Raw genomic sequence first — 56,960 nt, 5'->3', positions numbered from 1 at the left:
TCACATCGCCGCCGAATTCGGCGCATCGCATGTGCCGGTGCGCGAAGCGTTCCGCAGGCTGGAGGCGCAGGGCTTGGCCGCCAGCATTCCGCGCCGCGGCGTGCGGGTCGCGGATTTCGGCCTCGCCGATGTGCGCGAAGTCGCGGAAATGCGCGCCGCGCTTGAGGTTCTGGCGCTGCGCCACGCCATTCCAAACATGACTTCAGCCATTCTCGACCAGGCGGAGGCCGCCACGCTCGAAGGCGATAGCGCGGTCGACGTGCAGCATTGGGAAGAGGCCAATCGCCGCTTCCACCGCCTCATCACGGCGCCTTGCAACATGCCGCGCCTGATGGAGGCGATCGACGGCCTACATGCCGCGAGCGCCCGGTTCCTGTTTTCCGCCTGGCGGGCAGGATGGGAGCGCCGCACCGATACCGATCACCGCGCGATCCTCGACGCATTGCGCGGCGGCCGTGCCGAGGAGGCGGTGCGAATTCTCGACGGGCATGTGCAATGGATCGGCCGCAAGGCAATCCGCACCCCTTCAGGCTCGGTGCACGACGCCTTCGCCATCGTCGGATAGGCCGGGAACGATTGGCTGTGCTCGTTTGGACTCCGCCCGAAAAGTCGGTTATCGATATCCGGCCGCGATGACGATCCGCGGTGCGTGAAGGGAGCATGTATGGCTGCTGATACGGCGAAATCACGGAGCGGATTTTTCCTTTGTCCGCCGATCTGTTTTCTTGATCGGAAACGCGTCCCGTGACGGTCCGCCTTCGCCCCCATCACCTTCTCTGCATGCTGACCTATATGGGGAAGGGATATACCTCCGGCTTTGTCGAAAACTACGACCGTGTCGCCGCTCGGCTGAACGCTGGCGAAGAGGATATCGAGCTGGTCGATGGGCCGGACGATATCTGCGTTGGCCTGTTGTGTGAAACCCATGCCCACTGTTTCAACGAGGGTGTGGTGCAGAGGGACGAGGCGGCCAGGCTTTCGGTTTCAACGCTTTTGAACGAGACAATCACCGCCGGAAAGCGGCTGCGGGCAACGCCGGAGCTGCTGGAGAAAATGCGTCTGGCCTTTGCTGCCGGAGACATCCGGCAGGCCTGTCGCGGCTGCCAGTGGATTAGGCTGTGCGATCGCATCGCGGCATCAGGATTTACCGGCGTGAAGATTGGCGAGCCGCCGCCGCACCCGGCCGGGCAGCGGCTTACTGCTACTCCGGCACATTCGTCTCGGTTCTCTCGGCGGCCTTGACCGTCGCCTTGATCTCCTTCGGCTCGCGCCCGGATTTCTTGTCGTAGCTCACCTTCACCGAATAATCGCCGGGATGCAGGGTCTCCTGATGCCGGTTGCCATAACGGCCGGAAATTTCCTTTTGCGTACCCTGAAGGTCCTTGGTCGTTTCGACGATGTCGATCCGCTCCGCACCCGGTGCCGTGATTGCCAGAACACCAGCATCGAGGTTGAGGTTGATCTCAGTGCGTTTTCCTGCAGTTACGGTGAAGGGCTGTTCCACCGTGACCTTGCCCAGACGCGCGCGCATCACGAAATCGCCGGCAGGCATTTCCATGGTTTTGCCGGTGCCGTAAACACCGTTGATGGTCTGGCGCGTGCCATCAAGCGTCTCCTTGGCTGAAAGCGCTTCGAAACGGATATCGTCCGTTTCCACAGCCTTGCCACCGTCCGTATAGGCCGCCTTGGCAACGACCACGCCGCTCGGGATGACAAGGTCGTGGCTGATCGTCTCGCCCGCCTTGATGGCAAGCGTTTCCTGCGCACGCGCAGGGCCGATGCTGCCGGTGAGGAGGAGTTCGCCCGCCGGCACGAAGGTCGTGTTCTGCCCGTAAACGCTGTCCTTGAAATCTTCTTTGGTGATTTCGGTTTTCGCCTGGCTTTCCACATCGCCGCCGGGGCTGCGTTTTGGCACTACCGTCAGTTCCGCCGCGTCGAAATTCGCCTTTGGCCTCGTTAGGCTTCCCTCCTTCACCTCGAAGGGTATTTCGCGACGGATGTTGCCCAGCGCTGCCACGCCGACATATTTGCCCGCCGGCAGCTTCGCTTCGAAGGTGGCGTCGTAGGAACCGCCGGCATTGACGTCGCTGCGCACTCCGGCCCGGTCAGCCTTGTAAAAATCCCAACGCACCCTGTCGCTGTTGCCGAGCGAGGGGCCGCCATCGAACAGCACAGCGTCGGTGACGACGTTGTATAGCGGTGCCGGCTCCTGCGCCCCCAAGCTTGACGGTAGCGCCGCCAGGAGAAGAGCCGCGGAAAAGGCATGCACTGAAAAAGAAGCCACTCGCGTTACGGACGTCATTGCGGATTACCCCCTGAGTTGCCGGTATTGCCAGCACCGACATGCGGAACAGGACAACCCGTTGTGCACAACGTTTTTGCGCCACTTCGGGTTCCCCGCCCGCGCCAGCAAATTGCGCGTGTCGGCCGCAACAGCCATTTATTTCGCATTTTCCGTGACTTGTTCAGGCTTTGATAACCATCTTCGGTAACCATAAGCATCAGTAGAGAGTAAGCGTATGGAGCGAGTACCAATGGCAGCAGTTTTTCCGCTGGCCGATTTTCGGCGTGCCGGTTTTGATCGTGCGGGCGAGAGTGACGCCTGGAAAGACAGCATAATCAAAGGTGATTGTGTCGCTGCCTTGGATGCCCTCCCGAGCCAGTCGGTGGATGCGATTTTCGCCGATCCGCCCTACAACCTCCAGCTTGGCGGTACGCTTCACCGGCCAGATCAGTCGCTGGTTGATGCGGTCGATGACGAGTGGGACCAGTTCTCCTCCTTCGAGGCCTATGATGCCTTCACCCGCGCCTGGCTGCTGGCCTGCCGCCGCGTGCTGAAGCCGAATGGTACCATCTGGGTCATCGGCTCCTACCACAACATCTTCCGCGTCGGCTCCATGCTCCAGAACCTCGATTTCTGGATCCTGAACGATATCGTCTGGCGCAAGACCAATCCCATGCCCAACTTCAAGGGCCGCCGTTTCCAGAACGCCCATGAGACCATGATCTGGGCGAGCCGCGATCCGAAAGCCAAGGGCTATACCTTCAATTACGAAGCGCTGAAGGCCTCCAACGATGACGTGCAAATGCGCTCCGACTGGCTGTTCCCGATTTGCAGCGGCCATGAGCGGCTGAAAGGTGACGACGGCAAGAAGGTGCATCCGACCCAGAAGCCGGAAGCATTGCTGGCACGCATCATCATGGCCTCCACCAAGCCTGGCGACATCGTGCTCGACCCGTTCTTCGGCTCCGGCACCACGGGTGCCGTTGCAAAACGTCTCGGCCGCCACTTCGTTGGTATCGAACGCGAACAGGATTACATCGACGCGGCCTCTGCCCGCATCGCCGCCGTCGAGCCGCTCGGCAAGGCGGAGCTGACCGTCATGACCGGCAAGAGGGCCGAACCGCGTGTCGCCTTCAACACCCTGGTGGAAAGCGGCCTCGTCCGTCCCGGCCAGGTGCTGACCGATGCAAAGCGCCGTTATAGCGCCATTATTCGTGCCGATGGTACGATTGCATCCGGCGGGACTGCCGGCTCCATTCACCGTCTTGGTGCAAAGGTGCAGGGTCTCGACGCATGCAACGGATGGACGTTCTGGCACTTCGAGGATGGCGACCAGCTGAAGCCTATCGATGATCTGAGAACAATCATCCGCAGTGAACTGGCAAAGGCCTGACAGTCTAAAGCCCAAAAGGCTGAAGGCAACGATCCACCGCCCGCCATTGTCAGCATACGTCTCCGTCCGGTTTAGTACCTTCAGTCCCGGATGGAGAACGACCAACGCCCGGCACTTCGGTGTCGGGCGTTGGTATTTTTGAATATCTAAATTTAGCCAGACAAGTTTCGCGCAAGAGAACGGTCATAGTGTCCTACGCAAAGCAATGGTTGTGAAAATCCGGTTCGGAAAGTTCACGAAAACATTGCTGTCCCATGCCGCTTGCGGCAGGACTGGCGCAGGCAGGAGACCGCCATTTCCGCCTGCGCCAATTTTCTTTTTGGATCTGATGGTCTGTCAGACATCCACGCCGTAGGATTGCAGATCCTGCTTCAGCTTTTCCGCCCCGGTAAAATGCACCGCCTGCCAGCCGGCGGCCTTGGCGCCTTCGACATTAACAAGCGTATCGTCAATGAAGATGCTTGCGGCAGGGTCGAGGCCAAATTCCTTCGCGTGCAGCTCGTAGATCGCCACATCCGGTTTCAGCAGCTTCACATCGCCAGAAACCGTCACGCCGCGCGGCAGGGTGAGGAAGGGGAACATCTTCTGCGCTTCGCGGAAGGTATCGGAGGCGAAGTTGGTCAGCATCGTCACGTCGTGACCGTTATCGATCAGGCTGGTCATGATCGCGACGCTGTCGTCATAGGAATGCGAGACCATCTCATGCCAGAACTTGCGGAAGGCGCGGATATGCTCTTCCCGCTCGGGAAACTGCTCCATCAGCAGCGCCTCGGCGTCTTCCCAGCCGCGTCCGCGATCCTGTTCGAGGTTCCAGTCATGGGTGCAGACATTCTCGAAGAACCATTTGCGCTCGTCGGCATCGGGAATGAGGCGGCTATAGGGAATATGCGGATCGTAGTGGATCAGTACCTTGCCGATGTCGAATACGATATGCTCAATCTTGGTCATCGAAACTTCCTGCTTTCATCGAATGCGGATGGAATAGCCTGTGCGATGACTTTTTTCATCACCGTCGGCAAGGCTTGCGCGTCAAGATTTGTAACCGGCTCCCACCATCCGTCATCCGCGCCAGTTTCAAGCCCATCCGGTACCTGTGCCCGATAGACGGTGAGCCGCAGCTCGAAATGGGTGAAGACATGCACGATGACGCCCGCCGCTTGCCAAGACGCGGCAAAAGGCGCGTGGCTCGTGTCGGTGCCGCCATCCACGCGTGCGGTCCATGCCGTTGTCGGCACCTCCGTCATGCCACCGAGAAGGCCGCTTTCTATGCGCCGCCGCAGCAGAATTTCGCCGCTTGCATTCACCGCCACGAAGGCGGCTCCCAGCCGCACCGGTTTTGCCTTTTTCGCGGCCTTGACCGGAAACCGCTCCGGCTCGTCATGGGCAAGCGCCAGACAGCCGCCATTGAACGGACAGAGCGCGCAGGCAGGGCGCTTCGGCGTGCAGATCGTCGCACCGAGATCCATCATCGCCTGCGCAAAATCGCCCGGCCGGTCGGGAGGCGTAAGCTCCGCCACCTTCGCCTTCATGGCGGGTTTCGAGCCGGGCAGGGGTGCATCTATGGCGAAAAGGCGGGAGATGACGCGCTCCACATTACCGTCCATCACCGCCGCCTGCCGGTTGAACGCAATGGCCGCCACGGCAGCAGATGTATAGTCGCCGATGCCGGGCAGCTTCTTCAGGCCCTCTTCGGTATCGGGAAAGACTCCGCCATGCTCTTTCGCCACAGCTTCCGCACATTTTTTCAGGTTGCGGGCGCGGGCGTAATAACCAAGTCCCGCCCATGCAGCCATCACATCCTCAACCGGTGCCGCCGCCAGATCGCTGACATGAGGCCACGTCGCGAGGAACTTCAGGAAATAGGGTTTCACCGCCTGCACCGTCGTCTGCTGCAACATCACTTCGGAGAGCCAGACATGATAGGGATCGGCACGTTTTCCTTGTGCCGCCATGGCTGGCGAGGTGCGCCAAGGCAACTCGCGATGGTGGCGGTCGTACCATGCGAGCAGCATCTGCGCGTGCGATGACGGGGCGGTTTTTTGAAGCATGGTTTGCCGTTTCTCTTCGATTCGGCCTATAGTTGGGCCATTCATACCGACCTATCAAGAAGCTCCGGACTGTCCGGTCCTGAAACCCGAGTGAAAAATGCGATATCCACGCAAAGGCGTCATCCAGATTGCCGAAATAGCCAATGGCATCATGGATCCCCTCCTGTCGAAACGGGCGGGCATCAACACGGCGCTGCTCGGCTCGTGGGACGAGATAGCCGGCGATGACTTTGCCGATTGCACGCGGCCGGAAAAGATCACCTGGCCGCGTCGCGACGAAGGGCCGGATCGCGGCGGTTACCAGCCGGGCGTGCTGACGATTGCCTGCGAAGGCGCGCGGGCTCTGTTCCTCACCCATGCACAGGGCGAGCTCATCGCCCGCATCAACGGCTTTTTTGGCTTTCCGGCGGTACGCCAGATCAGGATCGTGCAGAAGCCGGTATCGCAGCCCGTTCCCCGCCGGCGAAAGCCGCCGCCGCTGCGCGGTGATGCGGCAAAACGTCTCGACGACATGATGGACGGCATAGAGAGCGAAGCGCTGCGCAAGGCAGTGGAAAGGCTCGGCACGGCGGTGATGCAGAAGAAGAAGCCGCGGGGCGGGACGATTTGATGTCGCGCACGGTCCTTGACTGGTCACAATTCTTTGACAAGAAGAGTTCAAAACCCCGCTTGTGATGAACAGGCCGTCGCTATATCGGAATCAACAGACAATAGAGTCTATTACCAACAGGTGCTTTCATGCATTTTTCCGAACTGACCATTTCCCGTCGCAGCCTTCTCGGCGGCGTTGCACTTGCTGCCCTTGCCACGGCCCTGCCGTTTGCCTTCACGCCGGGCGTTGCCCAGGCGCAGGAATTGCCTGAATCCACCGGTGACGTGGATATGGCTGCGGTGTTGAAGCCCGGTCCGCTGCCGGAAGCGGCGCTCGGCGATGCGAACGCTCCCGTCAAGATCGTCGAATATATGTCGATGACCTGCCCGCATTGCGCCAATTTCCACAACAAGACCTTTGACGAGATCAAGAAGAAATACATCGATACCGGCAAGGCCTATTTCGTCATCCGCGAATTCCCGTTCGATCCGCGTGCCGCTGCTGCCTTCATGCTGGCGCGCTGCGCACCGGAAGGACAGTATTTCCCGTTCGTTTCCATGCTGTTCAAGCAGCAGCAGAGCTGGGCAACAGCCCAGGATGCCCGTGCGGCCCTGCTGCAATTGTCGAAAATGGCCGGTTTCTCACAGGAGTCTTTCGAGGCCTGCTTGACGAACCAGAAGCTTCTGGATGATGTGAACGCAACGATGCAACGCGGTGCGACGGAATTCGGCGTCAACTCCACGCCGACTTTCATCATCAACGGCAAGAAATACGCGGGAGACATGTCGGTTGAAACCATGTCGGCTGTCATCGACAAGCTGCTCTGATCGCCGAACCCTTAAAGCAACGGGCGGCGGATATTTCCGTTCGCCCGTTTTTTATTGCCGTTATTTCAGGCGGAGCGGAGCGGCATGAAGTTCAACAAGCTCCGCGTCGTCGGTTTCAAATCCTTCGTTGAACCCTCGGAATTCATCATCGAGCCGGGTCTGACCGGTGTCGTCGGTCCCAATGGTTGCGGCAAGTCCAATCTGGTCGAAGCGCTTCGCTGGGTGATGGGCGAAAACTCCTACAAGAACATGCGCGCATCCGGCATGGATGACGTCATCTTCTCTGGTTCCGGCAATCGCCCGGCCCGCAACACCGCGGAGGTCGGCCTTTATCTCGACAATTCCGATCGCACCGCGCCCGCCGCCTTCAACGATGCCGATGAAATTCAGGTGACGCGCCGCATCGAGCGCGAAAACGGCTCGGTTTATCGCATCAACGGCAAGGAAGCGCGCGCCAAGGATGTGCAGCTTCTGTTTGCCGATGCCTCCACCGGCGCGCGTTCGCCCTCGATGGTGGGGCAGGGGCGTATCGGCGAACTCATCAATGCCAAGCCGCAGGCCCGCCGCCAGCTTCTGGAAGAGGCGGCCGGCATTTCCGGCCTGCATTCCCGTCGCCATGAAGCGGAGCTTCGCCTGCGCGCTGCCGAAACCAATCTGGAGCGGCTGGAGGATGTGACCGCCCAGCTTGAAAGCCAGATCGAAAGCCTGAAACGCCAGGCGCGGCAGGCCAACCGTTTCAAGATGCTGTCGGCGGATATCCGCGCCCGCGAGGCGACCTTGCTGCATATCCGCTGGGTAGAAGCCAAGGAAGCCGAAGGCGAAGCGGAAAGCGCGCTTAATCAGGCCACGAACATCGTTGCCGAAAAGGCGCAGGCGCAGATGGAGGCGGCCAAACAGCAGGGCATTGCCAGCCTGAAGCTGCCGGAACTGCGCGAGGATGAAGCGCGTGTCGCTGCCGCCCTGCAACGTCTACAGATTGCCCGCACCCAGCTGGATGACGAGGCTAACCGCCTGCTGCGCCGCCGTGATGAGCTGGCGCGCCGTTTGTCGCAGCTTGGCGAAGACATCGTTCGCGAAGAACGGCTTGTCTCTGATAACGCCCAGATCCTTGCGCGGCTCGATGAGGAAGAGGCAGACCTTCTCGAAATTCTCGCCGATTCCGGTCGTCATGCCGAAGAGATGCGCGAAGCCTTTGAGGCAGCTGCCGCTAAACTGACTGAAAGCGAAACCGTTTTCACTGCCATCACCGCCGAGCGCGCCGAGGCCGCCGCCGGGCGCCAGCAGCTGGAACGGGCGATCCGCGAGCTTTCCGATCGTAAACTCCGGCTGGAACGCCAGTCGCAGGAGGCATCCTCCGAGATCGATGCCGTCGATGAAAAACTCTCCGGCCTTCCCGATCCTTCGGAGCGCCGCGAGGCGGTCGAGGCAGCCGAGATCGCGGTGGAAGACGCTCTGATCGTGGCGGAGGAAGCCGAAGCCGCCGTTGCCGAGGCGCGTTCCGCCGAAGCGCTGGCGCGCGGCCCGCTGGAAACGGCGAGAAACCGGCTGAACGCTCTGGATACGGAAGCGCGCACCATCACCAAAATCCTGGCGGCCAGTGCTGCCGCCAATGGCAGCTTCACGCCGGTGGCGGAAGAAATGACGGTGGAACGTGGTTTTGAGGCAGCGATTGGTGCAGCCCTTGGCGACGACCTCGAAAGTGCCCTTGATCCCGCTGCTCCCGCCTATTGGGCCGGCAATGGCGATTGTGCGGGCGATCCTGCTTTGCCGCAGGGCGTCAAGCCGCTTTTGAACTATGCGCAGGCGCCGGACGCATTAAGGCGCGGTCTCGCCCAGATCGGCGTTGCAGCCGACACTGCGGAAGCCTTGCGCCTGATGCCGTCGCTGAAGGCCGGTCAGCGGCTGGTGACGCGCGAGGGCGCGCTGTTTCGCTGGGATGGCCACATCGCCAGCGCTGATGCGCCGGGAGCCGCCGCCCTTCGTCTGGCACAAAAGAACCGGCTTGCCGAAATCGAGACGGAACTGGAAGAGGCCCGTTTCAGTCTGGAGGAGGCCGAAGAACAGCTCTCCATCAGGACCGACGACATCAAAAGCGCCGAGTTGCGGCTTTCGGAAGTGCGCGACAGAAGCCGGCTGGTGATGCGTCATCTTGCCGAGGCACGCGAGGCGCTGACATCAGCCGAACGCGCCTCGGGCGATCTTCTGCGCCGCCGGGATATCGTTTCGGAAGCGCTGAACCAGATCGGCGCGCAGATCGACGAGATCGTCGTTCAGGAAGAAAACGCCCGCATCGAAATGGAAGATGCACCGGATCTTTCCGCCCTTGATCTGCGCCTGCGTGAAAGCCAGCTGGAAGTCGCCACAGACCGTGGCCTGCTGGCAGAAGCGCGGGCCCGCCACGAGGGGGTGAGCCGCGAGGCGGAAAGCCGCCAGCGCCGGCTTCAGGCAATCGCGCAGGAGCGCTCCACGTGGGCATCGCGGGCCGCCAGTGCCGCCGATCACATCGCCACCCTGCGCGAGCGTGAGGAAGAGGCGCGCGAGGAAATCGCCGAACTGGACATTGCGCCGGAAGAGTTTGACGAGAAACGCCGCAACCTCCTGACCGAGCTTCAGAAAACCGAAGACGCCCGCCGCTTGGCCGCGGACCGGCTGGCGGAGGCGGAAAACCTGCAACGCGCCGCCGACCGCGTTGCAACCACCGCCCTTTCCGAACTGGCAGAAGCCCGTGAAAAGCGCGGCCGCGCCGAAGAGCGGCTTGTTTCCGCCCGCGAGAAGCGGCAGGAAACCGAACATCGCATCCGCGAAACGCTAAATACCGAGCCGCATATGGCGCTGCGCCTGACCGGCCTTGGTCCCGACCAGCCGAAACCAGATATTCGCGATGTCGAGCGCGATCTCGACCGGCTGAAGATCGAGCGTGAGAGGCTGGGCGCCGTCAACCTGCGTGCCGAGGAAGAGCAGGCGGAGCTTTCCGCCAAGCTCGCGGCCCTCATCAAGGAACGCGACGATATCATCGACGCGGTGCGCAAGCTGCGCGCCGGTATCCAGAACCTCAACCGCGAAGGCCGTGAACGGTTGATTGCGGCCTTCGATGTGGTCAATTCGCAGTTCCAGCGGCTTTTCACCCATCTGTTTGGTGGCGGCACGGCGGAATTGCAGCTGATCGAATCCGACGATCCGCTGGAAGCCGGCCTGGAAATTCTCGCCCGTCCTCCTGGCAAGAAGCCGCAGACCATGACGCTGCTTTCCGGCGGTGAACAGGCGCTGACGGCCATGGCGCTGATCTTTGCGGTCTTCCTCACCAATCCCGCACCGATCTGCGTGCTGGACGAGGTGGACGCGCCGCTCGACGACCATAATGTCGAGCGTTACTGCAATCTGATGGACGAAATGGTTGCCTCCACCGAAACGCGTTTCGTCATCATCACCCACAATCCCATCACCATGGCGCGCATGAACCGCCTCTTCGGCGTCACCATGGCCGAACAGGGCGTGTCGCAACTGGTTTCCGTGGATTTGCAGACTGCCGAGCAACTGCGCGAAGCCGTCTGAGTTTCCCGTTCCGGGTCTACCCCTTAAGCCTTGTCCATCGCGAATTTATCTGGCCGCATCACCCATTCGGGTGGGCGACAATGCGCGGCATTTTGCTATGTCTTTTTGAAAGGAATTTGGGCTCTTTCCAGACCCCCCATCCGGTTTCCTGTACCGGATGGAAAGCCTTGCGAGGTCGCTGCCGTGGCCTCGCAAGGCTTTTTTTTGGTGTTGTGCCTCGCGTCCCTCGTTCCTGTACCAGTCACAGGAAACCAGCCGACTTGCCGCCCTCTTATACCGGCACCAACCGCAGCCGCGTGCCCCACGGATCAATCGCTTCCACAACCTTGTTTTCCATCTCCACCAGCACATAACCGGCCGCACGCAGCCGCGTTTTCTGCGCTTCAAGGTCCGTGGGATTTTTGATGGCAAGAGAGAACCAGTCGAGGCCGGTTTCGGTGGCGTTGCGCTCTTTCGCGCCCCGGCTGTTCCATGTGTTGACGGCCAGATGGTGGTGATATCCGCCCGATGACAGGAAGGAGGCATCCGAACGGGCATCCTGCGTCGGTTTGAGACCAACGGCTTCCTCGTAAAAGGCGCGTGCGGTGGCAATCTCGCCGACCCGCAGGTGAATATGCCCGATGCGCATGCCGGAAGGTGCGGCCTCGTAATCGCTCTTTTTGGTGTCGGTCAGCGTTACGAGATCATCGACGTCGAGCGGTTCGGTCCCCATTTTAACCACGCTGCCGCTCCAGACCCATGTGTCCTTCGGCCGGTCGCTGTAAACCTCGATGCCGTTGCCTTCGGGATCGTTGAGATAGACCGCTTCACTGACATTATGGTCGGCAAAGCCCGTGAGCGGCACCTGCCTCAAGGCCGCATGTACCAGCCACCGCGCCAGATCCTTGCGGGTGGGCATCAGGTAGGCAATGTGGAACAGGCCGGCTGAGGTGGGGCTTTCATAATCCGCCGTTGGCTTGTGAACGAGATCAAGCAGGGGAACGGTGCCGGCGCCGAGCGTCACACCCCGTGCGTTGCGCGCAACCTCATTCAACCCGAGCACGGAACGGTAATAATCGATCATCGGATCGAGATCGCGCACGCGAAGCGCCGCCTGACTGACATGCATCGGCGTGGTCAGCGCAAAGGGAAGGGCGGTGCCTGCAGTTGCTGCGGGTGGGTCGCCTTCTGCTCTAAGAGCACCGGCAAGGGCGGTGGCGGCGCAAGAAATTCCGGCAAATTTCAACGTGTGGCGGCGAGTAAATTGCATGAATAATCTCTTTTTGGGCGATGTGGATGGCTTAGGGAACACTCCGTTTCTGCGCACTACACGAATGCGTCAGTAACGCTGTTATTTTGCTTTTGCGGCAATTCTGGCGCGCAATTCGCCGCAATTATGCTGCACTGCGATGTAAACTGGACGTTGTGGCGTTTCCAACATGCTGCCAATGCTGTAGATGATAGAAAAATGACAACGCTTCTGGGTGGAGAGCGTGGAATGAAAAAGTGGGTTTATACCTTCGGCAACGGTGCTGCCGAAGGCCGGGCAGGTGACGTTGCTATATTGGGCGGCAAGGGTGCAAACCTTGCCGAAATGGCAAGTCTCGGCCTTCCCGTTCCCCCCGGCCTCACCATCATAACCGATGCTTGCGCCCTTTATCACAAGAACGGCCGCGATCTCCCCGAAGAGCTGAAGCTGCAGGTCATGGCCGGCCTTCACGGCATGGAAGCCGTGACCGGCAAGACATTCGGCGGCAGCCAGACGCCGCTGCTGTTGTCGGTCCGATCAGGCGCGCGTGCCTCCATGCCGGGCATGATGGACACGGTGCTCAATCTCGGCCTCAACGACCGCACGGTGCAGGCGCTGGGCCACGATGCGGGCGACGCCCGTTTCGCCTGGGACAGCTATCGCCGCTTCATCCAGATGTATGCCGATGTCGTCATGGGTCTCGACCATGAGCTGTTCGAAGAAATTCTCGAAGACGAGAAAGGCCGGCTCGGCCATGAATACGATACCGATATGTCGGCGGTCGAGTGGCAGCATGTCGTTGCGCTTTACAAGCAACTGATCGAGGACGAGCTGGGAGAGGCTTTCCCGCAGGATTGCCATGTTCAGCTCTGGGGCGCGATCGGTGCAGTCTTTGCCAGCTGGACGAACCATCGCGCCGTAACCTACCGGCACCTGCACAATATTCCCGGCGACTGGGGCACGGCGGTCAACGTCCAGGCCATGGTCTTTGGCAATCTCGGCTCGTCATCGGCAACCGGCGTTGCCTTCACCCGCAATCCCTCCACCGGAGAGGCGGAGCTTTACGGCGAGTTCCTCGTCAATGCCCAGGGTGAAGATGTGGTGGCGGGCATCCGCACGCCGCAATCCATCACCGAGGGCGCGAGGCTGGCGTCGGGTTCCGACAAACCATCCATGGAAAAGCTGATGCCAGAGGCTTTCGCCGAGTTCATGGTGATCTGCAAGCGGCTGGAGACCCACTATCGCGACATGCAGGATCTGGAATTTACCATCGAGCGCGGCAAGCTCTGGATGCTCCAGACCCGTTCCGGCAAGCGCACCACACGCGCCGCCATGAAGATCGCCGTCGATATGGTCGAGGATGGGCTGATTTCGCAGGAAGAAGCCGTCTGCCGCATCGAGCCGTCATCGCTCGACCAATTGCTGCACCCCACCATCGATCCCGGTATTTCCCGGCCCATCATCGGCTCCGGCCTGCCTGCCTCCCCGGGGGCGGCAACCGGCGAGATCGTCTTTACCTCGGAAGAAGCGGTCGCTGCGGAAGCCGAAGGCCGAAGCGTCATTCTGGTCCGCATCGAAACCAGTCCGGAAGATATTCACGGCATGCATGCCGCCGAAGGCATTCTGACGACGCGCGGCGGTATGACCAGCCACGCCGCCGTGGTAGCGCGCGGCATGGGCATTCCCTGTGTTACCGGTGCGGGTTCGATGCGCGTCGATATGCGCAACAAGGTGCTGATCGGCGTTGGCTGCATGCTGAAACGCGGCGATGTCATCACCATCGACGGCTCTTCCGGCCGGGTGATGAAAGGTGAAGTGCCGATGACGCAGCCTGAACTGTCAGGCGACTTCGGCAAGCTGATGCAATGGGCCGATAATCTGCGCCGTATGACAGTGCGCACCAACGCCGATACACCGGCCGATGCCCGCGCCGCCCGTGCTTTCGGTGCAGAAGGTATAGGTCTTTGCCGCACCGAGCATATGTTCTTCGAAGGCGATCGCATTCATGTGATGCGCGAGATGATTCTCGCCGAAAGCGAAAAGGGCAGGCGGGCAGCGCTTGACCGGCTTTTGCCGATGCAGCGTTCGGATTTCACCGAGCTTTTCCAGATCATGCACGGCCTGCCGGTGACGATCCGCCTGCTTGATCCGCCGCTGCACGAATTCCTGCCGAAGAGCGATGGCGAGATCGTAGAGGTCGCCGCCGCCATGGGCATGCCGCAGACCGTATTCCGCCAGCGGCTGGATGCGCTGCACGAATTCAACCCGATGCTCGGCCATCGCGGCTGCCGGCTTGCCATTTCCTATCCCGAAATTGCCGAAATGCAGGCGCGCGCTATTTTTGAGGCTGCGGTTGCGGCGGCGCGCATCACCGGTGCACCTGTCGTGCCTGAGATCATGGTGCCGCTGGTCGGCCTCCGGTCCGAACTCGATTACGTCAAGGCTGTCATCGACACGGTGGCCGCCGAGGTGGCGGAAGAGACCGGCATGACGCTCGAATATCTGACCGGCACCATGATCGAATTGCCGCGTGCGGCGCTGCGCGCACATGTGATTGCGGAAGCTGCGGAGTTCTTCTCCTTCGGCACCAACGATCTGACGCAGACGACCTTCGGGATTTCCCGCGATGACGCGGCACGTTTTATCAATACCTATCAGCGCAAGGGCATTATTGAACGCGATCCGTTCATCTCGCTCGATTTCGATGGTGTGGGAGAGTTGATCCGCATTGCCGCCGAGCGCGGCCGCCAGACGCGTCCGGAGCTGAAACTCGGCATCTGCGGCGAACATGGCGGCGATCCGGCCTCGATCCATTTCTGCGAGGATGCGGATCTCGACTACGTGTCCTGCTCGCCCTTCCGCGTGCCCATCGCGCGTCTTGCCGCCGCGCAGGCGACACTTGCCGCAAGGGCAAGGCAGGGTGAAACCGCCAGCAATGTCGCCTTCATTCCGGTCAGGGGTTTGGTTGGACGATGATCCGCCGCTCCACCACCACCGGACGATAGAACATGTCGCGGTTCATCTGCGCCTGCCAGGCGCGGTTGTCGGCGCGACGATCCATTTCCAGATCGAGAAGGCAACCCGCCATGGGGTCGGTGCCGGGGCGGAAACCATAACCCCGGCATGTCGCCTCATTCCGCGCCCGGCGCTCTTCCGGCGTCAGCGTCTGGCAGGCGGTGAGCGCCAGTAGAGCGGCGAGCGAACCTAAGACGATGGAAACGCGCATTTTGTTTCTCCCTAGAACATGACAGCCGGGCGGCACTTTTATTGCCGCGATTGATACGCCTGATTCATGATCGGGAAAAGCGGGTGAAGACTGGAAAGTTGCATCGTCTATTGCCTGATGCCGCAATCTTCTTTTCACGCCAGGGATGTCCGCGGCCGCCACCCGTTCTTGTTTTGCATTATTACTCTGAGCAGCCGTCCAGTATCGTGCCCCTGCTATCTTCAAGCGAGGCGTTGCTGCCTTTCGTGCGCAAAGTGTAGCTATAGTTCGGGTCGATTGCGTTATAAACCGCTCCGGACGCCGATATTGTTTCCGCCATAGGTATCATTTCTTCCATCTGCTGCAGGATCGCGAAGCTTTTTCCATCGGCGCCGTTGACGTAAACTACACGTAGGACTTCGTTCTTGGCGCACGAATAGGACACGGAATCAACAGTTGTTCCCGCTGCTGCGGTCAAATTAGGGAATGCAATGAAGGAGAAAATACTCAGGAGAATTATAGACGATTTTTTCATATTTTTTCTCGGTGCAATTTTGTTTCCCATAATTATATTAGGGTAATTGCAGTTAAAATTGATGATTCGCAAATTTATACTTCAATATTTTTGGGATTATTGTCAATGTGGGCATCGCTAAAGTGATAGCGACGCCCATCATGGAGATATGAAGGTACCACCCCGGCGGCACCACTTTCAGTCGTTCTTTGTTCAGGCAGGAACCGCGTCGTGGTCATCGAGCGCCTCGATGTCCTTGGCGTTGTTATAGACTGCCTCGTCCAGAATGCCTTCACGTTTGGCGACGATGGTGGGCACCAGCGCCTGACCGGCGACGTTGACGGCCGTGCGGCCCATGTCGAGGATCGGGTCGATGGCGAGCAGCAGGCCAACACCTTCGAGCGGCAGGCCGAGCGTCGAGAGCGTCAGCGTCAGCATCACCACGGCACCCGTGAGACCCGCCGTTGCGGCCGAGCCTAGCACCGAGACGAACACGATCAGCACATAGTCCTGAATGCCGAGCGGCACCTGGAAGAACTGGGCGATAAAGATCGCCGAAATCGCCGGATAGATGGCGGCGCAGCCGTCCATCTTGGTGGTGGCGCCGAGCGGCACGGCGAAGGCGGCATATTCGCGTGGCACGCCGAGGCTTTTTTCCGTCACGGTTTCGGTGACGGGCAGGGTGCCGATAGAAGAGCGCGACACGAAGGCGAGTTGGATTGCCGGCCATGCGCCCGCAAAGAAGCGCGATGGCTTCAGGCCATGGGCGAGAAGCAGCGCCGGATAGACCACGAAGAGAACCAGCGCCAGACCGATATAAACGGCCGCCGCGTACCAGCCAAGCTGCGAAAGCGTCGTCCAGCCATATTGGTCAACGGCGCGACCGAGCAGGCCGATGGTGCCAATGGGCGTGAGGCGGATGACCCACCACAGGATCTTGCGCACGATGGCAAGCAGCGACTGGTTGAAGGCAAGGAACGGCTCCGCCGCCTTGCCCGCTTTCAGCGCCGCGACACCAAAGGCAATCGACACCACGAGCAGCTGCAACACGTTGAAGTTCAGCAAGGTGCTAGCGGAACCGTTATTGACCTTGGTCGAGGCCTCGAGGCCGAACACGTTGGCCGGCACGAGACCCTTCAGGAAGTCGAGCCAGGAACCGGTGGAGGAGGGGGCTGCCGCTGCCGTATTGGCAATCGCGGTGTTCACGCCCGGCTGAATGACGAGGCCAAGGACGATGCCGATGACCACGGCGATCAGCGCCGTGATGGCGAACCACAGAAGCGTCTGCCAGACGAGCTTTGCCGCATTGGAGAGGTTCTTGAGATTGGCGATGGAGGCGACGATGGCTGTGAAAATCAGCGGCGGCACCAGCGCGCGCAACAGCTGCACGAAAATGCTGCCGATGGTCTGCAACGTCACGGAAAGCCAGTTCGGGCTGCCGGCGGCATCAGGACCGATATTGCGCGCAACGAGCCCGAGCAGCAGGCCGATGACCATGGCGATCAGAACCTGAAAGCCGAAGTTGCGATAAAAGGGTTTTGACCCGGATGAGCGGGCTGGCGTCGTTGCCTGTGACATGGCTTGTCTCTTTTTTATGCAAGAAAACGAGGATAATGCACTTTTTACACGCATTCTCGAAGGAAGGGACGAAGAATACGCCGATTTCCTCAGCAAATAAGGGATGAGCTTGCGTATTTGTTGCACTGCCGATGCATTATTCTCTTAAGGGGAGATAATGCGGAAAAATATTCCGCTCTATCGTGGCCGTGGGCTTTCACGCGCTCAAAACGATGTAGGCTGAGGCCGTTGCGTCCCACTCCGTCACCCCGGACCAGATCCGGGGTCCATTGCGATCAAGTCCTTGATCGTGGGAGGTTTCTTTCAGGATGCAGACGCGCCGTGGTTGGATGCCGGATCAAGTCCGGCGCGACAAAGGTAGGTTTACGCACTTTACCCGCAGATCAGACCCGTCCTTGTTTTCCTAACCGCAAATCCGGTCTATGACATCATATGCAGGTGATTCCCTTGCCAGATTTCGGGTGCAACGCTTTTACGCCAATGCGATCTAACGGATATCCGCTTCCATGACTGTGCGTTTCGTCCGGCCTTTTTCAGTTGCAGCCTATCTTTCCCGCTATCTCGGTATGGCGGCGCTGGCGCTTTTTCTTGTCGCCGCTGGCATCCACCGTTTCGGACCTTTGACGACGCCCGATCTCGTCGGCCTGCTGATGATAGCCGCTGGAATCGCTTTGGTGGCGATGCTTCTGGCGTTGGTTGGTCTTGAACGGCTATGGACCACGGGTGCGCGCGGCGGCCTTTCTGCGCTTGCCGCGCTGCTGTTGTCGGCGCTGCCGCTCGGCGTCGTCGGTTACGGCGCAGTTCTGTACTGGCAGCAGCCAGAGATTTACGACATCTCCACCGATCTTGCCGATGCGCCGGAATGGCTGGTGCCGCCCGTTGCCAATCAGCAATGGCTGGCAAGACCGGCCACTGTTGCAAAAGCGGACCGGGACGCGCAGGCGGTGGCCTATGCGAGCCTTGCCGGACGCCGTTATGAAGGTGCGATAGACCGCATCTACACCGCCGCCAAAAAAATGGCCGCCGCCCAGAGCATCCGCATTACCCATACCAAAGGCGTCATCGGCACGGTGGAGCCGCCCTCCGTCGGCGTTCCCGAACAGGACAAGTCGCAGCCCACCGAGGAAGCGCCGGTAGAGGACCTGCCCTCCATCGTGCCGGTTCCCATGGCACGGCCGGTCGAGGCACCGCAGCCCACCTTCTTTAACGGCAGCGGCGTGGTGCTGATGCAGGGCGAAAAGCGCACGCGCATCTGGGGCCTGCGTTTCGACATCCTCATCCGCCTGAAAGAGGAGGCGGAAACCACGATCGTCGATGTGCGCGTTGCCTCCCGTTACGGCCCGCACGATCTTGGCATGGGAGCAGCAATCGCAGAAGCCTATCTCGATGCGCTGGATGCGGAAATGCAAGGCCTGAACGACAATTGAGGCTTAGTTTCCTTCTTCGTCATTCCGGCTCAATGCCGGAACGACGGGAAAATGCGATGGTGGTTGAATATTTGAACCGGATATGATGACGCCGATATGAGCGTTGCGCCCACACGCCAGCCTCACGCCGGAAAATATTCCCCCAGCAACGAAGGCGCACCCTCGGTCCGCACCTCGCCCTTTTCAATCAGGTCTTCGATATGGGCCAGTACGGAAAGTGCCGCAGCCCCGTGCAGACGTTTGTCGGTGCTGGCATAGATCACCTTCACCATATCGGCGATCCGCCGGTCGCCTTCCCGGATGCGCTTCAGAACTGCCCGTTCCCGCATGCGGCGGTGGGCGCGAAGCCCGCGCATGAAGGCTGCGGGATCGTTGACCGGGCCGCCATGGCCGGGCAGGAACAGCCGGTCGTCGCGGGCGAGCAGGCGCTCCAGCGAGGCCATGTAATCGCTCATCGACCCATCAGGCGGTGCGACGATGGTGGTGGCCCAGGCCATGACGTGATCGGCGGAAAAGACGATGCCGCTGCCATCAAGTGCGAAAGCGGCGTGGTTGGCGGTGTGCCCCGGCGTGTGCAGCGCCGTCAGCGCCCAGCCGTCGCCGCAAAGGCTCTGCCCGTCGCCAAGTGCCACATCCGGCACGAAAGCCGTATCGGAACTTTCGGCAAAGGGATTGGTCTCACCCACATGCAGTGGCCGGGCGGCGCGGTGCGGGCCTTCCGCAACTGTGATAGCGCCGGTCGCCTGCCGCAGCCGCTGCGCAAGCGGCGAGTGATCGCGATGTGTGTGGCTGACGAAGATATGGGTGACCTCGCGGCCATCAAGCGCCGCCATCAGCGCCTGAAAATGCGCCTCATCCTCCGGGCCGGGATCGATGACGGCAACGGACCGGTCGCCGACGATATAGGAGTTGGTGCCATGGAAGGTAAACGCGGAAGGATTGTTGACGGTGATGCGCTGGATGAGCGGGGCAACGGGAACCGCCTCGCCATAGGCCGGCCTGAAATCGAGATCGAATGCCGGGTCCGCCATCAAGACCTCCTGAAATATGCCATGCCACGCAGAGCCGCAGCCTCAGCCGCGCAATCGCCAAGCCCTAACATGCCATGTCAGGCACGGCATCCAAAAAGCTTGGATTTTGTGAAAAAATAAGCCGTCAGGTCATTGCCGCGTCGGGCAGGCTTTGCTAATCAGGCCCGGTTCAGGCAGCGGCGTTTCGCCCAAGCTGCCCTGTTGGGGCGTCGCCAAGCGGTAAGGCACCGGTTTTTGGTACCGGCATTCCCAGGTTCGAATCCTGGCGCCCCAGCCATCACTTCCAAAATCAGAACAGCGTGCACAGGTGCCGGCGTGCATCTACCAGCCGAGCTATTTCGCTGCGATCCCGGATGTTGTGACGCGCGAAAACCTGTCCTCCGTCATCATCAGCTTTGACCCGAGGATCCACAAGCCGTTGAAATCCATGGATCCTCGCGAAGAGGCCAGGATGACGCGTGTGTGTTAAAGGCCTGCTTAAACAGAAACGCCGCGCATCCAAAGACACGCGGCGTCCAAACTTAAAATCGCGGCTAAACCTTAAAGCGCGATATCGGGAACCTTCTTCACCGGCGCGCCAGCAGGTGCCGCTCCCGCGCCCTTCAGCGCGCCAAGATCGATCTGCGGCGGGGTCGGCAATTGCAGGTGCTCGGCCGTATAGGCCCATTCCTGCTGCACTTTTTCCGGGTCGTCATTGAGCTTGGTGCCGTAGCTCGGAACGATCTGGCGGATCTTGGCCTGCCATTCCGGTGTTGCCACCTTGTCCTTGAAGACCTTTTCCAGAACGCTCAGCATGATCGGTGCGGCCGTGGAGGCGCCAGGGGAGGCGCCGAGCAGACCGGCGATGCTGCCATCCTGCGCGGCGACGATTTCCGTGCCGAGCCTGAGTACACCGCCCTTTTCCTCGTCGCGCTTGATGATCTGCACGCGCTGGCCCGCCTGCCACAGACGCCATTCGCCCTGTTTCGCGTTCGGGAAATATTCCTTCAACGCGGCAAAGCGGTCGTCGTCCGACATCATCAGCTGGCCGGCGAGATATTCCACCAGCGGATATTCATCGATGCCAACGCGCACCATCGGCCAGGCATTGCTTGTCGTGACGGAGGAGACGAGATCGAAATAGGAGCCTTCCTTCAGGAACTTGGTGGAGAAGGTGGCGAAAGGTCCAAACAGGATGACGCGCTTGCCACCAAGCACGCGGGTATCCAGGTGTGGAACCGACATGGGCGGCGAGCCGACCGAGGCCTTGCCGTAGGCCTTGGCCAGATGCTGCATCGTCACGTCAGGATTGTCGTTGATCAGGAACGAGCCACCAACCGGGAAACCGGCGTAATTGTCGCCTTCCGGAATACCGGACATCTGCAACAGATGCAGCGCACCGCCGCCGGCGCCGATGAACACGAATTTCGCATCCACGGTCTGCTCAGCATCGGTCTTCAGGTTGCTATAGGTCACGCGCCAGCTGCCATCGGCATTGCGCTGGATATCGGAAACCTCGCTGTTGACCTGCAGGTCGAAATTCCGGTCGCTTTGCAGATGCGAAACGAACTGGCGGGTGATCTCGCCGAATTCCATGTCGGTGCCGAGCGGAGACCAGGTCGCACCGATCTTCTGGGAAGGATCGCGGCCTTCCATCATCAGCGGCACCCATTTCTTAAGCTGCTCGGGGTCGCTGGAATATTCCATGCCGGCAAAAAGCGGGCTTGCCTTCAGCGCCTGGTAGCGCTTTTCGAGATAGGCGATGTTCTCATCGCCCCAGACGAAGCTCATATGCGGCGTGTGGTTGATGAAGGAGCGCGGGTTCTTCAAAACGCCGTTACGTACCTGCCATGCCCAGAACTGCCGGGAAATCTGGAAGGATTCGTTGATGTTGACGGCTTGGCTGATCTTGATGTTGCCGTTGTCGTCTTCCGGCGTGTAGTTCAGCTCGGCAAGCGCGGAATGGCCGGTGCCGGCATTGTTCCAGCCGTTGGAGCTTTCAAGCGCCACGCCGTCCAGCCGCTCGAGCATCTGCATCGACCAGGTTGGCTCCAGTTCACGCAGCCACACGCCGAGCGTCGCGCTCATGATGCCGCCACCGATCAGAAGCACGTCGACCTTCTTGGTAGCCGTATTGGCGAGAAGCGAGGATGTCGGCAGCGCTGTCGCTGCAAGCCCTGCGAGCGCAGTGCCGAGAACCTGTCTGCGGTTCATTGGAAGCGCATGGGAGGGAAGCGCGTCTGAGGAAAGATCAGTGAGCTGGGATTTGTCTTGATCGATGGGAGTCACGGCCATACCTGATTCTTGTTTTGTGTTAAAAACACTCCTCCCAGCCGCCCCGTTACAGCAAAGCCGAAACAGGCACAACCCTGACTTATTCACTCCAGTTCAAGCGCTTTTGCGGGGATTTTGCCGGGACATAAGGTCGCATTGGCAGTTTTTGCCATTTTGCGGATTGTCATTTTTGTGGTCGCGAGGATTAGACGGTGCTTTCAAACGGTTGAAAGTGTCTCAAGCGCGAATATCGCGAAAAAGCCGTCAATTCGGCGTTTGCCGCGCTTGGCGGATCAGGTTGCGCTGGTCCGTGTGAAAAAAATTCAGGAAAAATGAGAATAATCGCAAAAAAGTGAAAAGGCCCGCCGGTTAGGGCAGGCCTTGGCTCGTTTCGTCAGCTGGACGAAAACTCAGTTTGCGGCGAGGAATTCCGCGCAATAGCTCGGGCCGTTGACGCCGGGGCGGTCGGAAACCGTGCGTACCGAAGTGATCGTGTAGTCGCTGGAGACGGTGAGCTGAACCGTGCAGGAGAGCGAGGCGGTGCGGGCGGGCGAAATCTGGCGACCCTTCTTGCCGTCCTTGCCTTCTTCGAACTTGGCCGGAATGGTGGCCTTCTTGTAACCGCCGCGCCAGTTATAGATGGTCGAGCTGCCGGTTTCCGTGTCGCTCAGCGGCGGGCCGAATTTTGCAAAGAAAATACCTGCGGACTGACCGACCCACCGCGTTTCAACGGGGCTCTTCTGGGTGAAGGAAGGGGCAGAGCCCGTCGATGTCGTACAGGCGGAGAGCGCAATGGCGAGCCCTGCGAGCGTTACGCTGCGAAATAGCATGGTGAAATGTCCTTTGTGCCGTGTCCGGCTTCCCGCCGGTCATTACGTTCCCCTAGCAGATTTGGCGGCGACGGGCAGGGGAGCTGTGCCGCTTGACGAAAATTTCCTGCCACAATTGCTTTTTTGTAACGTTTTCCCACACGCCGCCCGGTGCGGCAGGCACTTGGCGACCGCCCTTCGCAGCGCGTTGAAAACTTGTCACAAAAAATGCAATATGCCGCTTGTCGAATGCTGGAGGCTGGTCTATAGAAGCGCCGCTGGTCACGGAGTGTAGCGCAGTCTGGTAGCGCACGTCGTTCGGGACGACGGGGTCGGAGGTTCGAATCCTCTCACTCCGACCAGCTTAAGCCCAATATTTCCCGGGGCTTTCAAATGATCCCAACACTTCTGAAAATCCTTGGATCATGGCATCGTACGGAGACCTGACCGTTTAAAACCGGACGGGTAAACGCATTCGGCGTCCGCGGCTGCAAATCACGACTTTGGTGATTGCACGGAATGTCAATTTCTCCTCCTCGCCAACGGGAGAATGAGCAAAACGCAAACAAGAGCCGTCGGCCAGAAGTCGGTTAAACCATCCCAGGACCAATTCCAGAAGTAATAACCTTCCAGATGGGGAGGAGGCATTTCTACGGACACCTCGTAGTCCCGCTTTTCCCGGCCATGAAAATGACCGGCGGCGAAGGCCAGCCCGATTATCCACGCCATTCGCCAGCTAACGAGCAGGCGAAACAGAACGGCGACAATCGCCGCCATGATGACGGCCTCTAGAATGTGCCCCGCCCAATCCCAATGGTCTTGAATGTAGGTCCAGTCGATCATCGGTAGCGGTAATCACCGCGCCAGTCGCGACGATCACGCCAATCCCTCCGGTCGCGCCAGTCGCGACGGTCATAGTCACGGTAGTGGCGATCGCGTTCATAGGTGCGGTAGTACACGCCTGTCGTATAATATCCGCCGCTACGGTAGCCCCGATCATCGACACAGCCACTTAGGATGCCCACCGAAACCAGGCAGATCGCTGCAGTCAGAATTTTCATAATCTTCATCTCCCAATGACGGACACTAACGTGCGCTGAACCACGCAGTTCCATTGCTGAGAGAGTGAGGTGTCGGTCATTAACCAAGCCTGAACACAGCGCCATGATGCTTGCCATCTTCTGGGCTCTGCCAAGCGTCGAAAACTTGATGCGTTTGACGTTATCGACCGCGATGAACCCGTCGTCAGCGCAGTCGCAGGGAACGCAACTGCGCCTCAACCGTTATCCCACCACAACAACGATGGAGGATAACATGCTAAAAGGTATTGCACTGTGGGCGATGGGTGTTCCGATTTTTGTGATCATCCTGCTTTACATGTTCGTGTTTTAAACGAGGCCTGATCCAAAGGCTTTCAAACAAAAAGGCGACCGCTTGGGCGGTCGCCTTTTTGTTGTGTGCGCGTGTCTGTCAGTCCAGATCGCTGATCAGCCGTGAGGCTGTCGCGCCATCCGTGCGGCGGATGTCGATCTCGTCGCGGTGCTTGGCCAGCAGTTCGCTTGCCAGAAGCTTCTCGGCCAGATGGGCGGGCAGGGAGAGAATGACGCGGTCACCCTGTTCTTCCGTTGCGCCAACGCTGCGTTTGCCGGCAATCATGCCACCCGCCACCGTGTTGTTGGTGTCGGGGTCGATCAGGATGAAGGAGCCGGTTGCCCGGTTCTGCTCATAGGCATCGAAGATTGCCGTCTCGTCGAAGGAGAGCCGCACCTTGCCGATGGCGTTCATCGGCAGCGATGTCTCGTGCGCCTGCCATTCGCCTTCTTTCAGGTTGAGCTGGCTGACCGGCTGCACGCTGACGCGCTGGCGGCGGCTGCCGCTCTTCAGCCAGTAACGTTTGCCGGCCTCGATGCCACCCGGCTGCAACGCCACGATCTGCGCGTCGAAGGCAAGCCCTGTCTGCGGTTGTGCCTCGATGGACACGATCATGTCGCCGCGCGAGACGTCCACCTGACGGTCGAGAACGAGCGTGACCGCGTCACCAGCAACGGCGGCGTTACGCACCAGATCGAAAGTGACGATCTGCTTTACATTCGCGACCATGCCCGACGGCAGCACGACAACGCTATCGCCCGGCTTGACCGAGCCGCCGGCAACCGTGCCCTGATAACCGCGGAAACTTTCGCCGGGGCGCGACACGCGCTGTACGGGGAAGCGGAAACCACCCGATTGCGCCGAGCGCACCGTGGCAAGCTCCAGCGTTTCGACCAGCGTCGGGCCTTCATACCAGGGCATGGAGGCCTTGCCTGATAGCACGACGTTTTCGCCCTTCAGCGCCGACATTGGAATGGCTGTGATCTGCTTGATGCCGAGGTCAGAGGCGAAATCGCGGAATTCGTGGGCGATCAGTTCAAAACCTGCCTTGTCGTAATTCGTCAGGTCGATCTTGTTGATGGCCAGCACGAATTGCCGGATGCCCATCAGCGCCGCGATGGTGGCGTGTCGGCGTGTCTGTTCCAGAATGCCGGTGCGCGCATCGACCAAAAGCACGGCGAGATCGGCCGTGGAAGCGCCGGTCGCCATGTTACGGGTATATTGCTCATGGCCGGGCGTGTCGGCCACGATGAAGGCGCGCCGGTCGGTTGAGAAATAGCGATAAGCGACATCGATGGTGATGCCCTGTTCGCGCTCTGCCTGCAAACCGTCGAGCAGCAGCGCGAAATCGGGCAGGCCGAGATCGTTCTGCTTGCCGCTATCGCGGTGCAGGGTGGCGGCCTGATCTTCCTTGACGGCCTTGGTGTCCCACAGGAGACGGCCGATCAGGGTCGATTTGCCATCATCCACGCTGCCGCAGGTGATGAGACGAAGCGGGCGCGTATCACGCGTCGCCTTCGAATGTTCGGCAAAGGGCAGGATGGTGGCCGTGGAGGCGGTGTTGGTAGCAGCGGCGGTCATCAGAAATAGCCCTCGCGCTTCTTCTTCTCCATCGAGCCGGACTGGTCTCGATCGATGGCGCGGCCCTGCCGCTCGGAAACGGTGGCGATTTCCAGCTCTGCGATGACCTCCTGAAGCGTCGCCGCCTCGGAGTGGATCGCGCCGGTCAGCGGGAAGCAGCCGAGCGTGCGGAAGCGGATCGAGCCGTGCTGGATCTCTTCGCCGGGCAGCAGCTCCAGCCGCTCGTCTTCGGCAAGGATCATCATGCCGTCACGCTCGATATAGGGGCGCTCGGCGGCGTAATAGAGCGGCACCAGCGGAATGTTTTCCGCCTCGATGTAACGCCAGATATCGACTTCGGTCCAGTTGGAGAGCGGGAAGGCGCGCACGCTTTCACCCTTGCGGACCATGCCGTTATAGATGTTCCACAGCTCAGGGCGCTGGTTGCGCGGGTCCCATTTGTGGTCCGGCGTGCGGAAGGAATAGATGCGCTCCTTGGCGCGGCTTGCTTCCTCGTCGCGGCGCGCACCGCCGAAGGCGGCATCGAACTGACCGGCGTCCAGCGCCTGGCGCAGCGCTTCCGTCTTCATGATGTCGGTGTAGAGCGCCGAACCGTGGGTGAAGGGCGTCACGTTTTCGCTCGCGCCGCGCGGGTTTGTGTAGGAGATGAGATCGAGGTCATATTCCTTGACGATCTTGTCGCGGAATTCGATCATTTCCTTGAATTTCCAGCCCGTATTGACGTGCAGCAGCGGGAAGGGCACGCGGCCTGGGAAGAATGCCTTGCGCGCCAAATGCAGCAGCACGGACGAATCCTTGCCGATGGAATAGAGCATCACGGGATTGTCGAATTCGGCGGCGACTTCGCGGAAGATATGAATGGCTTCGTTTTCAAGCGCCTTCAGATGCGGATCGAGCGGCGGCTTGGATGCGACAGTATTCTTGCTGTCCGTCTCGTGGACTGCGTTGGACATTTTAAACTCCGGAACTGGTCTGAATGATTATCGTTGTGGGATGGCGGAAATGGCGGACGTCTGGTCCGCACCGGCGACGTGAAGACCGCATTCGCGCTTCTCGTCGTTTTCCCACCACCATCGTCCGGCGCGCTCAGGCTCGCCGGGCTTGATAGCGCGTGTACACGGCTCGCAGCCGATGGAGGGGTAACCACGCGCATGCAACGGATTGACGGGAATGTTTTCAGAAGCGACATAGGCCTTGATCTGGTCGATGTCCCAGTCCGCCAAGGCATTGACCTTGATCAGATTACGCTCAGCGTCGAATTCGGCAAAAGGCGTGGTCGCACGATTGCCCGACTGGCCGCGGCGGAGCCCGGTGATCCAGAAGGTGGCACCTTCCAGCGCCTTGCCGAGCGGGATCAGCTTTCTGACATGACAGCAGGCGTGACGGGCCTCGATGCTTTCGTAAAAACCGTTGAGGCCGTATTTTTCGGCATAGGCGTCGATATCGTCCTGTTCGGGCCGAAAGCGACGGATGTCGATGCCGAAGCGTTCCTCGGTTTCCTCGATGAGATCGACGGTTTCCTTGAAGAGCCGGCCGGTTTCCAGCGTCACGACGTCGATCGGCAACCGGTGGGTGCCGATGGCCGCCGTGATGACCTGGTCCTCGATGCCGAGGCTGGTGGTGAAGACCGCACGGCCGCCAAGACCGGCGATAAAGGAAAGTCGTCCCGCAAGATCGAGCCCGGCAAGCGTGGCGTCGAGGGATGCGGTATCGGCAGAGGCATTTGCTGAATTGATCGTCATTGTCACGTCCGGGATTTCCATGGCCGATTATTGTTGAAATCGGGCCTCTGGAACAGAAATGACAGTCTTTGTGCGCTGCACTTCAGAGCAAAAATGCCTCACGCGCACGATCTATGAGCAAAAGATGCCCGTTCACCTTCTTTGCAGCTTGGATTTGAATTGTGACAACTTCTGCGCTAAGCCGGAATTGCCGGGTATCCGGGCTTGTGTTCTACTGGTTTCACGATGATTTCGCAGAAGGCAAAATATGCGCTGAGGGCGCTTCTTTCGCTGGCAAAGGCCGACGGCGGCTGTCCTGTGCAAATTTCCGATATTGCCCGCGAACAGGCCATTCCGAAAAAATTCCTTGAACAGATCCTTCTCGAAATGAAGAAGGAACGCATCGTCGAAAGCAGGCGCGGCAAGCAGGGCGGTTATTTGCTGGCGCGCCCGGCTGCCGATATCACCTTCGGCGAGGTGCTGCGCCTCATCGACGGGCCGCTGGCTCCCTTGCCCTGCCTGTCGCAGACCGCCTATCGCCGGTGCGAGGATTGCGATGGCGAAAAGCAGTGCGAAATACGCCACGTCTTCGCCCGCGTGGCCGATGCCACCCGCAATATCCTTTTCAACACCACCGTTGCGGATGCCGTTGCAGGCGTGGAAGTGCCCGAACTTTTGACGGCCTGACGAAAAAATCGTCTAAAACACCTGAATATTTTTCGCCGTAACGCCAAAAAATCGTCAAAAATGTGAAACGGTTTTGCATTCAGCAAAGTTTTACACGACGCTTGTTGCGCCTTTCGCCTATGCTGCGCTGTATTTGTTGCCCGTGGAAACGCTCTCGGGAAACACTTTTTCGATCGTATTCGGCCTCATTGACCAACTCTACCGGTCCAGTAGAGTTAAGCCATCTTCATCAGGAGGGAATACCGATGTCCAAGCTTCTGTCCGGTTTGAGCGTTTTCGCTCTCGGTCTATCGCTGGCTCTGGGAGGTGTCGGCTCGGCTGCCGCGCAGACCAAGCTGCTTAACGTGTCCTATGATCCGACCCGCGAACTCTACAAGGATTTCAACGAAGCCTTCGCCAAGAAGTGGAAGGCCGATACCGGTGAGGATGTCACGATCCAGCAGTCGCATGGCGGCTCCGGCAAGCAGGCTCGCTCGGTCATCGACGGTCTGGAAGCCGATGTGGTGACGCTGGCGCTGCAGAGCGATATCGATGCCATCGTCCAGAATTCCGGCAAGATCAACAAGGACTGGCGCGGCCGCCTGCCGCATAATTCCTCGCCCTACACCTCCACCATCGTGTTCCTCGTCCGCAAGGGCAACCCGAAGGGAATCCATAACTGGGGCGATCTGGTAAAGGGCGACGTACAGATCGTTACCCCGAACCCCAAGACCTCTGGTGGCGCACGCTGGAATTACCTTGCCGCCTGGGCATGGGCGAATGAAGAGTTCAAGGGCGACCAGGACAAGATCAAGGCCTATGTCGGCGAACTCTACAAGCGCGCTCCGGTGCTCGATACCGGTGCCCGCGGCTCCACGGTCACATTTGCGCAGCGCCAGATCGGCGACGTGCTGCTGGCCTGGGAAAACGAAGCCTATCTGGCCGGTCAGGAATTCGGCGCGGATGCCTTCGACATTATCGTGCCGCCGATCTCGATCCTCGCCGAGCCGCCGGTCGCCGTGGTTGATGCGAACGTCGACGCCAAGGGCACCCGCAAGGCGGCGGAAGCCTATCTGCAATATCTCTATTCCGACGAAGGTCAGAACATTGCGGCGAAGCACTTCTATCGTCCTTCGAACCCCGCAGTTGTCTCCAAGGATCTGCTGAAGCAGCTGCCCGACATCAAGCTCGTCACCATCGACGATCCGCAGTTTGGCGGTTGGGCCAAGGCGCAGCCTGAACATTTCGGTGACGGCGGCATCTTCGACCAGATTTACAAGCCCGCCAAGTAAGCGGATGATGGGCTGAAGACAAATCCGCCCACCCCGCTTAAGGGAACTTGAAAAACGACAAATCGATCGACCGGACACCGTGCCGGTCGATCCTTTATAACAAGGCCGGGGAACACCGGCTCCCAGAGAGCATTTCCAGGAAAAGTGGACCCCGGTTTTCTGTCCGGAAATGTGCCAAACTAAAGATTATCCGGAGCGTTGATGAGCAATAATACATCCGGAAACAGGTGGAAGTGGCGTCAATCGAGCGTGATACCAGGCTTCGGCCTGACGTTCGGTTACACGGTCGTCTATCTGTTTCTCATCATTCTTATTCCGCTCGGCGGCCTCATCTGGTCCACGGCGAAACTTGGTTTTGCAGATTTTATTGCGATCGCTGTCGATAGCCGTACGCTGAATGCGCTGCGCGTCAGTTTCGGCACCGCCTTCATCGCCGCACTGGTGAACGCTGTTTTTGGCGTCATCGTCGCCTGGGTTCTCACGCGGTATCGTTTTCCCGGCCGGCGTTTCGTTGATGCCATCGTGGATCTGCCCTTTGCCCTTCCGACGGCGGTTGCCGGCATCGCGCTCACCACGCTTTATGCCAATCGCGGCTGGGTTGGCTCGCTGTTCGAACCCTTCGGCATCAAGATCGCTTTTACGCCGACCGGTATCGTCATCGCGCTGATCTTCATCGGCCTGCCATTCGTGGTCCGCACCGTGCAGCCGGTCATGGAAGAAATAGACCGGCAGGTGGAGGAGGTGGCGGCAACGCTCGGCGCTAACCGTTTCCAGACAATCAGCCGAGTGCTGCTGCCAAGCCTCACGCCCGCCATCCTGACGGGCTTCGCACTCGCCTTCGCGCGCGGTATCGGAGAGTACGGCTCGGTCATCTTCATCGCCGGCAATATTCCCTACGTCTCGGAAATCGCACCGCTCCTCATCGTCATCCGGCTGGAGGAGTTCAATTATGCGGGCGCGACGGCCATCGCCACCATCATGCTGATCATTTCCTTCGCCATGCTGTTCCTCATCAATCTCATTCAGGCCTGGAGCCGCAAGAGGTACGGTTATGTCTGATGCTTCCCGCACCTCGTCCCGACCGTTCCGCGATCCCGCCAGCGAGAGCCTGCCTGCCCGGCTGGTGCTGATTGCCATTGCCTTCCTGTTCCTTGCGGCTTTCCTCGTGCTGCCGCTGGTATCGGTGTTCTTCGAGGCATTTCGCAAAGGCGCCGATGCCTTCTGGGAAGCGATCGTCGAGCCGGATGCACTCTCCGCCATCCGTCTGACACTGCTTGTCGCCGCCATTTCGGTGCCGCTCAACCTTATCTTCGGTGTCGCCGCCGCCTGGGCGATTGCGAAATTCGAGTTCAAGGGCAAGGCATTCCTGATAACGCTGATCGACCTGCCGTTCTCGATCTCGCCGGTCATATCGGGTCTGGTCTATGTCATCCTGTTCTCTTCGCACAGCGTGCTCGGGCCATGGCTGAAGAGTTATGGCATCGAAATCCTCTTTGCTGTTCCGGGCATCGTGCTAGCCACCATCTTCGTCACCTTTCCCTTCGTCGCGCGTGAACTGATCCCGCTGATGCAGGAGCAGGGCAATGGCGATGAGGAGGCGGCGATCTCGCTTGGCGCAACCGGCTGGCAGACCTTCTGGTATGTCACGCTGCCGAATATCAAATGGGGACTGCTGTACGGGGTGCTGCTCTGCAACGCCCGCGCCATGGGCGAGTTCGGCGCCGTCTCTGTCGTATCAGGCCATATTCGCGGCGAGACCAACACCATGCCGCTGCATGTCGAGATACTCTATAATGAGTACAATATCGGCGCGGCCTTCGCGGTGGCGACGCTGCTGGCTGGTCTGGCGCTCGTGACGCTCGTTCTCAAAACCATTCTCGAAATACGCTTTGGCGCGGGCAACGCAGCCGGCAAGCATTGAAAGGCATATTCATGGAAGTGAAAGTTTCCGGCATCACCAAGCAGTTTGATCGCTTTCCGGCGCTGAACGACGTGTCGCTCGACATTCGTTCCGGCGAGCTGATCGCGCTGCTCGGTCCCTCCGGTTCCGGCAAGACGACGCTGCTGCGCCTCATCGCCGGCCTGGAGCAGCCGACCCAAGGCCGCATCTTCTTCGGCGATGAGGATGCCTCGCACCGCTCGGTGCAGGAGCGCAATGTCGGTTTTGTGTTTCAGCACTACGCCCTGTTCCGCCACATGACGGTTGCCGACAACATCGCCTTCGGCCTGAAGGTGCGCCCTTCCGCCTCCCGCCCGCCGAAAGCGGAAATCCGCAGGCGAGTTTCGGAGCTTCTGGACATGGTGCATCTGACCGGCCTCGAAAAGCGCTACCCGACCCAGCTTTCCGGCGGCCAGCGCCAGCGCGTGGCGCTGGCTCGCGCAGTTGCCATCGAGCCGAAAGTGCTGCTGCTCGATGAACCCTTCGGCGCACTCGATGCCAAGGTGCGCAAGGAACTGCGCCGCTGGCTGCGCGAATTCCACGACCGCACGGGCCACACCACCGTCTTCGTTACCCACGATCAGGAAGAAGCACTGGAACTGGCCGACCGCGTCGTCGTCATGAGCCAGGGCAAGATCGAACAGGTCGGCACGGCGGATGACGTCTACGACACGCCCAATTCCCCGTTCGTCTTCTCCTTCATCGGCGAATCCTCCAGCCTGCCGGTGACGATCCGCGACGGCCAGGTGGTGTTTCAAGGCGAGAGCATCGGCGTCGCCGAAAGTGGCGCAGGTGAGGGCGAGCTGTTCTTCCGTCCGGAAGATGTGGTGCTGACCGACGAGAAAAACGCGCTTTACGGCAAGGTTACCACCTGTCGCCGCCTCGCCGGCACCCGCATCGCCGAAATCGACATCGCCAATAACGGCCATGACCCCTATCACCTCGAAATCGAGGTGCCGCTCAACGCCGCCGTGGCGGTAGGTGCCGAACTGCGGTTTCGTCCGACCCGGTGGAAGGTGTTTGGCAAGAAGTAGGGGAGATGCGGCTGCGATTGGCAGCTGGCGGTTCCCGGTAATACTGGCCTTGAGCCGGCATCCAGCCAGCCCAAACACTTGGTCTGGCTGGATCTCTGTGACAAGCACAGAGATGAGGGAACCGGGTAAACGCGCGATCACCCCAGAAACGGAAAAGGGTCGCCAGAGGCGACCCTTCCATGAGCTTGGTCCTGTTTACAGACCCGGGACTGTTTCTCAACGTTCCGAAGGCAAGAGGTTTTTACGCCGAGGGCTGCCCCGTCGAAAACCCACCCTTTCCATTGCCTGCACCAGAGACCGAAATCTCATTAGACATTGGATCACCTCCTTCCGATACGTTGAACATAACTAGAAGGTAGTACGATTCGTCATTAATGCAAGAGGTCTGATCAGGACACCCGCATCACGATCTTGCCGATATGATTGCTGGTTTCCATCAGCCGGTGGGCCTCCACAACTTCGTCCAGCGTGAAGACCTTGTTGATGACAGGCGCAACCTTGCCGCTTTCGATGAGCGGCCAGACCTGTTCGATAAGCTCATCACGGATGGCGCGTTTCTCGTCAGCGGTACGTGGCCGCATGGTGGAGCCGGTGACGGTCAGGCGTTTGACCATGATTGGCCGCAGATCAACCTTTTCAGCCACGGCGCCGCCCAGAAAGGCGATGATGGACAGACAGCCATCCTTGGCGAGTGCGGCAATGTTCTTTTCGAAATAGGCCGCACCGATCATGTCGAGAACCACATCGACACCCTTGCCATCGGTCTCGGCCTTGATGACGGCGGTGAAATCCTCGTCGCGGTAATTGATGGCCCGTTTGGCACCAAGCTTGACGCAGGCCTCGCATTTTTCCGCAGAACCCGCCGTCGCATAGACATCAGCGCCGAAGGCTTTGGCGAGCTGGATGGCGGTTGTGCCGATACCGCTGGTGCCGCCGTGGATGAGCACGCTTTCGCCTTCGGTCAGGCCCGCCATCTGGAAGAGGTTGGCCCAGACGGTGAAGAAGGTTTCCGGCAGCGCGGCGGCCTTGACGGCGTCGTACCCCTTGGGGAAGGGCAGGGCCTGTCCGGCCGGCACGGTGCAATATTGCGCATAACCGCCGCCATTGGCGAGCGCGCAGACCTTGTCGCCAGGTTTGAATTCGCTGACGCCTTCGCCGAGCGCCACCACTTCTCCGGCAATTTCGAGGCCGAGGATCGGGCTTGCGTCCTTCGGCGGCGGATAGGCGCCCTGCCTCTGCGCGACATCGGGGCGGTTGACGCCGGCCGCCTCGACCCTCACCAGGATTTCGCCTCTGGCGGGGGTTGGCAAAGGTGCTTGCGAAAGCTGCATCACCTCCGGGCCACCATGGGAGGGAAGGTCGATGAAGCGCATTTTTTCGGGCAGGGTCACATTTTCGGGCATGGCCAGGGGCAATTCCTCATTTGTCGGCGTTACCTGAAGATTTAGGACAGATGTACCGCTTAGGGAAGGAGGCCCTTTGTCGCTGATGTCATTTTGTCTCCCCGAACACCCGGATGACGAGGCCGCCTTCGTTTTCTTTCGCGGCTGTCTTGATGCCGGCGATCTCGCTGCCGATGCGCTCGGGATTGGCGATGATCAAACCTTTTGGCAATGTGAGAACGCCGATGGAGCAACGCAGCAAGGCAAAATCCCGCTCATTGCCGCGACGGTCCAGCCCGACCATGCGACCGGCCTGACGGTCCTCTGGCGAATAGAGTTCGGCCACTTCACCGTGAAAATCGCTGAGCAGCCGCTCGAGGATTTCCGTCAGTTCCTCCACCGCCCAGTCACGCACGCCGACGAAGAAGTCGTCGCCGCCGATATGGCCGAGAAAGCAGTCGCCGGCGAAAAAGTAGCGACGCATCAGTGCGGAAAACAGGGTGATGGCGTGGTCGCCGGCATTGAAGCCGTATTTATCGTTGAAGGGTTTGAAATTGTCGAAATCGCAATAGCAGAAGAAACGGGTCTCATCGCCATCACCGCAGCTGTCGGCGATGAAGCCGCCGATGGCGCGGTTGCCCGGCAGCGCCGTCAGCGGGTTCTGGTCCTGCGCCATCTTGAGCTGTTTTTCATTGATGACCTTGATGAGTGATGCGGCTGAGACGATGCCGGCGTAACGCATGTTTTCGGTCAGGATGATGCAGGCGCTGCCGCCCATGCTGGCGAACATGTTCATCAGTTGATCGGCATCGGCGTCGAGACCCACGATCGGCGCAGGATCGACGAAGTGGGAAATGGTGCGCTCGTAGATCTTGTTCTTGAGGAGATCGCGCCCGAAAGGTCGGTAGATGTATTCCTTGAGGTGATATTCGTTGATGACGCCGCGCGGTTCGCCATTGGCGTTGAGCACCGGGAAAAACGCCTGCTGCGGGTTTCTGCGGAACAATTCGAAGACGCTGTCGACGCTGTCATGCTCATAGACGGTGGGAAGACGCTCTATTTCGCGACGGATGAGGATTTCGTCCAGCGACTGGCTGTTGCGCCGCGCCACGCCCACGCGGTTGAGGTGCGGAAAGCTCTCGGGAAGCTCGCTGGTGAAAACCGTCGGCCTGGCGATCAGCCAGCCCTGCACCAGATCGACGCCATATTCGCGGCAGGTGAGAAATTCCGCTTCGGTTTCGATGCCTTCCGCAATGACCCGGACGCCGAGAACATGAGCGATGTTGACGATGTTGCGCACGAGATGCTGCTTGCGCGGAAGATGATCGACACCGCTGATGAAATGCCGGTCGATCTTCAGGTAATCAAGCGGATAGTCGCATAAAAGCTTCATCTCGCCGTGACCGGCGCCGAAATCGTCGATCGCCAGCTTGAAACCTTCCTTGCGCATGCGGGCGATCAGCGCCTTGAACTCCGGCACGCTGGTATTGTCGAAACGTTCGGAAAGTTCAAAGCAGATGGAGGAGGCCGGAATGCCCGCCCGCGCCAGATGGCCAACGAGCTTGTCAAGAATGGCGTCCCCGTGCGGGATAAGCCTTACATCGAGATTGAGGAACAGGGTGGTGGTGGAAAAATCCGCCAGGGTGGAGAATTTAGCGAGCGCCCGGCTTGCCAGCATCTGCTCGAAGGCCTTCAGCTCGCCATCCTCGGCAGCCTGGTCGAGAAGCGCGAGCGGATTGGAAAACCCAAGCCGGTCATGCCCGCGCATCAGTGATTCATATCCGAAAATCGTGCCCGTCGTCGCCTCGACGATCGGCTGAAACGCGGTTTCAAGCACAAGCTTCGCCATGGGAAACATGTGCCCGGAGGCAAACCGCCTTATGACATCGTTCTCCAGCGTTACGGCCGGCATTTCTGTTCTCCGCTATTGCCAGTTCCCCGTTGGTGGCATGACAAGTCAAATGCACACACGGGAACTTGTCTCTTTTCAGCAGACAATCGCAGATTACAGGTCAACAAAAGCTTTCACGACTGTGAAGCTTTAATGAAGGTTTTGTCACGGGCCCCTCAATAGCAAGGGGTATCCGGCAGGCCCTCAGGCCCGGCGCACATGTCCGGTGTGAGCGGCGTAAAGTTCCGCAACATTCAGGCGTTCGCGATCCGCCTCGACAGGTGCTGCAGCCTCTGTATCTGCGCCGTTTGCGGCAGCAGAGGCCGCCCATAGTCTCAGCGCGGCCCTTACGACCTCGCTGCCGGATGCGTAGGCGCCGCTATTCACGGCCTCGCGCATTCTTGCTGCCTGTTCCGGGGAAATCGATACTGTCACCATTGGCATGATATCACTCCCTTGTTCAACCGTTGCGAAGGCATCTCCGGTCCGTGTCGGGACCTGATGGGGATCGCGGTCTTGCGGGCGTTTTTTCAGTTTTCGTCTGGCGCCGCTTCCAGCGAAATTTGTATCACTCAGCATATTAGCACGAAACGTGTTCCATTCCCAATTTGCAGTATATCACGGTTTAGTTTTTCCCCCGTGAGCGGCTCCTCAGCATGGGAGCGGCTAGTCTTATCCGGCCTTGCCCGGTTTTCTTTGATCCATGGCAAATCAGCGACATGAAATGGCGCGTTTTTTATTGATTGATTGATCAATCAAGAATATTTTGCCCGCCATCAAGGAGACCCTTATGCCCAAGATCGGAATGGAGCCTTTGCGCCGCAAGGCGCTTGTGGACGCGGCGTTACGCACCATAGGCCACCATGGTTCGCTGAATGTGACAATGTCGGATATTGCCCGGGAAGCGGGCGTATCTCCGGCGCTTGCGCATCATTATTTCGGCAGCAAGCAGCAGCTCCTTCTGGAAACCATCCGCAGCCTGCTGCGGGATCTGAGGCGCGATGCGGTGGCGGCGCTGACCCGCGCCAATGGCCCGCGCGAACGGCTGAGCGCCATCGTTCACGTCTCTTTCCAGAGCGACCAGTTCACGCCCGAGACGGTGGCGGCATGGCTTGCCTTTTATGTGGAGGCGCAGCGCTCGGAAGAAACGCGCCGCCTGCTGGTGCTCTATTCCCGTCGCCTGCGCTCGAACCTCATGGCAAGCCTGAACCGGCTATGTCCACCCGATGACGCCGCGCGCATTGCGGAAGGGGCGGCAGCCCTTATCGACGGGCTGTATATCAGGCACAGCCTGCGTTCGGCCCCGCTTGGGCTCGCCTCAGCGCCGGCCCTTGTCGAAGACTATTTCGACTTGCAGCTCAAACCATATCCTGATGGACAGCGCCCGAAGCCGTCCGTCCGCATTCTCTAGGAGTATTCGACATGACTATCGCGACGTCTCTCAGGGCGCAGCCCAAAGCCTCGCATTTCATTGATGGCGACTATGTCGAAGACAATGCCGGCACGCTTTTCGAAAGCGTCTTTCCGGCCACCGGCGAAGTCATTGCAAAGCTGCATGCGGCAACGCCCGCGATTGTCGAGCGCGCCATTGCATCGGCCAAACGCGCCCAGAAGGAATGGGCGGCAATGAGCCCCATGGCGCGCGGGCGTATATTGAAACGCGCCGCCGATATCATGCGTGAACGCAACGAGGCGCTCTCCACGCTCGAAACGCTGGATACCGGCAAGCCGATCCAGGAAACCATCGTCGCCGATCCGACCTCGGGTGCCGATGCCTTCGAATTTTTCGGCGGTATCGCGCCTTCCGCGCTGAATGGCAACTACATCCCGCTCGGCGGCGATTTCGCCTATACCAAGCGCGTGCCGCTCGGCGTCTGTGTCGGCATCGGCGCATGGAACTATCCACAGCAGATCGCCTGCTGGAAGGCGGCCCCGGCGCTCGTTGCCGGCAACGCCATGGTCTTCAAGCCATCGGAAAACACCCCGCTCGGCGCTTTGAAGATCGCGGAAATCCTGATCGAGGCAGGGCTGCCCAAGGGCCTGTTCAACGTCATTCAGGGTGATCGCGATACCGGCCCGCTTCTGGTCAACCACCCGGATGTCGCCAAGGTCTCGCTCACCGGCTCGGTGCCCACCGGCCGCAAGGTGGCCGCCGCCGCCGCCGGGCATCTGAAGCACGTGACGATGGAACTCGGTGGAAAATCGCCGCTGATCGTGTTTGACGATGCCGATATCGAAAGCGCTGTCGGCGGGGCGATGCTCGGCAATTTCTATTCTTCCGGTCAGGTCTGCTCCAACGGTACCCGCGTTTTCGTGCAGAAAAAGGCGAAGGACCGCTTCCTCGAAAACCTGAAGCGCCGCACTGAGGCGATGATCCTCGGCGACCCCCTGGATTACGCCACCCATCTCGGCCCGCTGGTCTCCAAAGCCCAGCAGGAAAAGGTGCTTGGCTATATCGAAAAGGGCAAGGCGGAGGGTGCGACGCTGGTAACCGGCGGCGGCATTCCCAACAATGTTGCAGGCGAGGGCGCCTATGTGCAGCCGACGGTGTTTGCAGATGTCACCGATGACATGACAATCGCGCGCGAGGAAATCTTCGGCCCGGTCATGTGCGTGCTGGATTTCGATGATGAGGTTGAGGTTCTCGCCCGCGCCAACGCCACCGAATTCGGCCTTGCCGGCGGCGTCTTCACCGCCGATCTCGCCCGCGCTCATCGCGTGGTCGACCAGCTGGAGGCGGGCACGCTGTGGATCAACACCTACAATCTCTGCCCGGTGGAAATCCCATTCGGCGGCTCCAAGCAGTCTGGTTTCGGGCGCGAGAATTCGGCGGCGGCGCTGGAGCATTATAGCGAGCTGAAGACGGTTTATGTGAGCACGGGGAAGGTGGACGCGCCTTATTGAGATTTGGTGGGGGGGCCACCCTCAGCCCGTTAATCGGAACCAACGCTCATTGAAGAGAGAGCAAATCATGCACGCAGATTACGTCATCGTCGGTTCCGGTTCCGCAGGCTCCGCCATCGCCTATCGCCTGTCGGAAGACGGCCGTTATTCGGTGATTGTCATTGAGGCTGGCGGCTCGGATTTCGGGCCTTTCATCCAGATGCCGGCCGCACTCGCCTGGCCGATGAGCATGAAGCGCTACAATTGGGGCTATCTCTCCGAACCCGAACCGAACCTTGACAATCGCCGCATCACCGCCCCACGCGGCAAGGTCATCGGCGGTTCGTCCTCCATTAACGGCCTTGTTTACGTGCGCGGCCATGCCGAGGATTTCAACCGCTGGGAGGAATTGGGCGCGCATGGCTGGGCCTATGCGGATGTGCTGCCTTATTTCAAGCGCATGGAACACAGCCATGGCGGCGAAGATGGGTGGCGCGGCACGGATGGGCCGCTGCATGTTCAGCGCGGGCCGGTCAGCAATCCGCTGTTCCACGCCTTCATTCAGGCTGGCGCGCAGGCAGACTTCGAGCTGACAGACGACTATAACGGCTCCAAACAGGAAGGTTTCGGCCTGATGGAGCAGACCATCCATAATGGCCGCCGCTGGTCCGCCGCCAATGCCTATCTGAAGCCGGCGCTGAAGCGCGGTAATGTCACGCTGGTCAATGGCTTCGCCCGCAAGGTCGTCATCGAGAACGGCCGTGCCGTCGGCGTCGAAATCGAGCGCAGGGGCGGGGTGGAAACCATCAGGGCCGATCGTGAGGTCATCGTCTCGGCATCGTCTTTCAATTCGCCGAAATTGCTGATGCTTTCGGGCATCGGGCCTGCCGCTCATCTGAAGGACATGGGCATAGAGGTTAAGGCGGATCGGCCGGGTGTGGGTGCAAACCTTCAGGACCATATGGAGTTTTATTTCCAGCAGGTCTCCACCAAGCCGGTGTCGCTTTACTCCTGGCTGCCCTGGTTCTGGCAGGGGGTCGCGGGTGCGCAATGGCTGCTGTCGAAAGGCGGGTTAGGGGCCTCCAACCAGTTCGAGGCCTGCGCCTTCCTGCGTTCAGCGCCCGGCCTGAAACAGCCTGACATCCAGTACCATTTCCTGCCCGTCGCCATCTCCTATGATGGCAAGGCTGCTGCGAAAAGCCATGGTTTTCAGGCACATGTCGGCTACAACCTGTCGAAGTCGCGCGGCAATGTCACGCTGCGTTCCGCCGATCCGCATGACGACCCGGTCATCCGCTTCAACTATATGAGCCACCCGGAAGACTGGGAAAAATTCCGCCATTGCGTGCGCCTCACGCGCGAGATTTTCGGCCAGAAAGCCTTCGACGATTTTCGCGGGCCGGAAATCCAGCCGGGCGAAAAGGTGGAGACGGACGAGCAGATCGACGCCTTCCTGCGCGAACATCTGGAAAGCGCCTATCACCCCTGCGGCACCTGCCGGATGGGCGACAGGAACGACCCCATGGCGGTCGTTGATCCCGAATGCCGGGTGATCGGCGTGGAGGGGCTGCGGGTCGCCGACAGCTCGATCTTCCCGCATGTGACCTATGGTAATCTGAATGGCCCGTCGATCATGACGGGCGAAAAGGCGGCGGACCACATCCTTGGCAAAACCCCGCTGCCGCGCTCCAATCAGGAGCCGTGGGTAAACCCGCGCGCGGCCGTCAGCGACCGGTGAGGATCAATGATAATCGTCCTCGCGCTGGTGGCGAACGGCGGCAATGGTGACTGTTTCCGGGCCGTCGATGCGGAACAGCACGATATAGCCGGATGACCCGAACGGCACGAGGAGTTCACGTATCAGCCCGTTTTCAGAAGATGCCTTACGGCAACTGAAGGGAAAATCGCTTAGAATGTCTAATCCTGCTCTTATGGCGTGAATGGCCTTCTCGGCCACATTGATGTCGTATGCGATCAGAAAATCATAGATGCGATCGAAATCCGCCAGTGCTTCTTCGGTATAACGAAGCTGATATGTCATTTCCGTTTCGCGGCTTTCGCAGCATCGAGTTTTCTTTGCATCATCGAAAGAACATCGTCGGTGCTATAATAGACACCGGTGCGCTCCGCTTGTTCGAGCGACGCCAGCCCGCGCGCAATGAACTCCGCCTGCGATTTGCGGATTTCCACCTGCCTGCGGACCGAATCCTCGACAAATGACGATAGCGTCTCGCCGTCTTTCAGAACGCTTTCTGCCGCCTCGCGGAAATCCGCCGTTACACGCAGCGAAGGCAAAGTTGCGGTTTTCATCTTTTCTCTCCATGCGTTGCATTTGCGATGCGCAGCTTCTGCCATCTGTCGCAACGAGTCAAATGCAAAACTTGCAATCGCCGGCTGGCAGGCAGATAAACGGGTTTCCCGCCCGACAATAACTGAAATCACCGATCTGGATCCCCATGCCCGTCGACTACAAAAAGCTGAAGATGCTCCGCCGTTCCCGTGTTGTGTGGGGTTCATGGCGGGTGTGGAAGCCGAGGGCGGTTTTCTGGATCGGCGCGATTGCGGTGGGCCTTATCAGCGTCGGTTTTGCCTGGGCGGCGGATCGCGCCCAGCATCTTTTCTTCTCGGCAACATCTTCTGGCGAATGGGCGTTTCTGCTGCCGCTTGTCGTGACGCCGCTCGGTTTCACGCTGTGCGCCTGGCTGGCGCTGACGGTTTTTCCCAATGCCGGCGGCAGCGGCATTCCCCAGGCCATCGCCGCGCGGCACCTGCGTGACGACGCGGATCGTTCGCGGCTCCTGTCGCTGAAACTCGCTTTCGGCAAGGTCTTGCTGACGGTCGTCGGGCTTTTGTCCGGTGCGTCAATCGGGAGAGAGGGGCCAACCGTGCAGGTCGGGGCCTCGATCATGCTTCAGGCGGCGCGCTGGGGCGGCATGGCACAGGCAAAGGGTCTTATTCTTGCCGGATCAGCGGCGGGTATTGCCGCAGCGTTCAACACACCGCTGGCCGGCATCGTGTTTGCCATCGAGGAAATGAGCAGGACCTACGAATCCCGGGCAAACGGCCTCGTCCTTACCGCCGTCATCCTGTCCGGCCTTGCCTCGCTGGCGCTGGTCGGCAGCTATACTTACTTTGGCACCAGTTCCGTCATGGCGAAAACCATGATGGACTGGCTGCTCGTGCTGGTCTGCGGCATTGGTGGTGGTGCGTTCGGCGCGCTGTTCAGCGCGGGCGCACTGCGCCTGTCCGCGCGTATCCGGCGCTTCGCCCAGGCCATGCCGTCAAGGCGGATGCTGGCGGTTGCCGCCGCCTGCGGCCTTGCCTCCGCCGTCATCGGTATTGCAACTGATGGCGCGACCTTCGGAACGGGTTACGAACAGGCGCGCGCCGCAATCGAGGGCCAGGCCGCACCGGCCTTCTTCTTCATCGAAAAGCTGGCGGCCACGTTTCTGGCGATGATGTCGGGCATTCCGGGCGGTATATTCGCGCCGTCGCTGTCCGTGGGCGCGGGCTTTGGCAGTACGATGGCGACTTTGCTGGGTACGAGCATCGGCCTTGGCGCCATTGTCGGCATGGCGGGATATTTCGCGGGCGTGGTGCAGGCCCCCATGACGGCTTTCGTAATCATCCTCGAAATGACCGGCAATCATGACGGCGTCATCCCCATCATGGTGGCATCGATGCTGGGATATCTAACCTCCCGGCTGTTCTCCCGGGAGCCGCTCTATCACGGCCTGTCGCGTGTTTTTATTGCCCAGAGCATCCGCGCTAAACGCGCAGCACACGCCGCTGAGACCTGACCCGACTTTACGCGCGGATACCCGCCACTCCGAAATAGCCAAGTCCCGGTATCTTCACGCCGGGCCGGCTGAAATCGAAACCCGCGACCAGGCCGAGGAAATTGACCTCGAAGCCACTGCGTGCGCCGGCCGAAATACCGAACAACCCGCCAAGCGAGAGGCTCGCATCCTTCCAGTCGTCGGCGACGTGGTAAAACGCGCCGTTGGGCAGATAGTCGCGGCCCACCGCGTCTGATGGCAGAACCACACCGAGCTCCGGCACGCTGCGCAGCACATGGGCAACGAAAGTGTTGGAGTTGGGACCGGGATAGATACGATAGCCGCCCGGTTTGCCATAGGGATAGTCGGCAATCGCCTGTTCGATCTTCGGGATCAGTTTTTCCGCTGCCGCCCCATGAATGGCCACCACCTGACGCGGCGTGTTGGAATACCAATAGGCATCCGCCGGATAGCCATTGTGGCGTATCGGCATTCCCCAGCCCACCTTGTCGTAGCGATCGTAGGCCGTCGCGCCCGGCTTTTTCAGCACGATCCAGGCATGGCTGGCGACGGAGCCTTTAAAGCCACCGGTCATGGCGGAAAAAACGTAAACCGCCGCCTGCCGGTCGGCACCTGCTTGCGGCAGGGTGCCGGAAGAAGACCAGCGCGCGTCACGCCAGCCCTGCGGGTGATCCCTCATGGCCCACAACCCCGCCGATGCCAGAGCTGGCAGCAGATAGATGATGGCAATCGCCAGCAGCAGACGTTTTGCAAATTTCACTGATAGCCTCGTGCATCGAAAAATCAATTGCGCTATCAACGACATAAAATCAGAACTTTTTGAGGCCGCAAAAATGAACAATTCCGTTACCGTCGAAGTCCTCAGGGGCAGTCTGGTCGAAAGCCGCCACCAGGGTCTTGCAGTGGTGGTGGATGGCGATGGTGGCGTCGTGTTTTCAGCTGGTGATGTCGAGCGTGGCGTTTTCCCGCGTTCTGCCTGCAAGGCCATGCAGGCGCTGCCGCTGGTGGAAAGCGGCGCGGCGGATGCCTATGGCTTCGGCAATCGCGAACTGGCGCTTGCCTGCTCTTCCCATTCCGGCGAGGATGAACACGCGGCGCTCGCCGCCTCCATGCTCGCAAGGGCGGGCAGGGATGTGGATACGCTCGAATGCGGCGCGCACTGGTCTTCCGACCAGAAGACCATCATCCATCAGGCCCGCACGCGGGAAAAGCCGACGGCGCTTCACAATAACTGCTCCGGCAAGCACTCCGGCTTCATCTGCGCCTGCTGTCACACAGGCACCGACCCCAAGGGCTATGTCGGTTACGACCACCCCCTGCAGCGGGAAATCCGCGCGACGATGGAAAGCCTGACGGGTGCGACGCTTGGCCATGACAATTGCGGCGTGGACGGTTGCTCGATCCCCACTTATGCCGTGCCGCTCAAGGGTCTGGCGCATGGTTTTGCCAAGATGGCGACGGGCAGGGGGCTGGAGGCCGGGCGCGCGCAAGCCTCTCGCCGGCTCTTTGACGCCTGCATGGCGGAACCCTTTTACGTGGCGGGCACCGGCCGCACCTGCACCAGGCTGATGCAGATCGCGCCGGGCAGGATTTTCGCCAAGACCGGAGCAGAAGGCGTGTTCGTGGCCGCACTGCCGGAAAAGGGCATCGCCATGGCGGTGAAATGCGAAGACGGCACGACGCGTGCGGCCGAAGCGATGATTGCCGCAATGCTGGCGAAATATTTCGATGGCGCCGAGAACGAGGCGCTGCTTGCCATGGCAAACCGGCAGATGCGCAACTGGAACGGCATCCATGTCGGCCATATCCGGGTTGTCGGCCTCTAGAGGCATCTCCTGTAAAACTGCGCAGCGGCTTAAGACAAAAAATAAGGCGCGCGGTATGCCTTCGGTTAAACGCGACACGCTTCAGAAATAACCTTTGACGCGGCCCGCTGCCGGCAGGATGATGGATTGCCCTTGCATGTGATGGTCTGCCAGATCGCCGCCGCAGGGGCTGGCGTCTGCACGCGAGGAGGTGGGCGCCCCTCATTGCCCTGGAGGTTGCATATCCATGTTCACACTGTTTTTCTCCCCCGGTTCCTGCTCCCGCGCCAGCCATATCGTGCTTGAGGAATCCGGCCTGCCTTACACGGCCCATCGCGTCAACTTCGCCGAGGGCGAGCAGCGCTCCGAGGCATTCCTGAAGATCAACCCGAAAGGCCGCGTGCCAGCGCTGGCAACGGCAAGCGGGGTGCTGACGGAAACGCCTGCCATCCTCGCCTTCATTGCGCAGATGGCTCCGGAGAAGAAACTCGCCCCACTCGACGATCCCTTCGAATTCGCCCTGATGCAAGCCTTCAACGCCTTCATTTCCTCCACGGTGCATGTCGCCCATGCGCATGGCCGGCGCGGCAGCCGCTGGGCGAGCGAGGATAGTTCCCTGGCGGATATGAAAGCGAAGGTGCCGCAGACCATGACCGATTGTTTCGAACTGATCGAGCACGGCATGCTGCACGGCCCGTGGGTCTTGGGCACCGCCTATTCGGTCGCCGATCCCTATCTATTCGTCATGTCCGGCTGGCTGGAAAGCGACGGCGTGGATATCGCCCGCTTCCCGAAGGTGCATGATCACTTCAGGCGCATGAACGAGCGCCCGGCCGTGCAGCGGGCGCTGGCGGGTGAGAAGGGGTGATGTGCTAAAAAGCTTGCTTCGTCGTCCTCGGGCTTGTCCCGAGGATGACGTCGAGTGCGAAGAGAGGTCTGCCAACTATCCCCTAGCTAGTGCCTTCGTTCACGCCGCCTCGGCGGCCCGGCTGTCCCACATGGACTTGAATGCCGTGCGGGCCTGGCAGCGCTCCAGCCAGGCTTTCAGCGCCGGATGGGCGTCAAACAGCGGCTGGTGGCCCTGCGCGTAACGGACGATTTCCGCCACGTTGAGATCGGCGACGGTGAAACGGTCGCCTACCAGATAATCGTGGCTGGCAAGATGTTGCTCCAGCACCCGGAAGGGCCGCCTCAAAAGACGCGCGGCGACATCGATCACCGCTTTGCCGGCATCGCTTTCCGAAAGCCCTTCGGCGATGGCGGAGGAAATCTTCAGCGAATTGGTCTCGATTTCGGTCGCGGCAAAGAACGACCATTGCAGCATCGCCGCATCTTCCTTCAGGTCGACCGGTGCGAGCGGTCCGCCATATTTGCGGACGAGATAAAGGTTGATGGCCATGGATTCATAAAGCACCATGCCGTCATCTTCGATGCAGGGGATGGTGCCCATCGGATTGATGGCCAGAAACGCGGGGGACAGCGTGTTGAGCGGCGCGTCTGCGGCCAGGGGATCGGCAACGCGGCGGGCCTGCACGACAGGCACGTGCTTGAATTCCATGCCCAGTTCCCCGGCAAGCCAGAGCGTGCGCGTGGCGCGGGAACGGTAGACACCATAGATCGTCAACATCGAAGTCACCCTTTTACCTTTTCGATGGCGGCACGTTAAGGTCTCGTCCTTTTAAAGTGAAGTTGTGGATGTCAGGGTCAACTATGATTTTTTCTGATCCGTCAGGAGGTCTGTATCCGGTGACAGCCGGGCCTCGAAACGGTCGATGAACCGATCGAAAAGCCGCGCGAATGTCTCGACATCTTCCTCCGGCCATCCATCCATCACATCCTGGATGACGCTCATCTTGGTCCGGCGCATTTCCTGAAGCAGACTGGTGCCAAGTGGTGTGATCTCAACGATGCTGCGGCGGGCATCCTCCTGCGAGACGCCGCGTTTCAACAGGCCGCGCCCGACCATATCCGCCACCACCCGGCTGCCGCGCGAGGGGTCGATGCGCATGCCCTCGGCAATCGCACCAACGGTGACATCACCGTCCGCGCGGCGCAATATATCGAGAACGTCGATATGGGAGAGTTCCAGACCCGGAGCCACCTTGGCAAGCGCCATGCGCCCGATGATGCGCCGTCCGATCATGATGCGCATACGCGTCATCGTATTGCCGATGCGCTTGATGTCTTCGGGCAGATCCTCGTTCCAGTCTTCCTCAGTCGACACGCTCAGCCGTTCCTTTCAATCCCGATTTGCGATCACATTTAGCGCCAATATCATGGATGTCAAAAACTTGCCATTGACATATATATGCTAATAGCACACAAATTGTCGCAGCAAAATTGCCGAAACTCAACGAGATTTTTCATGGATATGTCCGTTGCCCCCGTGGCGCCGCTTGTGTCGGATCACCGGCGTAGGCTCATCGTTTTCCTGTTTCTGATGCTGGCCATGTTCATGGCTACCCTCGACAACCAGATCGTCTCGACAGCGCTGCCCACCATCGTCGGCGAGTTCGGCGCGCTGGAGCGTTTCGGCTGGATCGGTTCGGCCTATCTTCTGGCCACCAGCGCCGTCATGCCTGTTTATGGCAAGCTCGGAGACCTGTTCGGGCGAAAATACGTGATGATCGCGGCGGTTATCATCTTCACGCTCGGCTCGCTCGCCTGCGGGCTGGCCTGGTCAATGGATAGCCTGATCGCGGCCCGCGTGCTTCAGGGCCTTGGCGGCGGCGGCATCATGGTGTCGATCTTCTCCGTCAATGCGGATCTGTTCGAACCGCGTGAAAGAGCCCGTTACCAGAGCTATTCCAGCCTCACCATCATGGCGTCCGGCAGCGTCGGGCCCATTCTCGGCGGCACGATGAGCGATCTGTTCGGCTGGCGGTCGATCTTCCTCATCAACCTGCCACTCGGGCTTATCGTCATCACCGGCCTGATTTTCCTGCTGCCCTACCGCCGTCCCGCGCGTCAGCCGAAGATCGACTATCTCGGCGCCGTCCTGCTGGCAGCGACGATCGCAAGCGTCGTCTTCTGGGCCGACAGCAGCGAATTGTTCGGTTCGCTCATCGCCGGTCCCAGCCTCGGTATTATCGCTTTCGCCGTCATCGCCGCCTTCCTCTGGGTGCAGGTGGAACGTCGCGCGCCGGAGCCCGTGGTGCCGCTCAGGCTCTTCAAGGACAGCACCTTTCCGCTGTTGATGATCGTTTCATTGACCAGCGGCGGCATTGGCATCGGCATGGTCAATTATTATGCGCTGTTCCTGCAGACCACGACCGGGCTTTCCCCATCCCATGCCGGCCTGTTCTTCATCGCCGTCACCGGCGGCATCGTCATGGGTTCCCTGTCGGCCGGGCGGTTGATCTCGATCACCGGCGTCTACAAGCCGTTTTCGGTGGCCGGGCTTACTATCAATGTCATCGCCATGCTGCTCTTCACGCAGATGCATGCGGGAACGCCGCTTTGGCTGATTGCGATTCTCATGCTGGCGCAGGGTTTCGCCGTCGGCCTCGGCCAGCAGGCACCCATTATCGGCGTGCAGAATTCCGCGCCGAAGGCCGATATCGGTGCCGCAAGCGGCGCGGTGACGCTCACCCGCATGGGCGGCGCAGCAATCGCCATCTCGGTCTATGGCGCGATCGTCACCTCCAGCCTCAAGGGCGTTGCCGTGACCATTCCGGGTGTAGGACGGATTGAGGAATTGACGCCGAAGATGCTTTCCGAACTGCCCGCGGCATCGCAGGCCGCCGTTGCCTCGCTCTATTCGGATGCCTTCACGCCGCTGTTCTTCGCAGCCGCCGCAACCGCAGCCATCGGCCTTGCCGCAGCACTGATGCTGAAACCGGTCCGGTTGCCAGCCGCAGCACAGGCGGCCAAGCCGGCGGAAAGTGCGGGGGAGTAGGGGGCGGCTGTCCTTATAAGGCGCGGTGAACTCGAGCTGTGCCTTCCTCCGGCAACTTGCTCTTCCCTCATCCCTGTGAGAAGCACAAGGATGAGGGATGGTTCCGGGCCTTTCCAATATGCCCGCGACCTCTGAGCGCGAAAACAAAACTGCACCCCTGGAAATTTAACGCCCGTTCCGCGTTATGCTCGCAGCACTTTAAATTCGCGCGGGCGGCCCTATCTCAATGAATATGAAGCCGGAACAGCTCCTGAACTCCACACCCAAGGGTCTTTATTGCCCGCCGGGCGATTTTTATATCGACCCGGTGCGGCCGGTGGAGCGCGCGTTGATAACCCACGGCCATTCCGATCACGCCCGCGCCGGCCACGGGGCGGTGCTGGCCACACGCCAGACGCTCGATATCATGCGCATCCGTTACGGCGAGGACTTCTGCGGCAGCGAGCAGGCGGTCGCATTCGGGGAGACGGTGGAGGTAAACGGCGTGACCGTCGGTTTCCACCCGGCGGGCCATGTGCTGGGTTCGGCACAGATTTCCGTGGAAATGAACGGCATGCGCATCGTTGCCTCTGGCGATTACAAGCGCGGTATCGATCCCACCTGTACACCCTTCGAAACGGTGCCGTGTGATGTCTTCATCACCGAGGCCACCTTCGGGTTGCCGGTGTTTCACCACCCGCTGCCGCGGGTGGAAATCGGCAAGCTGCTCACCTCCATCAAGCAGTTTCCCGAGCGCACTCATCTGGTCGGCGCTTATTCACTCGGCAAAGCGCAGCGCGTTATCAGCCTCCTGCGCGACAATGGTTATGCCGATCCCATCTATATCCACGGCGCGCTGGCGCGGCTCTGCGATTATTACGTGTCGCAGGGCATCGATCTAGGTGATCTACGCCCCGCGACGCTTGAAAAAAGCGATCCCGCCATCTTCAAGGGCGCGATCGTCGTCGGCCCGCCCTCTGCATTTCAGGAGCGCTGGGCGCGTCGTTTCAACGAGCCGCTGATCGCATTCGCGTCCGGCTGGATGATGGTCCGACAGCGGGCGAAACAGGGCGGCGTGGAGCTGCCTTTGGTCATCTCCGACCACTGCGACTGGCCGGAACTGCTGGAAACCATCAAAGAAATTGGCCCGCAGGCCGTCTGGGTCACGCATGGTCGCGAGGAGGCGCTGGTGCGCTGGTGCGAATTGCAGGGCATTGCTGCCAAACCGCTGCATCTTGTCGGTTACGAAGACGAGGGGGATTGAGATGAAAGCCTTCGCCACCCTTCTCGACCGACTTGTCCTCACCCCATCGCGCAACGGCAAGCTGAAGCTTTTGACCGATTATTTCCGCGATACGCCTGACCCAGACCGGGGGTATGGGCTGGCGGCGATTGCCGGCACGCTGGACCTCAAAAGCGTCAAGCCCGCAATGCTGCGCGAGCTGGTGCTGGAGCGCATGGACGAGGTGCTGTTCCGCTATTCATACGATTATGTCGGCGACCTGGCCGAGACCATCTCGCTGGTCTGGGGCAATATCGGCGGTCTGGATGATTCCGAGGCGCAGGATCCCCGTCTTGGCGAAGTCGTGACGCTGATGAATTCGCTCGGCCGCACCGAGGTGCGCGGAGCGGTGCGCGATCTGCTCGACCGGCTCGATACCTCCTCGCGTTTCGCCTTCCTGAAACTCGCAACCGGCAGCCTTCGCATCGGCGTTTCGGCGCGGCTGGCGCGGCAGGCACTGGCGGATTTCGCGGATAAGGACATCATCGAAATCGAAACCCTCTGGCACGGTCTGACGCCGCCTTACACGACGCTTTTCGCCTGGCTGGAGGGCAAGTCCGAGCGACCGGTTCTGGCAACGCCCGCCATCTTTCACTCGGTAATGCTGGCCACCCCGGTTGCAGACGGCGATCTCGATGGTCTGGACCCTGCCGATTATGCGGCCGAGTGGAAATGGGACGGCATCCGTGTGCAGCTTTCCCGCGCAGGCGAGACGCGCAAACTCTACTCCCGCTCCGGCGACGATATTTCCGGCGCATTTCCCGACGTGCTCGATGCCATCGATTTCGAAGGCGTGATGGATGGTGAATTGCTGATTGGCGGCACGGCGCGCTCCAACAATCTCACGCGCACCTTTTCCGACCTTCAACAACGGCTGAACCGCAAGACGGTGACGGCCAAGATGCAGGATGACTATCCGGCCTTCATCCGCGCCTACGACCTGCTGTTCGATGGCGAGAGCGACATTCGCGCGCAGACCTATCTAGAACGCCGTGGCCGCCTGTCGGATATCATCGAACATGCCCCGCATGACCGCTTCGACCTGTCTCCGCTCATCGGTTTTTCAACATGGGACGAGCTGAATACGCTTCGCGCCGCGCCACCCGATCCGGTGATCGAAGGCGTCATGATCAAGCGCCGCGACAGCGCCTATCAGGCGGGTCGCGCCAAGGGGCCGTGGTTCAAGTGGAAACGCGATCCCTACAATATCGATGCTGTCATGATGTATGCGCAGCGCGGCCACGGCAAACGCTCGAGTTATTATTCCGATTTCACCTTCGGCGTATGGGCGGAAGGGGAGGATGGTGAACAGCTGGTGCCGGTTGGCAAGGCCTATTTCGGTTTTACCGATGCGGAGCTGGAAGTGCTGGACAAGTTCGTGCGTGACAACACCGTCGAGCGTTTCGGACCCGTGCGCGCGGTGCGCGCCACGCCGGATTTCGGTTTCGTGCTGGAGGTGGCTTTCGAGGGCATCAACCGTTCCAACCGCCACAAATCCGGCGTTGCCATGCGGTTTCCGCGCATTGCGAGGCTCCGCGCCGACAAACTCCCGGCGGAGGCGGATCGCCTGGCGACGCTTGTGGCGATGATCGATGGCGTTGATGGGTAGGGGTCTCCGCTGTCTCCCTCATCCCTGTGCTTGTCACAGGGATCCAGCCAGCCCAAGTCCTTGGGCGGATGGGACTCTTCCCGCCGCGCCGATGCGCGTCGACTGGATTCCTGTAACAAGCCCAGGAGTAAGGGAATGTTTCGTCCAGAAAATGTCATGATGGCTGCGAATACATTGTTGTCATTCGCGAATCCGTGATTGGACAGCCTCTCGCCGCAGTGCTGAACTGCTTCTAATGTTTTGATCACTCAGGTGCGCATATGCCAGATAAACGCTTTCTCTCCTCAGCATTCGGACAGGAAGAAAGCGGCGCGACCTTAAGGAGCCTGACGCGGCGCAATCTGCTTGTGGGTGCCATGGGCCTGTCAGCAGCGGCACTTCTGCCCGCAGGTGCGAAAGCGGGCATTCCCACGCCCGAAGTGCTGCCGCTGGAAAAGCAGGATTACGGCGAGGCGCGTAAACGGTTCCATACCCATTTGCTGCGCAAAATGTCCGCTCCGGAAAAATCATCGCCGCTCGGCACACCGCCGGGCGCGGAACGGGTCACCTATCGTGGCGGGCCGGATGGTTCCATTGAGCTTGTGGCCTGGCTTTCACATTATCAGCCCTCGACGGTACTCAAACCCGCGGTGCTTTTCCTGCACGGAGGCAACGCCACCGGTGACGGCCATTGGGCGATGATGAAGCCCTATTGGGAGGCGGGTTTCGTGGTGCTTTTGCCGTCCTTCCGGGGCGAAAACGGCCAGAACGGCAATTATTCCGGTTTCTATGACGAAACAGCGGATGCGCTGGCGGCGGCGACCTATCTGGAAAGCCTGCCCGGTATCGACAGGAAACGCTTCTTCATTGCCGGGCATTCCAATGGCGGCACGCTGACGCTTTTGGCCGCCATGAGCCGCAAATTCCGTGCTGCCGCGCCGATTTCGGCGGGCGTCAATTCATGGCGTTACTTCAACCGCTACTCGGACGAACTCTGTTTCGACGAGACCGACGAGCGGGAATTCATCATGCGCTCTTCGGTCTGTTTCGGCCCCAGCCTCAAATGCCCGGCGCTGTTGCTGCGCGGCACGGAGGAGCGCCCGTTCGACGCCGATCACCAGCTTTTCGTCGACCGCGCCGTGTATTCCGGATTCAAGGTCGACAAAAAACTGCTGCCCGGCACACACAATGGCGTGGTGCCGGGCGCCGTGACGGAAAGCATCCGCTTTTTCAACGAATTTGCATAAAAAAGGGCCGAAAACCGCTTTGCAGCTTTCGGCCCTCTCGTAAAGTCAGGCGCTCTTCTTGAAGTAGCCGAGCAGCCGCATGGCATTGGCGGTGACGAGAACCGTAGCGCCGGTGTCGGCGAAGACAGCGAGCCACAGGCCGGAGAGGCCGGTAACCGTTGTTACCAGGAATACCGCCTTCAGGCCGAGCGCGATCGTTACGTTCTGGTGGATATTGCGCATGGTGGCGCGCGATAGGCCGATCAGGCGGGCAGCATCGCCGACATTGTTGCGCATCAGCGCTGCATCCGCCGCTTCCATCGCCACATCCGTGCCTGAGCCGATGGCGACACCGACGCTTGCAGCCGCGAGGGCGGGTGCATCGTTGATGCCGTCGCCCACCATCACCACGGTTTTCTTCTGGGCAAGCTTGCGGATTTCCTCGACCTTGTTCTGCGGCAGGAGTTCGCCGCGCGCTTCAAGTCCCAGCTTGTTGCCGATTGCCTTTGCCGTGCGGGCATTGTCGCCAGACAGCATAAGCGAGGAAATACCCATCTCCTTCAGTGCCTTGATGCCTTCTGCCGCATCCTTGCGCGGTTCGTCGCGCATGGCGAAGAGACCGCTTGCCGCACCCTCGGCCATGACGACAGCCACGGTCTTGCCTTCGCTTTCCAGTGCGGAAATGCGCTCTGCAAGTTCCGTCGATACGGTCCCGACTTCGGTTGCAAAACGCGGCGCGCCGATGAACAGGCGCTTGCCGCCGACGGTGCCCTGCATGCCACGACCGGAAATCGCCTTGATCTCCGAGCCGGGCAGGGGAGTTACGCCTGCCTTGTTGGCATGGTTGACGATGGCTCTGGCAAGCGGATGGCTGGACTCGTTCTCGATGGTCGCGGCCTGCGCGATCAGCCCGGCCTCGTTGCCGTCAAGAGCCACGACATCCGTCACGACAGGTTCGCCGAGCGTCAGCGTGCCGGTCTTGTCGAAGGCCACGGTTTCGGTGCGTGCCAGCATCTCGATAACCGCACCGCCCTTCACCAGCATACCGTGCCGTGCCGCAGCCGAAAGGCTGGAGGCGATGGCAGCGGGAACGGAAATGACGAGTGCGCAGGGGCAACCGATCAGCAGCAGGGCGAGACCGCGATAAATCCAGGTGTCCCAATCGCCAAGGCCCACAAGCGGCGGCACGACGATGGTAAGTGCGGAAATCGCGACGATCAGCGGCATGTAATAACGCGAGAAGTTCTGGATAAAGCGCTCGGTCGGGGCGCGGGCGTCCTGTGCTTCTTCAACGAGCGTGATGATGCGGGCAATGGTGTTGTCTTCCGGCGCCCGGTCGACCCGAATGCGCAGCGAACCGTCATGGTTGATCGAACCCGCAAAGACGCGTGCGCCTTTTTCCTTGGCGACCGGAATGCTCTCGCCGGTCATCGGCGATTCGTCGACGCTGGATTCGCCTTCCATCACCACGCCATCGGCGGCAATGCGGTCGCCCGGACGCGCCACGACCACCTGGCCGATGCGAACCTTATCGGCGGCCACCTGCCGAAGCGTACCGTTTTCTTCCACCAGTGCCGTTTTTGGCAGCAGGGAACCGAGAGCCTTGATGCCCGAGCGGGCACGTGCGGCGGCAAAGCCTTCCAGCAACTCGCCAACGGAGAACAGCAGCACGACGATCGCCGCTTCTTCCGCCTCGCCAATGATGATCGCGCCGATGGCGGCAATCGTCATCAGCATCTCGATGGTGAAGATCGCGCCAAAACGCGCGGCGTTGAAGGCGTTGCGCGCAATGGGAAACAGCGTGACCAGCGTTGCGACGATGAAGGCGTAACTGCCCCATGCCGGGAAGCCGAGCTCCGCCGCATAGGCAACGGCCACGAGAATGGTGCCGGTGAAGGTGTTGCGCGCCTTGGCCGTGCGCCACCACACGCCTTTTTCATCCGCGCCATGGGCGTGGCCTATGTCGGCGCTCTGCGCGACGTTTTCAACGCTCCCGTGGCTATGCGCGTGCTTCGCATCGTCATGATGGTGGCCGCCGCAGCTTGAGTGGTCGTGGTCGGCGTGGTCATGGCTCGAATGGTCGTGGCCTGAATGATCATGTTTGTGATCGTGATCATGGCCGTGATGACCGCCGCATGATCCATGGTCATGGTCGTGCGCATGATCATGATTATGTTCTTCGACCTTGCCGAGTGCGGTTTTTTCCTGCGGCAGCAAGGCAGGCTTGAAGCCGAGCTTGCGCAGCGTGTCCTCGATCTTGTCGACCGGGGTTTTGTTGTTTGCCAGAGAAAGGTTCAGCCTTTCGCGCGCAACGGATACCTTGACGTCGGCAACACCGGGCAGACGCGAGAGCGCGGTTTCAATCTTGGCCGCGCAGCTGCCGCAATCCATGCCGCCGACAGAGAAGGCCAGGGCATTGTTCTGCTCAATGCTCGGTGGTGCTTCCGCATGGTGATGACCACCGCACGATGAATGGTCATGATCATGCCCATGATCGTAATGTTCCGCCGCAATCTTTTCGCGCGGAGCCTTGTCCTGCGGCAACAAAGCGGGCTTGAAGCCAAGTTTGCGCAGCGTATCCTCGATTTTTGCGACCGACGTTTTGTCTTCCGCCAGCGAAAGGTTCAGCCTTTCGCGCGCAACGGAGACCTTGACGTCGGCAACGCCGGGCAGGCGGGAGAGCGCCGTTTCGATCTTCGCCGCACAGCTGCCGCAATCCATGCCGCCGACCGTGAAGGTCAGGTCTCCTGATTCCCCGTTCAAACTGCCGCGTGTCGAAATATTCATGGTTCTAGCTCCTGAATTCCACTCGACAGCCAATCTGGCACCTCTAGCAACTAGAGGTTCAAGGGCAAAAATGCGCTTTTCCGATTTTTTTTGAAAGGCACACACCAGCCTCGCGCCAGCCGCGCAATGCATCATGCCTTCAAACTTGGTTTCATGAAGCGGTTCAGATGACAGCACTCCTATTGAAAAACTGCCGCCGGGCGGCCTCGCTGGCGGTTATTGCGCTGCTGCCTTTCCTGAGCGGCTGCCTTTTCGTGACGGATACGAGCCGGATGAACCCGGACGTCTTCGTTCAGGAAACGGCGCCGGTGTTCAATTTCAATTCCGTAAGCTCCAATCGCCAGCCGGAACTGCCACCACAGCCGGGTCAGCTTTCCACGCGCCCGCCGGATCTGTTCAGAACCCGCTTCCATCAGGAATACGGTCCGCCGGTGCGCGGGCAGGGCCTGAGCGCGCCGCAGGTGCAGGGATTGAATGTGCCGCAGGCGCAAGGTCAGGCGATGGCCTATGGCCTTCCAGTCTCCAATCCGCTGCACCGGGTCATGTATGGCCCGATTCGCGATGACGACCGGTCCCTGCCGGCCATTCCCTATGGTCGCATCGATCCGCGTTATCTCCGGCAGGAGGTGAGCTACCAGACAGCGGAAGCGCCGGGTACCATCGTCGTGGATACGAAGCAGCATTTTCTCTATCTGGTGCAGCCGGGCGGCAAGGCTATCCGGTATGGCGTTGGCCTCGGGCGCGACGGTTACGCCTGGTCGGGTCGCGGCAAGATCCAGTGGAAGGCGAAATGGCCGCGCTGGACGCCGCCCGACGAAATGGTCAGGCGCCAGCCGGAACTCACCTCCATTTCCGCCGCCAATGGCGGCATGACGCCGGGTCTCAACAACCCACTCGGCGCGCGTGCCCTTTATATTTTCAAGGACGGCAAGGACACGCTTTACCGCGTGCACGGAACGCCCGACTGGCAGTCCGTCGGCAAGGCAACTTCGTCCGGCTGCGTGCGCATGCTCAATCAGGATGTGATCGACCTCTACGAGCGCGTACCGAAGGGCGCACAGATTGTGGTTATCTGACCACTTTCTAAAAGAAAGCGCTGCATCGTGGGGTTCCCCCAGCGCCTTCTGACTGGCTTTTAGCGGTCGGTTAACTATTTTCGCAATACGCCTGTGTACGTGGAACAAACGATGTACAACGGCGATATAGCCGTTCGAAATGTGGGACAATCCGGCCTTATGACAAGCACCGACACAGATCTTTCCAGACGCACTTTCCTTTCCCTTCTGGGTATTTCCTCCGCTTCGTTGCTGGCGGGCTGCGCTTCTTCCGGCACGGGTGAAGCCATTCGCCAGCAGGCGAGCAGCATCGGCAGCGATTTCCGCCAGATGTTCTCGTCGGGCGTTAGCGATGCGGAACTGGCCGTCATGTACGGTTCGGTCGAGGATGGCGGTTACGTCATTCCCGCGGTTCCCTACCAGAAGATCGACCGGCGTTATTATCGTCAGCGCGTCGTCGATCCGACCGGCGAACGCCCCGGCACCGTCGTCGTGGATACGCGCTCGCGTTTCCTCTATGTCGTGGAGCAGGGCGGCAGCGCCATGCGTTACGGCGTCGGCATCGGCCGTGATGGTTTCGCCTGGTCCGGCGAAGGCGTCATCCAGTGGCGCCAGAAATGGCCGAAATGGACCCCGCCGGACGAAATGGTCGCCCGCCAGCCGGAACTGGTCAAATATTCTTCCAAGAACGGCGGCATGCCACCGGGCCTGAAAAACCCGCTCGGTGCCCGCGCGCTCTATATCTTCCAGAACGGCAAGGACACGCTTTACCGCCTCCATGGATCGCCGGAATGGAACTCCATCGGCAAGGCCGTCTCTTCCGGCTGCGTACGCCTGATGAACCAGGACGTCATCGACCTCTATGACCGCGTGCCGCAGAAGGCACGTGTGGTTGTTTGGCAGTAGGTCTGACTGGAAGCTCTGATAGGCATCCGCTAAATTAACTGGCGAATAATGGCTGCAACATGAAGCATGTTGTGGCCATTATTTATTTCTAATATATCGACATTATTTTTAATGTTAATAATCAATTCTGTAG

50 protein-coding genes and 2 tRNA genes (1 of these 52 running past the window's edge) are annotated in these 56,960 nt (G+C 60.1%); 28 read left to right on the top strand and 24 right to left on the bottom strand.

The annotated features are described in order from the left end of the window. On the top strand, positions 1-565 hold the 3' portion of the coding sequence (locus GH784_RS16030) for a GntR family transcriptional regulator (protein WP_013635630.1). Its footprint begins 116 nt before the window's first position; only the last 565 of its 681 coding nucleotides appear in the window; its start codon lies off the left edge, out of view; it ends in the stop codon at positions 563-565. Positions 566-780: 215 nt separating this feature from the next. Then, on the top strand, positions 781-1,242 hold the full coding sequence (locus tag GH784_RS16025) for a DUF1284 domain-containing protein (RefSeq protein WP_065702809.1): 462 nt from the start codon (positions 781-783) through the stop codon (positions 1,240-1,242). Here GH784_RS16025 and GH784_RS16020 read toward each other — a convergent pair. Further along, positions 1,202-2,302, bottom strand: a complete 1,101-nt coding sequence (locus GH784_RS16020) for a hypothetical protein (RefSeq protein ID WP_065702730.1) — start codon at positions 2,300-2,302, stop codon at positions 1,202-1,204. The genes GH784_RS16025 and GH784_RS16020 overlap by 41 nt on opposite strands. Positions 2,303-2,534: 232 nt before the next feature. Between GH784_RS16020 and GH784_RS16015 the strand changes: the two genes are divergently transcribed. Then, positions 2,535-3,677, top strand: coding sequence for a site-specific DNA-methyltransferase (locus tag GH784_RS16015; RefSeq protein ID WP_003511827.1), 1,143 nt, complete (start codon positions 2,535-2,537; stop codon positions 3,675-3,677). Positions 3,678-4,013: 336 nt separating this feature from the next. Here the strand turns inward: GH784_RS16015 and GH784_RS16010 are convergent, their stop codons facing one another. Together GH784_RS16010 and mutY are read right to left on the bottom strand one after the other, a co-directional pair. Beyond that, positions 4,014-4,625 (bottom strand): HAD family hydrolase, encoded by a 612-nt coding sequence (locus GH784_RS16010; protein WP_065702728.1) that lies wholly within the window; start codon positions 4,623-4,625, stop codon positions 4,014-4,016. Further along, the gene (gene mutY / locus GH784_RS16005; protein WP_065702726.1) at positions 4,622-5,725 is read right to left on the bottom strand and encodes an A/G-specific adenine glycosylase; all 1,104 of its coding nucleotides are present in this window, start codon (positions 5,723-5,725) and stop codon (positions 4,622-4,624) included. The genes GH784_RS16010 and mutY overlap by 4 nt, the downstream gene beginning before the upstream one ends. A 97-nt stretch (positions 5,726-5,822) precedes the next feature. On the opposite strand from mutY, the gene GH784_RS16000 reads away from it, so the two are divergent. From GH784_RS16000 to GH784_RS15990, 3 genes are all read left to right on the top strand, one after another. Further along, entirely contained in the window at positions 5,823-6,335 is a 513-nt protein-coding gene (locus tag GH784_RS16000; protein WP_003511832.1) for a DUF721 domain-containing protein, read from the top strand. A 128-nt stretch (positions 6,336-6,463) separates the two neighbouring features. After that, complete coding sequence (locus GH784_RS15995; RefSeq protein WP_003511833.1) at positions 6,464-7,144, top strand: DsbA family protein; 681 nt, start codon at positions 6,464-6,466, stop codon at positions 7,142-7,144. Positions 7,145-7,228: 84 nt separating this feature from the next. Next, on the top strand, positions 7,229-10,696 hold the full coding sequence (locus GH784_RS15990) for a chromosome segregation SMC family protein (RefSeq protein ID WP_065702725.1): 3,468 nt from the start codon (positions 7,229-7,231) through the stop codon (positions 10,694-10,696). Positions 10,697-10,967: 271 nt separating this feature from the next. On the opposite strand, the gene GH784_RS15985 is transcribed toward GH784_RS15990, so the two are convergent. Further along, positions 10,968-11,945, bottom strand: a complete 978-nt coding sequence (locus tag GH784_RS15985) for a VOC family protein (protein WP_065702723.1) — start codon at positions 11,943-11,945, stop codon at positions 10,968-10,970. A 228-nt stretch (positions 11,946-12,173) separates the two neighbouring features. On the opposite strand from GH784_RS15985, the gene ppdK reads away from it, so the two are divergent. Further along, the gene (ppdK, locus tag GH784_RS15980; RefSeq protein ID WP_065661287.1) at positions 12,174-14,900 is read left to right on the top strand and encodes a pyruvate, phosphate dikinase; all 2,727 of its coding nucleotides are present in this window, start codon (positions 12,174-12,176) and stop codon (positions 14,898-14,900) included. On the opposite strand, the gene GH784_RS15975 is transcribed toward ppdK, so the two are convergent. From GH784_RS15975 to GH784_RS15965, 3 genes are all read right to left on the bottom strand, one after another. Continuing rightward, complete coding sequence (locus GH784_RS15975; protein ID WP_065702721.1) at positions 14,878-15,150, bottom strand: hypothetical protein; 273 nt, start codon at positions 15,148-15,150, stop codon at positions 14,878-14,880. The two genes, ppdK and GH784_RS15975, sit on opposite strands and share 23 nt — an antisense overlap. A gap of 181 nt (positions 15,151-15,331) precedes the next feature. Next, positions 15,332-15,664: an MliC family protein gene (locus GH784_RS15970; RefSeq protein ID WP_041694318.1), complete on the bottom strand. Its 333-nt coding sequence runs from the start codon at positions 15,662-15,664 to the stop codon at positions 15,332-15,334. 192 nt (positions 15,665-15,856) lie between these two features. Then, entirely contained in the window at positions 15,857-17,221 is a 1,365-nt protein-coding gene (locus GH784_RS15965) for a dicarboxylate/amino acid:cation symporter (protein ID WP_065702719.1), read from the bottom strand. A gap of 506 nt (positions 17,222-17,727) precedes the next feature. Between GH784_RS15965 and GH784_RS15960 the strand changes: the two genes are divergently transcribed. Next, on the top strand, positions 17,728-18,648 hold the full coding sequence (locus GH784_RS15960; protein ID WP_065702716.1) for a DUF1499 domain-containing protein: 921 nt from the start codon (positions 17,728-17,730) through the stop codon (positions 18,646-18,648). 122 nt (positions 18,649-18,770) lie between these two features. On the opposite strand, the gene GH784_RS15955 is transcribed toward GH784_RS15960, so the two are convergent. Next, positions 18,771-19,679: an MBL fold metallo-hydrolase gene (locus GH784_RS15955; RefSeq protein WP_065702714.1), complete on the bottom strand. Its 909-nt coding sequence runs from the start codon at positions 19,677-19,679 to the stop codon at positions 18,771-18,773. 202 nt (positions 19,680-19,881) lie between these two features. On the opposite strand from GH784_RS15955, the gene GH784_RS15950 reads away from it, so the two are divergent. Further along, positions 19,882-19,956 (top strand) — tRNA-Gln (locus GH784_RS15950). 263 nt (positions 19,957-20,219) lie between these two features. On the opposite strand, the gene mqo is transcribed toward GH784_RS15950, so the two are convergent. Next, entirely contained in the window at positions 20,220-21,953 is a 1,734-nt protein-coding gene (gene mqo / locus GH784_RS15945; protein WP_065702713.1) for a malate dehydrogenase (quinone), read from the bottom strand. Between the two features lie 389 nt (positions 21,954-22,342). Then, complete coding sequence (locus GH784_RS15940) at positions 22,343-22,762, bottom strand: hypothetical protein (protein ID WP_003511854.1); 420 nt, start codon at positions 22,760-22,762, stop codon at positions 22,343-22,345. Between the two features lie 264 nt (positions 22,763-23,026). On the opposite strand from GH784_RS15940, the gene GH784_RS15935 reads away from it, so the two are divergent. After that, positions 23,027-23,103 (top strand) — tRNA-Pro (locus GH784_RS15935). Positions 23,104-23,263: 160 nt separating this feature from the next. On the opposite strand, the gene GH784_RS15930 is transcribed toward GH784_RS15935, so the two are convergent. Beyond that, complete coding sequence (locus tag GH784_RS15930) at positions 23,264-23,584, bottom strand: hypothetical protein (RefSeq protein WP_065702712.1); 321 nt, start codon at positions 23,582-23,584, stop codon at positions 23,264-23,266. Continuing rightward, the gene (locus tag GH784_RS15925; RefSeq protein ID WP_003511857.1) at positions 23,581-23,802 is read right to left on the bottom strand and encodes a hypothetical protein; all 222 of its coding nucleotides are present in this window, start codon (positions 23,800-23,802) and stop codon (positions 23,581-23,583) included. Before GH784_RS15925 ends, GH784_RS15930 begins: the two co-directional genes overlap by 4 nt. 103 nt (positions 23,803-23,905) lie before the next feature. On the opposite strand from GH784_RS15925, the gene GH784_RS15920 reads away from it, so the two are divergent. Continuing rightward, positions 23,906-24,133, top strand: coding sequence for a hypothetical protein (locus GH784_RS15920; protein WP_065702709.1), 228 nt, complete (start codon positions 23,906-23,908; stop codon positions 24,131-24,133). 78 nt (positions 24,134-24,211) lie between these two features. Here GH784_RS15920 and cysN read toward each other — a convergent pair whose 3' ends face one another. From cysN to GH784_RS15905, 3 genes are read right to left on the bottom strand one after another with little or no spacing between them, the layout of a single operon-like run. Continuing rightward, positions 24,212-25,693 (bottom strand): sulfate adenylyltransferase subunit CysN, encoded by a 1,482-nt coding sequence (gene cysN / locus GH784_RS15915; protein WP_003511861.1) that lies wholly within the window; start codon positions 25,691-25,693, stop codon positions 24,212-24,214. Continuing rightward, positions 25,693-26,646, bottom strand: a complete 954-nt coding sequence (cysD, locus tag GH784_RS15910; RefSeq protein ID WP_003511863.1) for a sulfate adenylyltransferase subunit CysD — start codon at positions 26,644-26,646, stop codon at positions 25,693-25,695. Before cysD ends, cysN begins: the two co-directional genes overlap by 1 nt. Before the next feature lie 27 nt (positions 26,647-26,673). Further along, a complete protein-coding gene (locus GH784_RS15905) occupies positions 26,674-27,456 on the bottom strand; it encodes a phosphoadenylyl-sulfate reductase (RefSeq protein ID WP_013635643.1) in 783 nt (260 codons plus the stop codon). A gap of 204 nt (positions 27,457-27,660) precedes the next feature. Between GH784_RS15905 and GH784_RS15900 the strand changes: the two genes are divergently transcribed. The 5 genes from GH784_RS15900 (at position 27,661) to GH784_RS15880 (ending at position 32,345) form a co-directional block, all read left to right on the top strand. Continuing rightward, positions 27,661-28,101, top strand: coding sequence for an RrF2 family transcriptional regulator (locus tag GH784_RS15900; RefSeq protein WP_025592702.1), 441 nt, complete (start codon positions 27,661-27,663; stop codon positions 28,099-28,101). Between the two features lie 245 nt (positions 28,102-28,346). After that, the gene (locus tag GH784_RS15895) at positions 28,347-29,372 is read left to right on the top strand and encodes a sulfate ABC transporter substrate-binding protein (protein WP_003511869.1); all 1,026 of its coding nucleotides are present in this window, start codon (positions 28,347-28,349) and stop codon (positions 29,370-29,372) included. A gap of 201 nt (positions 29,373-29,573) precedes the next feature. Beyond that, complete coding sequence (gene cysT / locus GH784_RS15890) at positions 29,574-30,431, top strand: sulfate ABC transporter permease subunit CysT (RefSeq protein WP_025592705.1); 858 nt, start codon at positions 29,574-29,576, stop codon at positions 30,429-30,431. After that, positions 30,424-31,293 carry a sulfate ABC transporter permease subunit CysW gene (gene cysW / locus GH784_RS15885; protein WP_003511871.1) on the top strand — a complete coding sequence of 290 codons (870 nt, stop codon included), beginning with the start codon at positions 30,424-30,426 and terminating at the stop codon, positions 31,291-31,293. The genes cysT and cysW overlap by 8 nt, the downstream gene beginning before the upstream one ends. 11 nt (positions 31,294-31,304) lie before the next feature. Further along, complete coding sequence (locus tag GH784_RS15880; RefSeq protein WP_019564159.1) at positions 31,305-32,345, top strand: sulfate/molybdate ABC transporter ATP-binding protein; 1,041 nt, start codon at positions 31,305-31,307, stop codon at positions 32,343-32,345. Positions 32,346-32,734: 389 nt separating this feature from the next. Here the strand turns inward: GH784_RS15880 and GH784_RS15875 are convergent, their stop codons facing one another. The 3 genes from GH784_RS15875 to GH784_RS15865 all read right to left on the bottom strand — a co-directional run bounded on the left by GH784_RS15875 (position 32,735) and on the right by GH784_RS15865 (position 36,062). Next, positions 32,735-33,748: an NAD(P)H-quinone oxidoreductase gene (locus GH784_RS15875; RefSeq protein WP_003511875.1), complete on the bottom strand. Its 1,014-nt coding sequence runs from the start codon at positions 33,746-33,748 to the stop codon at positions 32,735-32,737. A gap of 88 nt (positions 33,749-33,836) precedes the next feature. Then, positions 33,837-35,639, bottom strand: a complete 1,803-nt coding sequence (locus GH784_RS15870) for a GGDEF domain-containing protein (protein WP_013635646.1) — start codon at positions 35,637-35,639, stop codon at positions 33,837-33,839. Between the two features lie 183 nt (positions 35,640-35,822). Continuing rightward, positions 35,823-36,062 carry a ribbon-helix-helix domain-containing protein gene (locus GH784_RS15865; RefSeq protein WP_065702807.1) on the bottom strand — a complete coding sequence of 80 codons (240 nt, stop codon included), beginning with the start codon at positions 36,060-36,062 and terminating at the stop codon, positions 35,823-35,825. Positions 36,063-36,408: 346 nt separating this feature from the next. Here GH784_RS15865 and betI point away from each other — a divergent pair, with 346 nt between their 5' ends. The 3 genes from betI (at position 36,409) to betA (ending at position 40,239) form a co-directional block, all read left to right on the top strand. Then, positions 36,409-37,029 carry a transcriptional regulator BetI gene (gene betI / locus GH784_RS15860; protein WP_003511878.1) on the top strand — a complete coding sequence of 207 codons (621 nt, stop codon included), beginning with the start codon at positions 36,409-36,411 and terminating at the stop codon, positions 37,027-37,029. A gap of 11 nt (positions 37,030-37,040) precedes the next feature. Next, positions 37,041-38,522, top strand: coding sequence for a betaine-aldehyde dehydrogenase (gene betB / locus GH784_RS15855; RefSeq protein WP_065702706.1), 1,482 nt, complete (start codon positions 37,041-37,043; stop codon positions 38,520-38,522). Between the two features lie 67 nt (positions 38,523-38,589). Next, positions 38,590-40,239, top strand: a complete 1,650-nt coding sequence (gene betA / locus GH784_RS15850; protein WP_153793578.1) for a choline dehydrogenase — start codon at positions 38,590-38,592, stop codon at positions 40,237-40,239. 3 nt (positions 40,240-40,242) lie between these two features. Here betA and GH784_RS15845 read toward each other — a convergent pair whose 3' ends face one another. Both GH784_RS15845 and GH784_RS15840 read right to left on the bottom strand, forming a co-directional pair. After that, positions 40,243-40,542: a type II toxin-antitoxin system RelE/ParE family toxin gene (locus GH784_RS15845; protein ID WP_003511881.1), complete on the bottom strand. Its 300-nt coding sequence runs from the start codon at positions 40,540-40,542 to the stop codon at positions 40,243-40,245. Next, positions 40,539-40,811, bottom strand: coding sequence for a YlcI/YnfO family protein (locus GH784_RS15840; protein WP_003511882.1), 273 nt, complete (start codon positions 40,809-40,811; stop codon positions 40,539-40,541). Before GH784_RS15840 ends, GH784_RS15845 begins: the two co-directional genes overlap by 4 nt. Before the next feature lie 146 nt (positions 40,812-40,957). Between GH784_RS15840 and GH784_RS15835 the strand changes: the two genes are divergently transcribed. Then, positions 40,958-42,301: a chloride channel protein gene (locus tag GH784_RS15835; protein WP_065702702.1), complete on the top strand. Its 1,344-nt coding sequence runs from the start codon at positions 40,958-40,960 to the stop codon at positions 42,299-42,301. A gap of 7 nt (positions 42,302-42,308) precedes the next feature. Here GH784_RS15835 and GH784_RS15830 read toward each other — a convergent pair whose 3' ends face one another. Further along, complete coding sequence (locus GH784_RS15830; RefSeq protein ID WP_003511884.1) at positions 42,309-43,061, bottom strand: DUF3750 domain-containing protein; 753 nt, start codon at positions 43,059-43,061, stop codon at positions 42,309-42,311. Positions 43,062-43,134: 73 nt separating this feature from the next. On the opposite strand from GH784_RS15830, the gene GH784_RS15825 reads away from it, so the two are divergent. Beyond that, entirely contained in the window at positions 43,135-44,127 is a 993-nt protein-coding gene (locus GH784_RS15825; protein ID WP_065702701.1) for an asparaginase, read from the top strand. A gap of 226 nt (positions 44,128-44,353) precedes the next feature. Further along, positions 44,354-44,974: a glutathione S-transferase family protein gene (locus GH784_RS15820; protein ID WP_013635651.1), complete on the top strand. Its 621-nt coding sequence runs from the start codon at positions 44,354-44,356 to the stop codon at positions 44,972-44,974. 99 nt (positions 44,975-45,073) lie between these two features. Here the strand turns inward: GH784_RS15820 and GH784_RS15815 are convergent, their stop codons facing one another. Together GH784_RS15815 and GH784_RS15810 are read right to left on the bottom strand one after the other, a co-directional pair. Next, positions 45,074-45,733, bottom strand: coding sequence for a glutathione S-transferase family protein (locus GH784_RS15815; protein WP_003511889.1), 660 nt, complete (start codon positions 45,731-45,733; stop codon positions 45,074-45,076). Between the two features lie 81 nt (positions 45,734-45,814). Beyond that, a complete protein-coding gene (locus GH784_RS15810; protein WP_003511890.1) occupies positions 45,815-46,330 on the bottom strand; it encodes a MarR family winged helix-turn-helix transcriptional regulator in 516 nt (171 codons plus the stop codon). Positions 46,331-46,471: 141 nt separating this feature from the next. Here GH784_RS15810 and GH784_RS15805 point away from each other — a divergent pair, with 141 nt between their 5' ends. The 4 genes from GH784_RS15805 (at position 46,472) to GH784_RS15790 (ending at position 52,100) form a co-directional block, all read left to right on the top strand. Beyond that, complete coding sequence (locus GH784_RS15805) at positions 46,472-48,004, top strand: MDR family MFS transporter (RefSeq protein ID WP_019564151.1); 1,533 nt, start codon at positions 46,472-46,474, stop codon at positions 48,002-48,004. 226 nt (positions 48,005-48,230) lie between these two features. Next, positions 48,231-49,247, top strand: coding sequence for a ligase-associated DNA damage response exonuclease (locus GH784_RS15800; RefSeq protein WP_065702699.1), 1,017 nt, complete (start codon positions 48,231-48,233; stop codon positions 49,245-49,247). Between the two features lies 1 nt (position 49,248). Further along, positions 49,249-50,874 carry a cisplatin damage response ATP-dependent DNA ligase gene (locus tag GH784_RS15795; protein WP_003511896.1) on the top strand — a complete coding sequence of 542 codons (1,626 nt, stop codon included), beginning with the start codon at positions 49,249-49,251 and terminating at the stop codon, positions 50,872-50,874. 260 nt (positions 50,875-51,134) lie between these two features. Further along, entirely contained in the window at positions 51,135-52,100 is a 966-nt protein-coding gene (locus GH784_RS15790; RefSeq protein ID WP_003511897.1) for an alpha/beta hydrolase family protein, read from the top strand. A gap of 45 nt (positions 52,101-52,145) precedes the next feature. Here the strand turns inward: GH784_RS15790 and GH784_RS15785 are convergent, their stop codons facing one another. Beyond that, positions 52,146-54,866, bottom strand: a complete 2,721-nt coding sequence (locus GH784_RS15785; protein ID WP_065702697.1) for a heavy metal translocating P-type ATPase — start codon at positions 54,864-54,866, stop codon at positions 52,146-52,148. 167 nt (positions 54,867-55,033) lie between these two features. On the opposite strand from GH784_RS15785, the gene GH784_RS15780 reads away from it, so the two are divergent. Continuing rightward, positions 55,034-55,942 carry a L,D-transpeptidase gene (locus GH784_RS15780; protein ID WP_019564146.1) on the top strand — a complete coding sequence of 303 codons (909 nt, stop codon included), beginning with the start codon at positions 55,034-55,036 and terminating at the stop codon, positions 55,940-55,942. Between the two features lie 159 nt (positions 55,943-56,101). Then, complete coding sequence (locus tag GH784_RS15775; RefSeq protein ID WP_013635657.1) at positions 56,102-56,827, top strand: L,D-transpeptidase; 726 nt, start codon at positions 56,102-56,104, stop codon at positions 56,825-56,827. Positions 56,828-56,960: the final 133 nt, after the last annotated feature.

The organism is Agrobacterium tumefaciens, from assembly GCF_009649785.1.
Classification (GTDB): Bacteria; Pseudomonadota; Alphaproteobacteria; order Rhizobiales; family Rhizobiaceae; genus Agrobacterium; species Agrobacterium tumefaciens.
The sequence above is the reverse complement of the archived record's forward strand: the minus strand, read 5'-3'. Positions and strand labels throughout refer to the sequence as shown.

Bases quoted from the DNA above. Each gene is read 5' to 3' on its own strand.
- GH784_RS16025 (WP_065702809.1), top strand. From the start codon at position 781: ATGCTGACCTATATGGGGAAGGGATATACCTCCGGCTTTGTCGAAAAC.
- GH784_RS16020 (WP_065702730.1), bottom strand. From the start codon at position 2,302: ATGACGTCCGTAACGCGAGTGGCTTCTTTTTCAGTGCATGCCTTTTCC.
- GH784_RS16015 (WP_003511827.1), top strand. From the start codon at position 2,535: ATGGCAGCAGTTTTTCCGCTGGCCGATTTTCGGCGTGCCGGTTTTGAT.
- GH784_RS16010 (WP_065702728.1), bottom strand. From the start codon at position 4,625: ATGACCAAGATTGAGCATATCGTATTCGACATCGGCAAGGTACTGATC.
- mutY (WP_065702726.1), bottom strand. From the start codon at position 5,725: ATGCTTCAAAAAACCGCCCCGTCATCGCACGCGCAGATGCTGCTCGCA.
- GH784_RS16000 (WP_003511832.1), top strand. From the start codon at position 5,823: ATGCGATATCCACGCAAAGGCGTCATCCAGATTGCCGAAATAGCCAAT.
- GH784_RS15995 (WP_003511833.1), top strand. From the start codon at position 6,464: ATGCATTTTTCCGAACTGACCATTTCCCGTCGCAGCCTTCTCGGCGGC.
- GH784_RS15990 (WP_065702725.1), top strand. From the start codon at position 7,229: ATGAAGTTCAACAAGCTCCGCGTCGTCGGTTTCAAATCCTTCGTTGAA.
- GH784_RS15985 (WP_065702723.1), bottom strand. From the start codon at position 11,945: ATGCAATTTACTCGCCGCCACACGTTGAAATTTGCCGGAATTTCTTGC.
- ppdK (WP_065661287.1), top strand. From the start codon at position 12,174: ATGAAAAAGTGGGTTTATACCTTCGGCAACGGTGCTGCCGAAGGCCGG.
- GH784_RS15975 (WP_065702721.1), bottom strand. From the start codon at position 15,150: ATGCGCGTTTCCATCGTCTTAGGTTCGCTCGCCGCTCTACTGGCGCTC.
- GH784_RS15970 (WP_041694318.1), bottom strand. From the start codon at position 15,664: ATGAAAAAATCGTCTATAATTCTCCTGAGTATTTTCTCCTTCATTGCA.
- GH784_RS15965 (WP_065702719.1), bottom strand. From the start codon at position 17,221: ATGTCACAGGCAACGACGCCAGCCCGCTCATCCGGGTCAAAACCCTTT.
- GH784_RS15960 (WP_065702716.1), top strand. From the start codon at position 17,728: ATGACTGTGCGTTTCGTCCGGCCTTTTTCAGTTGCAGCCTATCTTTCC.
- GH784_RS15955 (WP_065702714.1), bottom strand. From the start codon at position 19,679: ATGGCGGACCCGGCATTCGATCTCGATTTCAGGCCGGCCTATGGCGAG.
- mqo (WP_065702713.1), bottom strand. From the start codon at position 21,953: ATGGCCGTGACTCCCATCGATCAAGACAAATCCCAGCTCACTGATCTT.
- GH784_RS15940 (WP_003511854.1), bottom strand. From the start codon at position 22,762: ATGCTATTTCGCAGCGTAACGCTCGCAGGGCTCGCCATTGCGCTCTCC.
- GH784_RS15930 (WP_065702712.1), bottom strand. From the start codon at position 23,584: ATGATCGACTGGACCTACATTCAAGACCATTGGGATTGGGCGGGGCAC.
- GH784_RS15925 (WP_003511857.1), bottom strand. From the start codon at position 23,802: ATGAAAATTCTGACTGCAGCGATCTGCCTGGTTTCGGTGGGCATCCTA.
- GH784_RS15920 (WP_065702709.1), top strand. From the start codon at position 23,906: ATGATGCTTGCCATCTTCTGGGCTCTGCCAAGCGTCGAAAACTTGATG.
- cysN (WP_003511861.1), bottom strand. From the start codon at position 25,693: ATGACCGCCGCTGCTACCAACACCGCCTCCACGGCCACCATCCTGCCC.
- cysD (WP_003511863.1), bottom strand. From the start codon at position 26,646: ATGTCCAACGCAGTCCACGAGACGGACAGCAAGAATACTGTCGCATCC.
- GH784_RS15905 (WP_013635643.1), bottom strand. From the start codon at position 27,456: ATGGAAATCCCGGACGTGACAATGACGATCAATTCAGCAAATGCCTCT.
- GH784_RS15900 (WP_025592702.1), top strand. From the start codon at position 27,661: ATGATTTCGCAGAAGGCAAAATATGCGCTGAGGGCGCTTCTTTCGCTG.
- GH784_RS15895 (WP_003511869.1), top strand. From the start codon at position 28,347: ATGTCCAAGCTTCTGTCCGGTTTGAGCGTTTTCGCTCTCGGTCTATCG.
- cysT (WP_025592705.1), top strand. From the start codon at position 29,574: ATGAGCAATAATACATCCGGAAACAGGTGGAAGTGGCGTCAATCGAGC.
- cysW (WP_003511871.1), top strand. From the start codon at position 30,424: ATGTCTGATGCTTCCCGCACCTCGTCCCGACCGTTCCGCGATCCCGCC.
- GH784_RS15880 (WP_019564159.1), top strand. From the start codon at position 31,305: ATGGAAGTGAAAGTTTCCGGCATCACCAAGCAGTTTGATCGCTTTCCG.
- GH784_RS15875 (WP_003511875.1), bottom strand. From the start codon at position 33,748: ATGCCCGAAAATGTGACCCTGCCCGAAAAAATGCGCTTCATCGACCTT.
- GH784_RS15870 (WP_013635646.1), bottom strand. From the start codon at position 35,639: ATGCCGGCCGTAACGCTGGAGAACGATGTCATAAGGCGGTTTGCCTCC.
- GH784_RS15865 (WP_065702807.1), bottom strand. From the start codon at position 36,062: ATGCCAATGGTGACAGTATCGATTTCCCCGGAACAGGCAGCAAGAATG.
- betI (WP_003511878.1), top strand. From the start codon at position 36,409: ATGCCCAAGATCGGAATGGAGCCTTTGCGCCGCAAGGCGCTTGTGGAC.
- betB (WP_065702706.1), top strand. From the start codon at position 37,041: ATGACTATCGCGACGTCTCTCAGGGCGCAGCCCAAAGCCTCGCATTTC.
- betA (WP_153793578.1), top strand. From the start codon at position 38,590: ATGCACGCAGATTACGTCATCGTCGGTTCCGGTTCCGCAGGCTCCGCC.
- GH784_RS15845 (WP_003511881.1), bottom strand. From the start codon at position 40,542: ATGACATATCAGCTTCGTTATACCGAAGAAGCACTGGCGGATTTCGAT.
- GH784_RS15840 (WP_003511882.1), bottom strand. From the start codon at position 40,811: ATGAAAACCGCAACTTTGCCTTCGCTGCGTGTAACGGCGGATTTCCGC.
- GH784_RS15835 (WP_065702702.1), top strand. From the start codon at position 40,958: ATGCCCGTCGACTACAAAAAGCTGAAGATGCTCCGCCGTTCCCGTGTT.
- GH784_RS15825 (WP_065702701.1), top strand. From the start codon at position 43,135: ATGAACAATTCCGTTACCGTCGAAGTCCTCAGGGGCAGTCTGGTCGAA.
- GH784_RS15820 (WP_013635651.1), top strand. From the start codon at position 44,354: ATGTTCACACTGTTTTTCTCCCCCGGTTCCTGCTCCCGCGCCAGCCAT.
- GH784_RS15815 (WP_003511889.1), bottom strand. From the start codon at position 45,733: ATGTTGACGATCTATGGTGTCTACCGTTCCCGCGCCACGCGCACGCTC.
- GH784_RS15805 (WP_019564151.1), top strand. From the start codon at position 46,472: ATGGATATGTCCGTTGCCCCCGTGGCGCCGCTTGTGTCGGATCACCGG.
- GH784_RS15800 (WP_065702699.1), top strand. From the start codon at position 48,231: ATGAATATGAAGCCGGAACAGCTCCTGAACTCCACACCCAAGGGTCTT.
- GH784_RS15795 (WP_003511896.1), top strand. From the start codon at position 49,249: ATGAAAGCCTTCGCCACCCTTCTCGACCGACTTGTCCTCACCCCATCG.
- GH784_RS15790 (WP_003511897.1), top strand. From the start codon at position 51,135: ATGCCAGATAAACGCTTTCTCTCCTCAGCATTCGGACAGGAAGAAAGC.
- GH784_RS15785 (WP_065702697.1), bottom strand. From the start codon at position 54,866: ATGAATATTTCGACACGCGGCAGTTTGAACGGGGAATCAGGAGACCTG.
- GH784_RS15780 (WP_019564146.1), top strand. From the start codon at position 55,034: ATGACAGCACTCCTATTGAAAAACTGCCGCCGGGCGGCCTCGCTGGCG.
- GH784_RS15775 (WP_013635657.1), top strand. From the start codon at position 56,102: ATGACAAGCACCGACACAGATCTTTCCAGACGCACTTTCCTTTCCCTT.